The sequence below is a fragment of the Actinomadura xylanilytica genome (assembly GCF_030283145.1).
In the GTDB taxonomy this organism is placed as follows: Bacteria; Actinomycetota; Actinomycetes; order Streptosporangiales; family Streptosporangiaceae; genus Spirillospora; species Spirillospora xylanilytica.
In genome coordinates, this window is sequence record NZ_JASNWE010000002.1 from 1,419,321 (window position 1) to 1,468,306 (window position 48,986).

Annotated in this window: 45 protein-coding genes, 1 pseudogene and 1 riboswitch (1 of these 47 only partly in view); of the genes and pseudogenes, 35 read left to right on the plus strand and 11 right to left on the minus strand. The window is 72.0% G+C overall.

All coding sequences use genetic code 11. The annotated features are described in order from the left end of the window. On the minus strand, nt 1-1,240 hold the beginning of the coding sequence (locus tag QP090_RS17710; RefSeq protein ID WP_285940021.1) for a VIT domain-containing protein. It extends 1,406 nt beyond the left edge of the window; 1,240 of the gene's 2,646 nt are visible here — the first part of the coding sequence; the start codon lies at nt 1,238-1,240; the stop codon falls past the left edge of the window. Beyond that, nucleotides 1,237-2,046 carry a MerR family transcriptional regulator gene (locus QP090_RS17715; RefSeq protein WP_285940022.1) on the minus strand — a complete coding sequence of 270 codons (810 nt, stop codon included), beginning with the start codon at nt 2,044-2,046 and terminating at the stop codon, nt 1,237-1,239. Before QP090_RS17715 ends, QP090_RS17710 begins: the two co-directional genes overlap by 4 nt. Before the next feature lie 322 nt (nt 2,047-2,368). Between QP090_RS17715 and QP090_RS17720 the strand changes: the two genes are divergently transcribed. Together QP090_RS17720 and QP090_RS17725 are read left to right on the plus strand one after the other, a co-directional pair. Next, complete coding sequence (locus tag QP090_RS17720) at nt 2,369-4,057, plus strand: sigma-70 family RNA polymerase sigma factor (protein WP_285940023.1); 1,689 nt, start codon at nt 2,369-2,371, stop codon at nt 4,055-4,057. Between the two features lie 132 nt (nt 4,058-4,189). After that, a complete protein-coding gene (locus QP090_RS17725) occupies nt 4,190-4,399 on the plus strand; it encodes an NlpC/P60 family protein (protein WP_285940108.1) in 210 nt (69 codons plus the stop codon). A gap of 156 nt (nt 4,400-4,555) precedes the next feature. Here the strand turns inward: QP090_RS17725 and QP090_RS17730 are convergent, their stop codons facing one another. After that, nucleotides 4,556-5,047 carry an inorganic diphosphatase gene (locus tag QP090_RS17730; protein ID WP_285940024.1) on the minus strand — a complete coding sequence of 164 codons (492 nt, stop codon included), beginning with the start codon at nt 5,045-5,047 and terminating at the stop codon, nt 4,556-4,558. Between the two features lie 171 nt (nt 5,048-5,218). Here QP090_RS17730 and dacB point away from each other — a divergent pair, with 171 nt between their 5' ends. The 11 genes from dacB (at nt 5,219) to QP090_RS17785 (ending at nt 15,838) form a co-directional block, all read left to right on the plus strand. Continuing rightward, nucleotides 5,219-6,580: a D-alanyl-D-alanine carboxypeptidase/D-alanyl-D-alanine endopeptidase gene (dacB, locus tag QP090_RS17735; protein WP_285940025.1), complete on the plus strand. Its 1,362-nt coding sequence runs from the start codon at nt 5,219-5,221 to the stop codon at nt 6,578-6,580. A 219-nt stretch (nt 6,581-6,799) separates the two neighbouring features. Beyond that, entirely contained in the window at nt 6,800-7,969 is a 1,170-nt protein-coding gene (locus QP090_RS17740) for a zinc-dependent metalloprotease (protein WP_432763048.1), read from the plus strand. 61 nt (nt 7,970-8,030) lie between these two features. Next, on the plus strand, nt 8,031-9,041 hold the full coding sequence (gene tilS, locus QP090_RS17745) for a tRNA lysidine(34) synthetase TilS (RefSeq protein ID WP_285940026.1): 1,011 nt from the start codon (nt 8,031-8,033) through the stop codon (nt 9,039-9,041). A gap of 97 nt (nt 9,042-9,138) precedes the next feature. Next, entirely contained in the window at nt 9,139-9,702 is a 564-nt protein-coding gene (hpt, locus tag QP090_RS17750; protein ID WP_285940027.1) for a hypoxanthine phosphoribosyltransferase, read from the plus strand. A gap of 493 nt (nt 9,703-10,195) precedes the next feature. Further along, entirely contained in the window at nt 10,196-12,199 is a 2,004-nt protein-coding gene (gene ftsH / locus QP090_RS17755; protein ID WP_285940028.1) for an ATP-dependent zinc metalloprotease FtsH, read from the plus strand. A 53-nt stretch (nt 12,200-12,252) separates the two neighbouring features. Continuing rightward, complete coding sequence (gene folE / locus QP090_RS17760; RefSeq protein ID WP_285940110.1) at nt 12,253-12,828, plus strand: GTP cyclohydrolase I FolE; 576 nt, start codon at nt 12,253-12,255, stop codon at nt 12,826-12,828. Nucleotides 12,829-13,022: 194 nt separating this feature from the next. Continuing rightward, nucleotides 13,023-13,988, plus strand: a complete 966-nt coding sequence (folP, locus tag QP090_RS17765) for a dihydropteroate synthase (RefSeq protein ID WP_490393321.1) — start codon at nt 13,023-13,025, stop codon at nt 13,986-13,988. Then, nucleotides 13,985-14,422 (plus strand): nuclear transport factor 2 family protein, encoded by a 438-nt coding sequence (locus tag QP090_RS17770; RefSeq protein ID WP_285940029.1) that lies wholly within the window; start codon nt 13,985-13,987, stop codon nt 14,420-14,422. The genes folP and QP090_RS17770 overlap by 4 nt, the downstream gene beginning before the upstream one ends. Further along, entirely contained in the window at nt 14,419-14,784 is a 366-nt protein-coding gene (gene folB, locus QP090_RS17775; protein WP_285940030.1) for a dihydroneopterin aldolase, read from the plus strand. The genes QP090_RS17770 and folB overlap by 4 nt, the downstream gene beginning before the upstream one ends. Beyond that, on the plus strand, nt 14,781-15,368 hold the full coding sequence (gene folK / locus QP090_RS17780; protein WP_285940031.1) for a 2-amino-4-hydroxy-6-hydroxymethyldihydropteridine diphosphokinase: 588 nt from the start codon (nt 14,781-14,783) through the stop codon (nt 15,366-15,368). The genes folB and folK overlap by 4 nt, the downstream gene beginning before the upstream one ends. Further along, nucleotides 15,365-15,838 (plus strand): DUF3180 domain-containing protein, encoded by a 474-nt coding sequence (locus QP090_RS17785; RefSeq protein WP_285940032.1) that lies wholly within the window; start codon nt 15,365-15,367, stop codon nt 15,836-15,838. The genes folK and QP090_RS17785 overlap by 4 nt, the downstream gene beginning before the upstream one ends. Before the next feature lie 37 nt (nt 15,839-15,875). Here QP090_RS17785 and QP090_RS17790 read toward each other — a convergent pair whose 3' ends face one another. Next, nucleotides 15,876-16,520, minus strand: a complete 645-nt coding sequence (locus tag QP090_RS17790; RefSeq protein WP_285940033.1) for a TetR/AcrR family transcriptional regulator — start codon at nt 16,518-16,520, stop codon at nt 15,876-15,878. A gap of 101 nt (nt 16,521-16,621) precedes the next feature. Between QP090_RS17790 and QP090_RS17795 the strand changes: the two genes are divergently transcribed. Beyond that, nucleotides 16,622-17,509: a TIGR03620 family F420-dependent LLM class oxidoreductase gene (locus QP090_RS17795; protein WP_285940034.1), complete on the plus strand. Its 888-nt coding sequence runs from the start codon at nt 16,622-16,624 to the stop codon at nt 17,507-17,509. A gap of 95 nt (nt 17,510-17,604) precedes the next feature. Here the strand turns inward: QP090_RS17795 and QP090_RS17800 are convergent, their stop codons facing one another. Further along, nucleotides 17,605-18,753, minus strand: coding sequence for an NADH-quinone oxidoreductase subunit D (locus QP090_RS17800; RefSeq protein ID WP_285940035.1), 1,149 nt, complete (start codon nt 18,751-18,753; stop codon nt 17,605-17,607). A gap of 175 nt (nt 18,754-18,928) precedes the next feature. Between QP090_RS17800 and QP090_RS17805 the strand changes: the two genes are divergently transcribed. Beyond that, complete coding sequence (locus tag QP090_RS17805) at nt 18,929-19,468, plus strand: PH domain-containing protein (RefSeq protein WP_285940036.1); 540 nt, start codon at nt 18,929-18,931, stop codon at nt 19,466-19,468. 299 nt (nt 19,469-19,767) lie between these two features. Further along, nucleotides 19,768-21,036: a PH domain-containing protein gene (locus tag QP090_RS17810; protein WP_285940037.1), complete on the plus strand. Its 1,269-nt coding sequence runs from the start codon at nt 19,768-19,770 to the stop codon at nt 21,034-21,036. Nucleotides 21,037-21,048: 12 nt separating this feature from the next. Here the strand turns inward: QP090_RS17810 and QP090_RS17815 are convergent, their stop codons facing one another. Next, nucleotides 21,049-21,867 carry an alpha/beta fold hydrolase gene (locus QP090_RS17815; RefSeq protein ID WP_285940038.1) on the minus strand — a complete coding sequence of 273 codons (819 nt, stop codon included), beginning with the start codon at nt 21,865-21,867 and terminating at the stop codon, nt 21,049-21,051. A gap of 90 nt (nt 21,868-21,957) precedes the next feature. Between QP090_RS17815 and QP090_RS17820 the strand changes: the two genes are divergently transcribed. Next, on the plus strand, nt 21,958-22,410 hold the full coding sequence (locus QP090_RS17820) for a MarR family transcriptional regulator (RefSeq protein ID WP_285940039.1): 453 nt from the start codon (nt 21,958-21,960) through the stop codon (nt 22,408-22,410). A 72-nt stretch (nt 22,411-22,482) separates the two neighbouring features. Continuing rightward, on the plus strand, nt 22,483-23,691 hold the full coding sequence (locus QP090_RS17825; RefSeq protein ID WP_285940040.1) for a cytochrome P450: 1,209 nt from the start codon (nt 22,483-22,485) through the stop codon (nt 23,689-23,691). A gap of 186 nt (nt 23,692-23,877) precedes the next feature. Here the strand turns inward: QP090_RS17825 and QP090_RS17830 are convergent, their stop codons facing one another. Next, the gene (locus QP090_RS17830; RefSeq protein WP_285940041.1) at nt 23,878-24,879 is read right to left on the minus strand and encodes an SAM-dependent methyltransferase; all 1,002 of its coding nucleotides are present in this window, start codon (nt 24,877-24,879) and stop codon (nt 23,878-23,880) included. A 122-nt stretch (nt 24,880-25,001) separates the two neighbouring features. On the opposite strand from QP090_RS17830, the gene QP090_RS17835 reads away from it, so the two are divergent. The 9 genes and pseudogenes from QP090_RS17835 to QP090_RS17880 all read left to right on the plus strand — a co-directional run bounded on the left by QP090_RS17835 (nt 25,002) and on the right by QP090_RS17880 (nt 36,370). Next, nucleotides 25,002-26,174, plus strand: a complete 1,173-nt coding sequence (locus QP090_RS17835; protein WP_285940042.1) for a sensor histidine kinase — start codon at nt 25,002-25,004, stop codon at nt 26,172-26,174. A gap of 47 nt (nt 26,175-26,221) precedes the next feature. After that, entirely contained in the window at nt 26,222-26,932 is a 711-nt protein-coding gene (locus tag QP090_RS17840; RefSeq protein ID WP_285940112.1) for a response regulator, read from the plus strand. Nucleotides 26,933-27,123: 191 nt separating this feature from the next. After that, nucleotides 27,124-27,897 carry an ABC transporter ATP-binding protein gene (locus tag QP090_RS17845; RefSeq protein WP_285940043.1) on the plus strand — a complete coding sequence of 258 codons (774 nt, stop codon included), beginning with the start codon at nt 27,124-27,126 and terminating at the stop codon, nt 27,895-27,897. 4 nt (nt 27,898-27,901) lie between these two features. Then, nucleotides 27,902-30,397: an ABC transporter permease gene (locus QP090_RS17850; RefSeq protein ID WP_285940044.1), complete on the plus strand. Its 2,496-nt coding sequence runs from the start codon at nt 27,902-27,904 to the stop codon at nt 30,395-30,397. A gap of 151 nt (nt 30,398-30,548) precedes the next feature. Further along, entirely contained in the window at nt 30,549-31,481 is a 933-nt protein-coding gene (locus QP090_RS17855; protein ID WP_285940045.1) for a Rossmann-like and DUF2520 domain-containing protein, read from the plus strand. Between the two features lie 99 nt (nt 31,482-31,580). Continuing rightward, nucleotides 31,581-32,465, plus strand: coding sequence for a pantoate--beta-alanine ligase (gene panC / locus QP090_RS17860; RefSeq protein ID WP_432763049.1), 885 nt, complete (start codon nt 31,581-31,583; stop codon nt 32,463-32,465). Beyond that, nucleotides 32,465-32,881 carry an aspartate 1-decarboxylase gene (gene panD, locus QP090_RS17865; protein WP_285940047.1) on the plus strand — a complete coding sequence of 139 codons (417 nt, stop codon included), beginning with the start codon at nt 32,465-32,467 and terminating at the stop codon, nt 32,879-32,881. The genes panC and panD overlap by 1 nt, the downstream gene beginning before the upstream one ends. A gap of 164 nt (nt 32,882-33,045) precedes the next feature. Beyond that, a pseudogene (locus tag QP090_RS17870) lies at nt 33,046-35,564 on the plus strand (L-aspartate oxidase). A 14-nt stretch (nt 35,565-35,578) separates the two neighbouring features. Beyond that, nucleotides 35,579-36,370, plus strand: a complete 792-nt coding sequence (locus tag QP090_RS17880) for a type III pantothenate kinase (RefSeq protein ID WP_285940050.1) — start codon at nt 35,579-35,581, stop codon at nt 36,368-36,370. A 65-nt stretch (nt 36,371-36,435) separates the two neighbouring features. Here QP090_RS17880 and QP090_RS17885 read toward each other — a convergent pair whose 3' ends face one another. Next, a complete protein-coding gene (locus QP090_RS17885; protein WP_285940051.1) occupies nt 36,436-37,734 on the minus strand; it encodes an MFS transporter in 1,299 nt (432 codons plus the stop codon). Between the two features lie 111 nt (nt 37,735-37,845). Here QP090_RS17885 and QP090_RS17890 point away from each other — a divergent pair, with 111 nt between their 5' ends. Next, nucleotides 37,846-38,901, plus strand: a complete 1,056-nt coding sequence (locus QP090_RS17890) for a LysR family transcriptional regulator (RefSeq protein WP_285940052.1) — start codon at nt 37,846-37,848, stop codon at nt 38,899-38,901. Continuing rightward, nucleotides 38,894-40,384 (plus strand): bifunctional lysylphosphatidylglycerol synthetase/lysine--tRNA ligase LysX, encoded by a 1,491-nt coding sequence (lysX, locus tag QP090_RS17895; RefSeq protein WP_285940053.1) that lies wholly within the window; start codon nt 38,894-38,896, stop codon nt 40,382-40,384. The genes QP090_RS17890 and lysX overlap by 8 nt, the downstream gene beginning before the upstream one ends. A gap of 246 nt (nt 40,385-40,630) precedes the next feature. Here the strand turns inward: lysX and QP090_RS17900 are convergent, their stop codons facing one another. Beyond that, entirely contained in the window at nt 40,631-41,908 is a 1,278-nt protein-coding gene (locus QP090_RS17900) for a cytochrome P450 (protein WP_285940054.1), read from the minus strand. 83 nt (nt 41,909-41,991) lie between these two features. Continuing rightward, nucleotides 41,992-43,017 (minus strand): LacI family DNA-binding transcriptional regulator, encoded by a 1,026-nt coding sequence (locus QP090_RS17905; protein WP_285940055.1) that lies wholly within the window; start codon nt 43,015-43,017, stop codon nt 41,992-41,994. A gap of 555 nt (nt 43,018-43,572) precedes the next feature. On the opposite strand from QP090_RS17905, the gene QP090_RS17910 reads away from it, so the two are divergent. Further along, nucleotides 43,573-43,803: a LuxR family transcriptional regulator gene (locus QP090_RS17910; RefSeq protein ID WP_285940056.1), complete on the plus strand. Its 231-nt coding sequence runs from the start codon at nt 43,573-43,575 to the stop codon at nt 43,801-43,803. Nucleotides 43,804-44,066: 263 nt separating this feature from the next. Here QP090_RS17910 and QP090_RS17915 read toward each other — a convergent pair whose 3' ends face one another. Beyond that, nucleotides 44,067-44,981, minus strand: coding sequence for an NlpC/P60 family protein (locus QP090_RS17915; RefSeq protein WP_285940057.1), 915 nt, complete (start codon nt 44,979-44,981; stop codon nt 44,067-44,069). Nucleotides 44,982-45,080: 99 nt separating this feature from the next. Beyond that, nucleotides 45,081-45,247: riboswitch (cyclic di-AMP (ydaO/yuaA leader) on the minus strand. A gap of 268 nt (nt 45,248-45,515) precedes the next feature. On the opposite strand from QP090_RS17915, the gene QP090_RS17920 reads away from it, so the two are divergent. The 5 genes from QP090_RS17920 to QP090_RS17940 form a co-directional block, all read left to right on the plus strand. Beyond that, nucleotides 45,516-46,046 (plus strand): amino-acid N-acetyltransferase, encoded by a 531-nt coding sequence (locus QP090_RS17920; RefSeq protein ID WP_432763050.1) that lies wholly within the window; start codon nt 45,516-45,518, stop codon nt 46,044-46,046. A 3-nt stretch (nt 46,047-46,049) separates the two neighbouring features. After that, nucleotides 46,050-46,871, plus strand: coding sequence for an RDD family protein (locus QP090_RS17925; protein WP_285940058.1), 822 nt, complete (start codon nt 46,050-46,052; stop codon nt 46,869-46,871). 6 nt (nt 46,872-46,877) lie between these two features. Further along, entirely contained in the window at nt 46,878-47,501 is a 624-nt protein-coding gene (locus QP090_RS17930; RefSeq protein WP_285940059.1) for an RDD family protein, read from the plus strand. 677 nt (nt 47,502-48,178) lie between these two features. After that, nucleotides 48,179-48,502, plus strand: coding sequence for a histone-like nucleoid-structuring protein Lsr2 (locus QP090_RS17935; protein WP_285940060.1), 324 nt, complete (start codon nt 48,179-48,181; stop codon nt 48,500-48,502). Between the two features lie 352 nt (nt 48,503-48,854). Further along, nucleotides 48,855-48,986 (plus strand): Clp protease N-terminal domain-containing protein (locus tag QP090_RS17940; protein ID WP_285940114.1); only part of this gene is annotated, 132 nt, incomplete at its 3' end.

A 48,986-nucleotide genomic window follows, 5' to 3' on the forward strand; every position in this document is an offset into this window, starting at 1 on the left:
TGAGCACCAGCACGCGGTCGTTCGGGGAGTCGGCGAGCAGGGTGCAGCCCTGCTCGAGCGGAGCGAGCATCTCGGTGCCGCCGCGCGCTCCGAGCGCCGTGAGGTGCTCGACGGCGCGGAACCGGTTGCGGTCGGTGCCCTCGGCCAGCCCGGTGCCCAGCTCGGCCGGATGTTCGATCACCGTGTCGAAGGACAGCACCGCGAACCGGTCGCCGCCGCGGAGCGTGTCGACGATGCGTGCGGCGGCGCGGCGGGCGGCGATCATCTTCCAGCCGTGCATGCTGCCGGAACGGTCGAGGATCAGCACCACGTCGCGCGGGCGGGGGGTGGTCTCGCCGGAGGGCAGCACGGTCATGGTGAACGTGCCCTCCTCGCCGGCCTCGTCGGGGATCAGGCACAGCGCGGCGGTCTCGTGTTGGTCGTGGGCCATGCGCAGGATGAAGTCGCGGTCGAGTCGCTCGCCCGGGTTCAGCCGCACGATCGTCCGATCGCCGTCCGACTCCTCGGCCACCACATGCAGCGCCGAGCGGATCTCGGTGAGCGGCAGCCCCGCCGGGTCGATGTCGACGGTGATCGACAGCCGTACCGGGTTGGGGAAGCCGGGCAGCAGCACCGGCGGGCTGATCCGGGACGCGTCGGGGACCACGTCGGTGTCGTCGGCCACGCCAGAGCCGGCCGCCGCCTCGTCCAGCGGCGCCCCCGGGATGTAGCGGGGGGCCACCACGAGCGGGAAGCGGAACGTCGAGCAGCTGCTCGGGCGGGCGCCGCTCTCGGCGTCCGCGCCGTGCGTCTCGTAGGGAAGGGGCTGGTCGAGTGCCAGCCGGACGGTCACGCGCTCGCCGGGCAGGATGTTGCCGACCCGCATGGTGAAGACGTCGGGGCGGTCCTCTTCGGCGATCGCGGCGCGCTGCCCGGCGGCGATCGCGGTGTCGTACTCCTGCCGTGCCTGCCCGCGCTCTTTGAGGACGCCTTCGACGACCCGGTCGGCGGCCTCCATGCGCAGCGCGGTCACGGCGGCGCGGTCTGGCAGCGGGAAGATGTAGGTGGCCTCCAGGGGCACGTCGAACGGGTTGTGGAAGCCCTGTGCGATCTCGATCCCGGCGGCCAGGCCGGTGATCGAGGCGCGCACGTCGATGGTGTCGAGCGGCAGGTTGCCCCTGTCGGTGCTCAGCGCGCCCAGGCCGCGGCCAGGGGGCGGAGGCGTCTCGGACTCGGGAATCGGAAGGATGCACACGGTCACTGTGATCTCCGGGGAGGGATGTCGGACGGGTTCGCAGGGGTCTCGGCGGGGAGCTCGATCAGCCCGCGCCGCCGCAGCTCGTCGAGCAGCGGGCGCGCCGCGGTCTCGATGGCGGCCAGGTCGTCGCCGCTCAGCTGGGGGACGTTCAGCAGCACGGTGAGGTCGGGGGTCAGCCGCACCCCCTGCACGAGGGCCGGAGCCGCACCCGCGTGCTCGAGCGCCTCGGGGAACACCGACGAGGTGTAGGCGACGTCGGTGCGCGCCGCCCAGAACCGTGCCCGCGCCTTCTGACCGTTCTGGTCCCGCCTCGTCGCGGACTCCGGGTCGGCGGGCGGCGCGGATGCCCCGCCGGAACGCTGTGCGATCGGGGGGCCGGGCGTTGTCGGGGACGACGGTTCGGAGGCGAGGGCGATGGCCAACGCGGCTTCGTCCTCCGCGGGGGCGGGGGCGGAGGTCGCGGCGCCCGTGAGCACGCCCGAGGGGTCCATGGCCGGCGGAAGGTCGGCGATGCGTTGGAGGGTGGCGTCGGTCGCGGCGGCCAGCTCGAGTTGGATCTCGGCGATGGTGCGGCCCGCCGATTGGCGGCGTTTGACCGCGACCAGTTGGAGGAGGTGGCGCCGTCCGTAGAGGGCGGTGCGCCCGCGGCGGCCGAGTGGCGGATCCACCAGGCCGATCGTGGTGTACCAGCGGACGAGGCGCTCGTTGGGCAGGTCGCGCACCCGGCCGTTGACGCGTACGGAGCCGTCGGCGGCGAGGGCCGCGACGGCCTGCTCCGTGAGCTCGGTGATCGTCCAGGTGGCGTCCATGGACTGACGATGACACTGTCACGATGACACTGTCAAGTCGATCATCGAGCTCACGAAGCCGGCCGTCGCTGGGCGAAATGACCAGCGCCCCGGACGTCTTTGGTGACGCTTTACCGTTTGCGGTGCAATGATCGCCGCTGGCGAAGTTCGGCCGGCGGTCGAGCGTTCCGCCTGGATGAAATGGCGCTGATATCCCCTTGAAGGCTGCTAAAGCCCACGCCTGATGAAGGAGATCGGCTCGCGGGGTCGATGCTCTTTGGGTGGGCATGCTCGATTTTTCAAATTGCCGCGCAAGAGCTTCCGGGGGCCCTAGCTTTCTGGCATGACTGACCACGTCTTGGTCGAGGCGCTGCGCGAGCGCGATCCAGACGCCCCGGCGTCGGTATACGACGCGTACGCCGAGCGGCTCTACGCGTACTGCTGGTTCCGGCTGCGCGGACAGGGCGCGGCACAGGCGGCGCTGCGCGACACGTTCACGGTTGCTGAAGCGCACATCGCCAAGCTGCGCGATCCGGATCGGTTCGGGCCGTGGCTCTACGCCATCGCCCGGCAGGAGTGCGAAGGGCGCCAGCCCTGCGGAGAGCAGCCGCCCGACCTACCGGCCGCCGGTGACCACCAGGAGGACGTCGACCAGCGGATCGTCGCGTCGCGGGCCGTGCTGGCGCTCTCCCCGCTCGCCCGGGAGATCTTGGAGCTGCGGATCCGGCACCAGTTGTCGGTGCCCGATCTGGCCGCCGTGTTCGACCTGCCAGCCAAGGACGCCCAGGCGGCGCTCGACCGCGGGCATGACGAGCTGGAGACGGCGCTGACCGCTGAGATCCTCGCCCACCAGGGCCCGCACGGTTGTGTCGAACGGGCGCTGCTTCTACAGGAACGGCATGGCGAACTGTCCCGCGAACTGAGCGGACGGCTGACCCGCCACGCGTTGGACTGCATTGTCTGTAAAGCGTTTCGGCCGCGCGCCGTCTCTGCGGCAAAGGTGTACGGGATGCTGCCGAAAGCCGAAACTCCCGAAGGGCTTCGGCGGCGTGTCATAAGCAGCTTCCAGGACACCGAGCCTGTGGGGGAGCGCCTCTCCGCCGCGGATCGGATCACCGAATTCACTCCTGATGGATTCCCGAGGCCACCTCAGCGCCAGACGGTGTCCCCAGAGCCGGCTCTGCCGCTCCAGCGTGCACGATTTCCGTGGTCGCGCCGCCTGGGCACGAGTGCCGCGGCGGGGGCCCTCCTGCTATCGCTCGGTGGTGGCGTCTCCGTGCTCTACGGCGTGTCCGGAGCGAGCGATCAGAACGTGGGCCCGGCGGCTTCTGAAGGAGAAGAGCGCCCGGTGTCCGGTGCGGAGTGGCCTGAGGTCCGGTCGCTCGGCAGGCCGGGCGCAGGAGGGGCCGGCGGCACCCTTACCGCCTCGGCGACGTTCCCGCTGGGCGCTCGCACTCCGTCTGCGCCGTCCACATCGTTCGCTCCGCCACCTGATCCGCGGTCGTTCCCGCCCGCTCCCAGCACCGGCGCCTCCTCGGGAGCGGGTCACTCCACCAGTGCCGGGACGCTCGTGGTCTCCGCATCCGCTCTCGACCTGGCAGGCGGTGCGAACGGCTCCATCGAGTTGCAGGCGGCCGGTGGCCCGGTCACTTGGCTGGCGAGGGCCTCGGGGCCCGTACGGCTGAGCCGGTCGTCCGGACGGCTGGAGGCAGGGCAGTCGATGACTCTCGGCGTGCACGTCGTCCGCAAGGCCCGTTCGTCAGGCGAGGGCCGTATCGACTTCGCGCCTGGAGGACCACGCGTCCGCGTCACTTGGCGTCCTGCGGACAATGGTCCCGGACACGCGCCCGTCCCCGTGTCCCCGCCGGGGACGGTACCGGGGACGACACCCGGAACGACGGCGCCGGGTTCGGCCCCTCCGCCTTCGCCGTCCGAGTCCGGTCGGCCGGGTGGTCAGTCGCCGTCTTCCGACACGCCGCCGCCGTCGAACGACTCTCCGCCGCCTGCCGGACAGCCGGAACCAGTCCCGTAATGCCTGGCCAGTACCGATGCCCCCGTTACGGCAGGGGTATTCGGCGCCTGTCGCCGAGCACCGCACCGCTTCGTCGTCATTCGAAATCATTTCCCGGCCGTTCGACCGTGCTGCGTCTGGCCAGCGGATCGAATCGCGGAAGCGTCGTCTGGAGCGGCGCCTCGGCAGCGCCCAGGAACACGCCGCCTCCGTTCAGCGTGCGCGTGGTGGACCTCCGGACCGCATGTGTCCCTGCGGTCATTGCGCGCGGGTGACCTGGTCTTCTTCGCCCACGACACATCGGAACCCGACACGATCCACCATGTCGGCATCTTCATCGGCGCCACCCGTGCACTCGGCTGACCGCGTGCGCGGCGCACGGGAACGGTCCTGCCGAAGGCGTGGCCTCGAGCGCGCGGGGGAAGGCGAAAACCCTTCCGTACGGCCGGGGGCCATACGGAAGGGTTCGACGTGCCTCGTCGTGGACGGCCGGGAGCGGACCGTCGCCGTCCTCGCGATTCAGTGGCCTCCCTGGTCGACCGCGCGCTTGCGGGAGCGCTCGATCTCGGCCTCTGCCTCGACCCGGCCCACCCAGCTGGCGCCCTCGACGGACTTGCCCGGCTCCAGGTCCTTGTAGACCTCGAAGAAGTGCTGGATCTCCAGGCGGTCGAACTCCGGGACGTGGTGGATGTCGCGAAGGTGCTCCTGCCGGGGGTCGGTCGCCGGAACGCAGAGGACCTTGTCGTCACCACCGGCTTCGTCGGTCATCCGGAACATGCCGACGGCGCGGCAACGGATGAGGCAGCCGGGGAACGTAGGCTCCTGGAGGAGGACGAGCGCGTCGAGCGGATCGCCGTCCTCTCCCAGGGTGTCCTCGATGAACCCGTAGTCCGCCGGGTACTGGGTGGAGGTGAACAGCATCCGGTCCAGCCGGATGCGGCCCGTCTCGTGGTCCACCTCGTACTTGTTCCGCTGGCCCTTCGGGATCTCAATGGTGACGTCGAAATCCAAGATGTCCTCCGCTCCCTGCGCGGTCGCAGTGATTAGTCTTTCGGGAGTCTGAGCGGGTGAGGCCGACCCCCACAGGGTGGGTGTTCCCTTATATAAGGATGTCGCACGTTGGTGAGTGGTGAGTGGGAGAGGGGCGGTAGCGTGCCTGCACGGGGCCGCACCCTCGCTCTGGTGTCGCTGTCCCTCCTTAATGTCTTCACCGCCGTCGCGGCGCTCGCAGTGGTCAAACTCACACCGGATCGACATCTGTCGCCCCAGCCGCCCAGTGTGGCCGAACGCGATCTCGTCTCCGCGACCGCGTCCCTGCCCGCCGCGGATTCGTCCTCGGCGCGCGTACCGAACGCCTCTACCTTGGCGGGGCGGCTGTCCGGACTGATCGGCGGCCCCGGCGCGAAGATCAACGCGGTGGTGATCGACGCCGTGACCCGCCGGCCACTGTTCGAGCAGCGCGCCGATCGGCCCGCCACCCCGGCCAGTACCACCAAGCTGGCCACGACGGTGGCGACGCTCGCCGCGCTCGGCCCCGGGCACCGGATCACCACACAGGTCGTCCGTGGTGCCGGGGGCGGCATCGTACTGGTCGGAGGCGGGGATCCTACCTTGACGGCCCTTCCCGCGCGCCCGGGCGCTACGCATCCGCCTTACGCCTCGCTGACGGACCTGGCCCGGCAGACCGCCGCGTCCCTCAAGGCGGCCGGCGTACAGCGCGCCCGCGTGGACTATGACGCGTCGGCGTATCAGGGACCGCGCGTCGCCGCCGGATGGAAGCCCAACTACCTGCCTGACGGCGAGGTGGCTCCGGTCAGCGCACTGACACTGGACGAGGGCCGGGTCGCTCCCGGAGACCCGACGCAGAAGTCCCGGGTGGCGGATCCGCCCTCTTCCGCTGCGGCCGCGTTCGCGCGACTGCTGACCCGTAACGGCGTGTACGCGAAGCGTGGCCGTCGCGTTGCCGCGCCTCAGGGCGCGGCGCGCCTGGGCGCTGTGCAGTCACCTCCGGTGTCCGCACTGATCGAGCATCTGATGACCGAGAGCGACAACGACGTGGCCGAGGCGATGGCGCGGCAGGTCGCGATCAAACTGGGCCGTCCGGCGTCGTTCGCGGACGCGGCGCAGGCCGTGCGGCAGGTGCTGGCGGGCCTCGGCGCCGCCGAGGGCGTCCAGGTCAACGACGGCAGCGGGTTGTCGCCGCTCAACCGGATCACTCCGCTCGCGCTCGCACGGCTGGCGTCGCTGGCCGCCTCACCCGACCATCCTGAACTGCGTTCGGTCATCACCGGGCTGCCGGTCGCGGGATTCTCCGGCACGCTCCGGCCGCCTCGCTACACGGTCGCGGCGAGCCAGGCCGGCGCCGGGACGGTCCGGGCCAAGACCGGGACGCTCGCGGGCGTCAGCACCCTCGCAGGGGTGGCCTACGACGCCGACGGGCGCCTGCTGGCCTTCGCCTTCATGGCGGGCGACGGCAAGAGCCCCGTCGACCCCGGCAAGCTCGACCGTCTCGCGGCTACGGTCGCCTCCTGCGGGTGCGGCTGAAGCCGTCTCCTGCGGGTGCGCTGGACCTTGTACGGCCCGCGTTCGGCCAGTGCTGCCCTCCGCGCGTGTGCGCGAGGGAAGCGGGGGCGGCACGTGCCGACGGGGGATCCGGGACGGCGCGTGTGGACGCTCTCGTACGGGAGATAACCAGAACGGTTGTTCGTTGAACGATCGTGCAGGGCGCTCCGGCGCCACGTGTTGAAACGTACGGTGGAGTACATGAGCGCCTCAATGATCGACTGGAACCTGGCGGTTCAGACGGGTACCCGTCTCGTCCGGCCGGGGCCGCAGGTCAGCCATGCCGAGGCCCGCGAGGTCGTGGCCGAGCTGCGGGAGCTGTCCGGGCTGGCCCACGGGCACGTGCGCGACTTCACCGGCATGGCCTCGGAGATCGATCCGGCGCCGGCGACGGTCGTCGACCGTCCCGGCTGGATCCGCGCCAACGTGGACGGGTTCAGGGTGGTGCTCGAACCGCTCATGGAGCAGATGCAGGAGCGGCGCGGCCCCGGCCTGCTCGGCGGCGGGGCGGGCACCGTGGTGGTCGAGGCGATCGGCTCCCGGGTCACCGGCATGCAGGTCGGCGGGATCCTCGCGTACATGGCCAGCCGGGTGCTCGGGCAGTACGAGCTATTCCTGCCGCCCGACCCGTCCGGTCTCGCGCCCACGGGCCGCCTGACGCTCGTCGCGCCCAACATCGTCCACGTCGAGCAGGAGCTCGGTGTCGACGCGCGCGACTTCCGGCTGTGGGTGTGCCTGCACGAGGAGACGCACCGCGCGCAGTTCACCGGGGTCCCCTGGCTGCGCGAGTACGTGCAGGACCAGATGACCAGGTTCCTGCTCGCCTCGGATCTCGATCCCGGGGCGATGCTGGACCGCATCCGGGACGCCGCGGAAGCGGTCGCCGACGCGGTGCGCGGGGGCGACTCCAACCTCATCGACGCGATCCAGACGCCTGAGCAGCGCGAGATCCTCGACCGGCTCACCGCGGTCATGACGCTCGTCGAGGGCCATGGCGACTATGTGATGGACGCCGTCGGCCCCGAGGTCGTCCCGTCGGTGCAGCAGATCCGCGCGCGCTTCCAGGGACGCCGTGACGGCGGTTCGCGGATGGACAAGACGATCCGCCGGCTGCTCGGCATCGACCTGAAGATGAAGCAGTACGCCGAGGGCTCACGGTTCGTGCACCGGGTCGTCGCCGACGCGGGCATGGACGGGTTCAACCAGGTCTGGCAGTCGCCCGAGACCCTGCCGACCCATGCCGAGATCAAGGAACCGGCCCTCTGGCTGGAGCGGGTCGTCCGTTCCCGCTCCCTCGACGCCTCCTCGCCGGCGGTGGACGCGCCCTCCCCAGCGGCGGACGGGACTCCTCCTGACGCGAACGAGGCCTGAGGCCGCCGAGGTATGGCTCCATAGCGCCGGGCCGGTAGCGGCCGGATGGTAGAGATTTCCCATGGGCCCTGATCCGGCGGTGGCGGCGGTACGGCTGGCGGTTCGGCGCGTGCTCGCCGAGCTGCCGCCTGACTCGATGGTGCTCGCGGCGTGCAGTGGAGGCGCCGACTCCCTGGCTCTGGCCGGTGCGCTCGCCTTCGAGGCGCCCCGTTCGGGACGTCCGGCCGGGGGGGTCACGATCGACCATGGCTTGCAGGACGGCTCGGACGACCACGCCGCCGCCGTTGTACGCACTCTGGCGGGCCTTGGGCTGGACCCTGCCGGGTCCGTGGCGGTCGACGTGGGGGAGGAGGGCGGCCCCGAGAACGCCGCCCGTACGGCCCGCTACGCAGCTCTGGACGCGACGGCGGTCCGGCTGCGAGCCTCCGCGGTACTCCTCGGCCATACACGGGACGACCAGGCGGAGACGGTCCTGCTGGGGCTGGCTCGTGGTTCAGGGGCACGGTCCCTCGCCGGGATGCCGCCCTCGTTCGAACGCCGCCACTCCTCGTCCGAAGGGGTGCGCTACAGGCGGCCGTTGCTGGAGCTCGACAGGGCGACGGTGCGGCGCGCGTGCCTGGCAATGGGGCTGGACCCCTGGGACGACCCGCACAACGACGACGAGGCCTACGCGCGTGTGCGCGTCCGGCATGAGGCATTGCCCACTCTGGAGCGCGTGCTGGGGCCGGGAGTGACCGACGCCCTGGCGCGCACGGCCCGGATGCTGCGCGATGACGCTGACGCCCTGGACGCCCTTGCTGCGCGCGCGTACGCGGATTTCGACGCGACGGAGGGCCCCGAGAAGGTCGCGCTTCTGCTGAAGGGACTCGACGACCTGCCCGCCGCCGTAAGGACCCGGGTGCTGCGGACCGCGGCGATCCAGGCGGGCAGTCCACCGGGTACGCTCGCGGCCGTCCACGTCGACGAAGTGGATCGGCTGGTCACGGACTGGCATGGGCAGCGGCACGTCGACCTGCCCGGAGGTCTACGCGCTTTCCGGCGGTATGGGAGGCTGCTGTTCGGTCCGGTTTGACACCGCGTCGTGTGTGTTCGGTCACGTGACGCGTTCGCCTCAAGGTGGCGTCCGCCCGCGCGGGCGGACGAGTGGTCGCGACAACGAGGGTGGGGTTGTGGACGAGAAGGACCTGGGCAGGGATCTGGCAGAGGTGCTGATCCCCGAGGATCGGCTACAGGCCAAGGTGCGGGAACTCGCCGCGCAGATCGACACCGACTACACCGGCAAGGACCTGCTGCTCGTCGGCGTCCTCAAGGGCGCCGTGATGATCATGGCGGACCTGGCGCGGTCGCTGCACACGCCGGCCTCGATGGACTGGATGGCGGTCTCGTCGTACGGCTCGGGCACCAAGTCCTCGGGCGTCGTGCGGATCCTCAAGGACCTCGACACCGACATCATCGACCGCCACGTGCTGATCGTGGAGGACATCGTCGACTCCGGTCTCACCCTGTCCTGGCTGGTCAGCAACCTGCGCTCGCGCGGCCCGGCCTCGCTGGAGATCTGCGCGCTGCTGCGCAAGCCGGAGGCGGTCAAGACCGACCTCGACGTCAGGTACATCGGGTTCGACATTCCCAACGAGTTCGTCATCGGGTACGGGCTCGACTACTCGGAGAAGTATCGGAATTTGCCTTTTGTGGGCACTCTCGCGCCCCACGTGTACGGAGGCGACGGAGCCTGAGCGGGCCGCCCGGGAGTCGACCAGGAGTCGCCCGGGGTCCGGCCGAGGGCTCGCCGAGGACGCTCGCAAGAGCCCCGGAAGGGCCCGGCGGGCCCGGCGGAGGCCCCGTGGTGGACCGGCGGCGGTGCGGTGGTGGACGGCCGGAGCGGGCGGACACTCCCGGATGATTCTCGATCGGCCGGTGAAGGGCACGAAAAGTACGTCAGGGAACAAGGGCCCCCGACCGATCGTTGCAAGGGACGTCGACGGGTATATCGGATGGATCAGGGGATCGGCGCTGGCTGCGTCCTCTGTGCGGTGCGGTGTACCGTCGGTGTTCCGGGTCCTCGGGCCCGGGAGCCACATGATGGAGACCGCCTCGGCGGGTGTGCGCCCCAGGCGAGGGCCCGCCGTGTACGAGATCGGTTCGCAGTGGTGCCCGTCCCCATGGCGGGCGAGGATCGTACACAGACGTTGGTCAGGAGGGACGGGCCCCGTAGGGGTAACCGGATAAATGGACGTGAAGCGCTATTTTCGCGGGCCGCTGCTGTGGATCCTGCTGTTCGGCCTCTTGGTCGCCCTTGTCATGTGGGGCGTCAATCCCGGTCGTTCATTTGAGAAGACCGACACCTCCAAGGTGGTCCAGGAGATCGCCGCTGGGCAGGTGAAGTCCGCCAAGATCATCGACAAGGATCAGCGGGTCGAGGTCACTCTCACCAACGGCAAGCAGCAGCAGGCCTCCTGGGTCGACGGTCAGGGTCTCCAACTACAGAACCAACTGCAACAGCAGGCCAACGCGGGCAAGCTTCCCGGCGGTTACAACGTCGAGGTGCCCAAGCAGAGCTTCTTCCTCAACCTGCTGTTCAGCCTGCTGCCCATCGTCGTCATCGTGCTGATCTTCTTGTTCATCATGAACCAGATGCAGGGCGGCGGCAATCGGGTGATGAACTTCGGCAAGTCCAAGGCCAAGCTGATCACCAAGGACACGCCGAAGACCACGTTCGCGGACGTGGCGGGGGCCGACGAGGCGCTGGAAGAGCTGGAGGAGATCAAGGACTTCCTGGCCAATCCGGCCAAGTTCCAGTCCATCGGCGCCAAGATTCCCAAGGGCGTGCTGCTGTACGGCCCGCCCGGCACCGGCAAGACGCTGCTGGCCCGCGCGGTCGCCGGCGAGGCCGGGGTGCCGTTCTACTCGATCTCCGGTTCGGACTTCGTGGAGATGTTCGTCGGCGTCGGCGCCTCCCGGGTGCGCGACCTGTTCGAGCAGGCCAAGACCAACGCCCCGTCGATCATCTTCATCGACGAGATCGACGCCGTCGGCCGGCACCGCGGCGCGGGGCTCGGCGGCGGGCACGACGAGCGCGAGCAGACCCTCAACCAGCTCCTGGTCGAGATGGACGGCTTCGACGTCAAGGGCGGCGTGATCCTGATCGCGGCGACCAACCGGCCCGACATCCTCGACCCGGCGCTGCTGCGTCCGGGCCGCTTCGACCGCCAGGTCACCGTCGACCGTCCCGACCTCGAGGGCCGCAAGGGCATCCTGCGGGTGCACGGCCGCGGCAAGCCGTTCGCCCCCGACGTCGAGCTCGACATCATCGCCCGCCGTACCCCGGGCTTCACCGGTGCGGACCTGGCCAACGTGATCAACGAGGCGGCGCTGCTCACCGCGCGGTTCGACCGCAAGCTGATCGACATGGACACCCTCGAGGAGTCCATCGACCGCGTCATGGCCGGGCCGGAGCGCAAGACCCGGGTGATGTCGGACAAGGAAAAGAAGATCATCGCCTACCACGAGGGCGGGCACGCGCTGGTGGCGCACGCGCTGCCGAACTCCGACCCCGTGCACAAGGTGACGATCCTGCCGCGCGGCCGGGCCCTGGGTTACACCATGACCCTGCCGATGGAGGACAAGTTCCTCACCACCCGCTCGGAGATGAACGACCAGCTCGCCATGCTGCTGGGCGGACGCACCGCCGAGGAGCTGGTGTTCCACGAGCCGACCACCGGCGCGGCCAACGACATCGAGAAGGCCAGCTCGATCGCCCGCAACATGGTGACCGAGTACGGCATGAGCGAGCGGCTCGGCGCCCGCAAGTTCGGCACCGGCCAGGGCGAGGTCTTCCTCGGCCGCGACATGGGCCACGAGCGGGACTACTCCGAGGACATCGCCTCGGCGATCGACGACGAGGTCCGCCGCTACATCGAGGCCGCGCACGACGCCGCCTGGGAGATCCTGGTCGAGTACCGGGACGTCCTGGACGACCTGGTCATCAACCTGATGGAGAAGGAGACGCTCTCCAAGGACCAGGTGCTGGAGATCTTCGCGCCGATCCAGAAGCGGCCGTTCCAGAACTCCTACACCGGTTACGGCAAGCGCCTCCCGTCCGACCGGCCGCCGGTGCTGACGCCCAAGGAGCTGGCGCTGATGGGCCCGCAGGACGTCACCGACCTGACCAAGAGCAACGGCCAGGGGACGGGCGTGGCCGAGCCCACCGACCCGGCTCCGGGCGAGAGCTGATCGCTTTGGCTCTCCCGTACGACGAGGACGCGCCGGTCGGGGCCGTCACCGGCATGCCGGACTTCGACCATGGCCGGGTCGAGCGGGCGGTGCGCGAGATCCTGTTCGCGATCGGGGAGGACCCCGATCGCGACGGGCTCCGCGACACCCCCGCCCGCGTGGCGCGCGCGTACGCCGAGCAGTTCGCCGGGCTCCGGCAGGCGCCCGAGGACGCGCTCAACAAGGTGTTCGAGGCCGACCACGACGAGATGGTCCTGGTCAAGGACATCGAGGTCTACTCGACCTGCGAGCACCATCTGACGCCGTTCCACGGGCTCGCGCACGTGGGCTACACGCCCAACAAGAAGGGGCAGATCACCGGGCTGTCCAAGCTGGCCCGGCTGGTCGACGTGTACGCCCGCCGGCCGCAGGTCCAGGAGCGCCTCACCAGCCAGGTCGCCGACGCGGTGATGCGCATCCTGGAGCCGCGCGGCGTCATCGTGGTGATCGAGGCCGAGCATCTCTGCATGACCATGCGGGGCGTGCGGAAGCCCGGCGCCCGGACGGTCACCTCCGCCGTGCGCGGCGACTTCCGGGATCACGCCGAGACCCGCGCCGAGGCGATGAGCCTCATCCTGGGCCGCGCCTGATCCCAGGGCGCGGGCCGGAGGTGTGGGCACTACGCTCACTGCACGGCCTGCACATTCTGTGAAGGCCCGCCGGCACCCTTCGGGGAGCCCGGCGGGCCTTTGCGTGTGTGACGATCGAATCCCTTTGGACAACGGGCGTCCAGGGCACTGGGCGGCGCGCGAAGGGCCTCCCGTCTGGGCATAGGCTTGTTCGTATGACCAGTGCCGTCGTTCCAGGACTGCCAGCGCCGGGGCGCTGCCTGGTCATGGGCGTGGTCAACGTGACGCCCGACTCGTTCTCCGACGGCGGCACCTGGTTCGACGCCGACAAGGCCATCCGGCACGGGCTCGATCTGGTCGCGGAGGGCGCCGACGTGGTCGACGTGGGCGGCGAGTCGACCCGTCCCGGCGCCCAGCGGGTGTCCCGTGAGGAGGAGCTCCGCCGGGTCGTCCCGGTCATCGAGGCCCTCTCCGCCGAGGGCGTGCCGGTCAGCGTCGACACCATGCGCGCCGAGGTGGCCGAGGCCGCCGTCGCCGCGGGAGCCCGGCTCGTCAACGATGTCAGCGGCGGGCTCGCCGATCCCGGAATGCCGCGGATGGTCGCCGCGACCGGTGTGCCGTACGTCGTCATGCACTGGCGCGGGCACAGCCACGACATGCAGAGCAGGGCCGTGTACTCCGACGTGGTGGGCGAGGTCCGCGACGAGCTGCTGCGCCGCGTCGACGCCGTCCTGGCCGAGGGCGTCGACCCGTCCATGATCGTGCTGGACCCCGGGCTCGGGTTCGCCAAGAGTCCCGAGGCGGGCCACAACTGGGCGCTGCTGGCCCACCTCGACACGCTCCTCGGCACCGGCTACCCGGTGCTCGTCGGGGCGTCCCGCAAGGGATTCCTCGGGAGGCTCCTGGCGGCCCCCGACGGAACCCGGCGACCGTTCAACGACTGCGACGACGCCACTGTCGCGATCACCGCCCTGGCCGCCGCGGCGGGTGCCTGGTGCGTGCGGGTGCACCGGGTCCGTCCCAACGCCGACGCCGTTCGGGTGGCCTCCGCCGTACGCACCGCGGGGCCCGCGGGCGCGTCTGAGCGTCCCGGTATGGCGTCCCGGCGTGATGTGGCGGTGTCCGAAGCCGACAGTGACGCGGCGGGCCGCCGCGGCGATTCCGGGAGCGACCATCGATGAGCCCTGCCGTTGACCGCGCCGACCTGGAAGAGGCCCACGCGGAGTTCTACGCCGCGTTCGAGGAGGGCGATCTCGACCGGATGTCGGCGGTCTGGGCGGACGGGCCGTACGCCGGGGGCGTGTCGTGCGTGCATCCCGGCTGGCCGATGCTGCGCGGCCGGGACGAGGTGCTCCGCTCGTGGGCGCTGATCATGGCCAACACCACATACATCCAATTTGTCCTGACTGATGTGGAATGTGATGCTTACGGGGACCATGCGGTGGTCACCTGCAAGGAGAACGTCCTCACCGCCGACGAGGGCACCGAGACGGGCTTCCTCGCCGGGGGGAGCATCGTGGCGACCAATGTGTTCGTCCGGCTCGGCGGGGAATGGCGACTCCTGCTCCATCACGGTTCCCCCGTACTCAATGGAGCAGAGGCAGAGGAAGAATGACTCTCGACCGGATAGAGCTGCGCGGCCTGCGCGCCCGCGGCCGGCACGGCTGCCTCCCCGCCGAGCGTGAGCTCGGGCAGGAGTTCGTGGTGGACGTCGCGCTGGGGCTCGACACCCGCCCGGCCGCGGCCGGAGATGATCTGTCGCGTACCGTCGACTACGGATCACTCGCCGGCCGCCTGGTCGCCGTCGTCGAAGGGGAGCCCGTCGACCTCATCGAGACTCTGGCCGGCCGGTTGGCGGAGGTCTGCCTGCAAGACACGCTGGTGATGGAGGCCGAGGTCACCGTCCACAAGCCGAGTGCCCCGGTGCCGCACCCCTTCACGGACGTGGCCGTGAAGATCACGAGGAGTCGCCCATGACAGCGTCCGACCGCATGCCCGACCGCACCGCGACCGGTGGCCACATGCTGGTCCAGCACCGAGTCGTCTTCTCGCTCGGCAGCAATCTCGGCGACCGCCTGGAGAACATCCAGGACGCGGTCGACGCTCTGTTCGACGCCCCCGGGCTGGATTTCGTCGCGCTGTCCCCGGTGTACGAGACCACTCCGTTCGCGCCGCCCGGCGAGACGCTGCCCGAGCAGGACGACTTCCTCAACATCGTCCTGGTCGCCGACACCCGGCTCCCCCCGGAGAACCTCCTCGAACGCATCCTCAACATCGAGAACTCGATGCAGCGCGTCCGGGAGGTCCGCTGGGGGCCGCGCACCCTCGACATCGACATCGTGGTGTTCGGGAACGTCTCGTCCGCCGATCCCCACCTGACCCTGCCGCATCCCCGCGCGCACGAGCGGGCGTTCGTGCTGGTCCCGTGGGCCGACATCGAGCCGGACGTGCTGCTGCCCGGCCACGGCCGGATCGGCGACCTGGCCGGTGCCAAGCAGGCGGAAGGAGGCCCGTCGGCCGTCCGCCGCCGGGAAGACCTGACCTTGCAGCCGCCTGCATGAAGCACACTCGCCCACTGCCCCTCATCGCCCTGGTGATCGTGGTCGCACTGATCACCTGGGCGGTGCTGCGCACCGCCTACGTGTCGCTGCCGCCGCTGCCCTGGACCGCGGTGCCTACGCTGCTGCTGCTCGCCCTCGGGGAGGCGTTCACCGGTGTGAACGTGCTGCGCCGGATCCGCCGCAAGCCCGGGACCAAGCCGGTCGAGCCCCTGGTCGTCGCGCGGATGGCCGCCCTCGGCAAGGCCAGCGCGCACGCGGCGGGGGTGCTCGGCGGCGTCTTCGCCGGCTTCGCCGCCAGCCTCGGCGACGCGCTCGACAAGCCGACGCCCCGGCACGACTTCTTCGTCAGCGGCGGCACGTTCCTGGCGGCGATGGTGCTGGTCGGCGCCGCCTTCTTCCTGGAGTACGCGTGCCGGGTTCCCAAGGACCCGGAGGAGGAGTCCAGGAAGCACGGCGCATCCCGTTCTTGACGCCTGGTGCTTGACGTTCGCGCTGGGCGTTCTCGGTTCACGGATGTGCTGCGTGGCGAGCGGGCGTTCCGTGGCCGGGTGGCGGGCCGCCCTCCGATGAGAGGGCGGCGGCCGGGGTGAGCCCGTCCAGGACCATGCCGAGGAGCCTGTCGAGGTGGCCGGGGTCGCCGCCGAACGCCTTCTCGTTACCCCACGTGACACCGTGCACGAGGGCGAAGAACTCCATGGCGTCGATGTCGGCGCGGATCTCCCCCGCCTCCTGGGCCTGCGTCAGCAGTGCCGTGCCGGCCTTGCGCATCGCCGTGCAGGACGCGTGCAGATCGGACGTCTCGTCGCGCAGCGTCGTCGTGAGCGCCGCGGTCAGGCCCGGGTAGGTCGTACTGATCTCGATGAACGACCGGGCCCAGTCGATCAGCACCGTTCGGCCCGGGGGCCGGTCGAGCATGCTCTGGCCCTTGGCCTTGAGCTCGTCGAAGCGCTCGCGCAGCAGGGCTTCGAGCAGGGAGTCACGGGTCGGGAAGTGCCGGTAGAGCGTGCCGATCCCGACGCCGGCGTGCCGTGCGACGTCTTCGAGGGACGACTCGATGCCGCGCTCGGCGAAGGCCGTGCGCGCCTCGTTGAGGAGCCGGTCGTAGTTGCGCCGTGCGTCCGCGCGCATCGGCTTTGGCGCGGTTTCGCCCACCTTGCTCTCCTCGAGTTGCCAACCGGAGTCTGCCTCCTTATTGTAGCCGTGGACAGGCCGGAGGCAGCCTCCGGTTAACGGTGGAGGGAGTCGTGATCAGCATGGACGAGATCAGGCGGCGGCTCGGCCCGTTCGGCGTCTGGATCGCGCCGGACACGTTGCTGAGGACGCCCGTGCCCGTGCAGCGCGCGCAGTTCGCCCGGATCGAGGGGCTCGGCTACGGGTCGCTGTGGAGCGGTGAGCCGCCGGCGGTCTCGTCGGCGGGCGGACGTGAGGCGTTCAGCCAGCACGGCCTGATGCTGGCCGCGACCGAGCGGCTCGTCGTCGGCACCGGCATCGCCAACATCGGGATGCGCGACCCGGTCGCCATGCGCGGTGGCGCCGCGACGCTCGCCGAGGCGTATCCGGGCCGCTTCATCCTCGGGCTCGGCGGGCAGAGCGGCGAGCGCCCGCTGAAGCGACTGCGCGAGTACCTCGACGCGATGGACGCCGCGACGTCGATCCTCCCCGAGGTCGACTACCCGCGCGTCCTGGCCGCCCTCGGTCCCAAGGCGCACGAGCTGGCCGGCGAGCGCGCCGACGGCGTGCACCCCTTCCTTCAGCCGCTGGAGCACACGGCGCTCGCGCGCAAGGCCCTGCGGCCGGGCGCGCTGCTCGTCCCGCACCAGATCCTGACGCTCGACACCGATCCGGACAGGGCGCGCGGCAGGTTGCGCGCGATGCTGTCCGCCGGGGGCGGCGCCATGGCCGAGAGCCCGTACACCCGGCACTACCGGCGGCTCGGATACGGCGACGACGACCTGGGCGGCGATCGCAGCGACCGGTTCGTCGACGCGGTCCTGGCCTGGGGCGACGAGGCCGCCGTCGCCGACCGGCTGCGGGCCCACCTGGCCGCGGGCGCCGACCACGTGCTGCTGCACCCGTTCGCACCCGACCTGCCCGCCGCCGTCGACCAGCTCGAACGGCTCGTGCCGAGGCTGACCGGATGAGGCCGCCCGGGACGACGCCGCCCGTCCCGACGCCGCCCGGGACGACGCTGTCTGAGGTGGGGCCGCCTGGGGCGAGGCCGCCTGAGGTGGGGCGGCTACTTGTCGATGTCGCCGACGACGAAGAACATCGATCCGAGAATGGCGATCATGTCGGCGACCAGATGGCCCGGCAGCAGCTCGGCCAGCACCTGCACGTTGTTGAACGAGGCCGACCGCAGCTTCAGCCGCCACGGGGTCTTCTCGCCCCGCGACACCAGGTAGTAGCCGTTGATGCCGAGCGGGTTCTCGGTCCACGCGTAGGTGTGGCCCTCGGGCACCTTCAGCACCTTGGGCAGTCGCTGGTTGATCGGGCCCGGCGGCAGCTCGGCCAGCCGGTCCAGGCACGCCTCGGCCAGGTCGAGCGAGGCGTACACCTGGTCGAGGAGGCATTCGAACCGGGCCAGGCAGTCGCCCTCCGACCGCGTCACCACCCGCGGGGCGAGCTCGCCGTACGCCAGGTACGGTTCGTCCCGCCGCAGGTCGAAGTCGACGCCCGCCGCGCGCGCGATGGGCCCGGACACCCCGTACTGGAGGATCTGCTCGCGCGTGATGACCCCGACGCCGCGGGTCCGCGCCCGGAAGATCTCGTTCCCCATGATCAGGTCGGCGAGGTCCGACATCCGGGCCCGCACGTCGCCGACCGCGTGCCGCGCCCGGCCCGTCCAGCCCGCGGGCAGCTCCTCCTTCAGGCCGCCGACCCGGTTGAACATGTAGTGCATCCGGCCGCCGGCGATCTCCTCCATGACCCGCTGAAGGGTCTCGCGTTCCCGGAACGCGTAGAAGATCGGCGTGATCGCGCCCACCTCGAGCGGATAGGAGCCCAGGAACATCAGGTGGTTGAGCACCCGGTTGAGCTCGGCCAGCAGCGTCCGCGCCCATACCGCCCGCGCGGGCACCTCCATGCCCAGCATCCGCTCCACCGCGAGCACCACGCCGAGCTCGCTGGAGAACGCCGACAGCCAGTCGTGCCGGTTGGCCAGCACGATGATCTGCCGGAAGTCGCGCACCTCGAACAGCTTCTCCGCACCCCGGTGCATGTAGCCGATGATCGGCTCGGCCGCGGAGATGCGCTCGCCGTCCAGCGTCAGCCGCAGCCGCAGCACGCCATGCGTGGACGGGTGCTGCGGGCCGATGTTGAGGGTCATGTCCTCGGTGGCGAGCTCCTTGGCGCCCGCTCCGATCCCGACGATCCGTTCGGTGCTCATGGTCGCGTCCTCGCCGCTCCGATCACGTCTCCATGGTCCCATGGCGGGCGGTGCGCGGTTTCCGGTTGACTAGGGGGCAATGAACGCAAGTCATGGCGAACTGGCGATGCATCATCCGAACCCGCCCTTTCCCGGCCCTTCGCAGGGGCCTGGGCCCGGCGCGTCCCCACCTCCGATGGCAACCGCGCCCCACCCCCCGGGCGCGCCACCCCCGGTCTATGCCGCCGATCAGGCGTTCGCCTCGGGCGGCGGGCTGCCATGGTCGCGCATCTCCAAACGGCACACGTGGCACCGGGCGACGAGCGCCGCCCTCACCGCGGTGCCGATCGCGGCCCTCGGCGCGTTCCTGGTCTCCCGCAATGCCGGGCTGCCCGGCGCCGCGCTGTGGGTCGCCGCGGTCATCGTCAGCGTCGCCCTCGCCGGGATCGTCGCCGAACTGGCCTGCCGCTCGCTCGGCTACGCCGAACGCGCCGACGACCTCATCGTGACGCGCGGCGTGTTCGTCAAGCGCCTCATCGTCGTCCCGTACGGACGGATGCAGTTCGTCGACGTGACCGCCGGGCTGCTGGAACGCTGGATGGGCATCGCGACCGTCCGCATGCACACCGCGGCGGCGGCCACCGACGCCACCATCCCCGGGCTCCCCGCGGCCGAGGCCGCGCTGCTCCGCGACCGCCTCGCCCAGAAGGGCGAGGAGCGGAGCATGGGCCTGTGAGCTTCGACCGCGGGGATCCCACTGCCCGGCCTCCCGTGCCGCCCGCGGGTCCGCCGTTCGCGGCCGGGCTGCGAGGTGGTTCGGCTGTTGCGGGGGGCTCGCCGCCCGTTCCTCCTGGTGGTCCCGGGTTCGTTGGGGCGCCGGTAGGGGTGGGCGTGCCTTATGGGGCTGGTGGGATGCCGCCTCATGTCCAGGGCTACGGGCCATATCGCGGGGGACCTCCGCCGGGGTACGGGTATCGGCCGCCTCCGGTTCGGTTCTCTGAGGGGACGCATCGGCTGCATTGGGCCACGGCTCCGTTGCGGGCGTTCGTCTTCATGGTCATCGGCTTCGTGCTGCTGGGCTTCCCGCTGTTGCTGACCCAGCGGAGCGGAGGTGTCACGCAGGTGCTCAGCCCGGTGGTGCTCCTCCGGTTCGTGCTCGTGATGGCGCCCATGATGGTGATCGCCGTCGGGTCGGGGCTGTGGGCCTGGCTTTCGCTGCGGTTCCGGGTCGATGGCGAGGACCTGGTGGTGGAGACCGGGCTGCTGCGCAAGAGGAAGCGGCGGATCCCGCTTTCGCGGGTCCAGGCGATCGATGTGGTGCGGCCCCTGGTGACGCGGGTGTTCGCGCTCGCCGAGGTGCGGGTGGAGCTGGCCGGTGGTGCGCAGAGCGAGATCGCGCTGCGTTACCTGGGACGGAACGCGGCGCAGCAGCTCCGGGCCGAGCTGCTCGCGCGCGCGGCCGGGCTGCCCGGTCATACCCCGGAGGCGCCCGAGCGTCCTGTGTGGCAGGTTCCGTTCGGGGCGCTGCTCGGGTCGCTGGTGCTGCGGCTGCCGGTGATCGGGACGGCGCTGCTGTTCCCTGCCTCCCTGGTGCTCCTGGTGGCGTACCGGGAGGTCGGGATGCTCGCGGTCACGGTTCCGGCCCTGCTGGGGCTGATCCGCGGGGTGGTGGCGCCGCTGGTGATGTACGCCAACTTCAAGGTGGCGATGTCGCCCGACGGCATCCGGCTCCGGTACGGGTTGCTGGAGACCCGGATGCAGACGCTGCCGCCGGGCCGGGTGCAGGCGGTCGGGATGGTCGAGCCGGCGATCTGGCGCGCGTTCGGCTGGGTGCGGCTCGACGTCACCGTGGCCGGGTACGCGGGCGATCGTCAGGCGCTGTCGTCCACGCTGCTGCCGGTGGCGCCGCGGTCGGTGGCGGTGGGGCTGATCTCGCAGGTGTTCCCCGGCAGCGATGTCGACGCCGTCCCGCTGCTGCCCGCCTCGGCCCGGTCCGTGGCGCTGGACCACGCGGACGGGGCGGGCACCGACGACACGGTGTTCGTGACCCGGCACGGCTGGCCGTGTCGGCGCACCGACGTGATCGCCCATGTGCGGGCGCAGAGCGTGCGGCTCACTGTGAACCCGCTCCAGCGGCTGCTGCGCCTGGCGACCGTCCACGTGGACGCGCCGCCCGGGCCGGTCAGGGTGGCCGCCGCCGGGCGCGACCTCGGTGAGGCGCGCGCGATTGTGGAGTCGACCGCGCATCGGGCCCGGGCCGCGCGCCGTTCCGGCGGCGACCCGGCCCACTGGGCGGCCCGCTGAGCGCGGCCCGGCTCAGGCGAGCACTTCCTTCAGGCGGGCGGCGAAGGCCCGGGGGAAGGTCGTGTTGCCGTTGTGGCCTCCCGGGAAGTGGGTGATGGGGACGTCGAGGAGCCGCGCGAGCTCTTCTGCACAGCGGTGGTTCCAGGCGTTCGCCGAGTCGCGGCCGGCGGAGGGGATGACGCGGGTGCCGGCGGTCCGGGCGACGTCGCCCGCGTCCAGGGTGCTGTGGGCGAGCCCGTCCAGGTCGTTGCTGAGGAAGAACTCGATGTTGGTGACCCGTTCGGGGGTGATCGGGGGGAGCGTGACCTCGGGCTCGGTCTTCATGGTGGCCATGTCGATGCCGGTGAAGGCGGCGATCCTCCGCATTGCGGCCTGCCAGCCGTCCCGGCGGTGGACGGCGGAGATCTCTTCCAGCGTGCGTGCGACGCGGTCGCGTTCGGCGGACGGGAGCAGCCCGGGGGTGGCGGGGTCGTGCGCGACGAGCGTGGAGATCTGGCCGGGGTGCGCGGCGGCCAGGTGCAGGCCGTAGAGGGCGCCGAGGCTGCATCCGAGCATGAGGGCGGGCTCGTCGGTGACGGCGGCCAGAAGGTGGTGCAGGTCGTCCGCGTTGGTCTCGGGGCTGACGGGGAGGGCCGGGTCCGTGCGGGTGCTGCGGGACAGGCCCCGGCGGTCGTAGGTGAGGACGGTGAACCGGTCGACGAGGTTGTCGACGAGGTCGGACGAGCGGCGGGCGTCCCCCTCGCCGCTCTGGGAGATGAGCAGCAGCGGGCCGTCCCCGCGGAGCTCGTAGTAGAGGTCGGCGCCGGGGACGGGGAGTGTGGCGGTCTTCATGATGGGTTCCTCCTTGGGGTTGCCCCCACCGTAACGCATCTAAATAGATGCATCAAGATGGATGTATCTAAGGGGATGTAAGTTGGGCGGATGAACGGAGTCGAGCTGTTCCTGCTGGGCCGCACCCTGATGAAGATCGGTGAAGAGGCGATGCCCGCCCCGCGCGGCGAGCACAAGGGCGGCACCCGCGCCGTCCTGATCGTGCTGAGCGACGTCGCCGCGCATGCGGACAGCGCGATCGGCGAGATCGCCGAGCGCACCGGGCTGCCGCAGAGCCAGGTCTCGACCGCCGTCGCGCGGCTCCGGGAGACCGGGTCGATCGTGGCCGCGCCCGACCCAGCCGACCGCCGCCGCCTCCTGGTCCGCAAGTCCGAGGAGGTCTCGGCGCGCGTGGCGGAGGTTCGGGCGACCACCATCGACGTCGCGCTGGCCGCCGCGCTCGGCACCGGCGACCCCGCGCGCGCCGCGGAGGTCGCCGCCGCGCTGGAGACCCTCGCCCGCCATCTCGGCCCGGAGAGAGCGGGGTCGGCGGGGTCTGCCTGATGTGGGACGGAGTGGTCGTGGGACCGGTCCGGGGCGGCCTGGGAGGGGTCGGGGGGGCTCTATCGTTCGGGGATGAGCGATGTGGCCTATGACCCGTGGGCGCCCGGTTTCGTGGCAAATCCGTATCCAGTGTTCGAGCGGCTTCGGGCCGAGCGGCCGGTGTTCTACGACGAGGCGACCGGGCAGTGGGTGATCACCCGGCACGCGGACGTCGGCGCGTTGCTGCGCGACCGGCGGCTGGGGCGCGGGTACCTGCACGTCGCGGGGCACGAGGAGTTCGGGCGGGAGCCCGAGCCGGAGTTCCTCAAGCCGTTCTGGGACCTGGTCAGGGCCGGGATGCTGGACGTCGAGCCGCCCACGCACACGCGGCTCCGCAGGCTGGTGTCGAAGGCGTTCACCGTGCGGATGGTCGAGGGACTGCGGCCGATGATCCGCGGGCTGGCCGAGGAGCTGGCGGGGGCGCTGGCGGCCAAGGGCGGCGGGAACCTGCTCGCCGAGGTCGCCGAGCCGCTGCCGGTGAACGTGATCGCCGAGATGCTGGGCGTGCCGGTCGAGGACCGGGACCTGCTGCGGCCCTGGTCGGCCGACATCTGCGGGATGTACGAGCTGAACCCGCCGATGGAGGCGCAGCGGACGGCCGTCCGGGCGGCGACGGAGTTCTCCGCCTACCTGCGGGAACTGGCGCGGGCGCGCCGGCGGGATCCGCGGGACGACCTGATCAGCGCGCTCGCCCAGGTCGTCGACGACGGCGACCGGCTGAGCGAGGACGAGCTGGTCGGGACGTGCGTGCTGCTGCTCAACGCCGGGCACGAGGCGACCGTGAACGCGACCGGGAACGGCTGGTGGGCGCTGTTGCGCAACCCGGGCGAGCTGGCCCGGCTGCGCGCCGACCGTACCCTCGTCCGGACCGCGGTGGAGGAACTGATGCGGTACGACACCCCCGCGCCGATGTTCGAGCGGTGGGTGCTGGAGGACATCACCGTCGGCGGGGTCGACATCCCGCGCGGTGCCGAGGTCGCCTTGCAGTTCGCCTCGGCCAACCGCGATCCGGAGGTGTTCACCGATCCCGACCGGCTCGACCTGTCCAGGGACCCCAACCCGCACATCACGTTCGGCCTGGGCATCCACTACTGCCTGGGCGCCCCGCTCGCCCGGATCGAGCTGTCGGAGTCGTACGGCGCCCTGCTCCGGCTCGCGCCGGAACTGCGCGCCGTCACCGAGCCGGAGTGGAAGCCCGGTTTCGTGCTGCGCGGCCTGGAGGCGCTGCACGTGGAGTGCTAGGCCGTGTTTTAAAGCCCGGCCCGGCGTTCTCGCCTGGCGGCTCGGGCGCCGACCGTGCTTGGGCGAGCGCTGCATCGCTTCGCGATCTGGCCGGTGGGGCTCGCCTCCGGCTTCGCCCCACCGGCCAGATAACGCGCTCGCGCGACGGCCGAGGCACTTTGAGACAGGACCTAGGCGGGGGACCCGTCAGCCGGGCAGGGAGCAGGGGAGAGGGACACCGACGGCCTGGACGAGCCACCCGAAGCCGCCCAGGCCCGCCGGGTCGATGAGCTCGGCGTCCTCCCCGGCCGAGCACAGCGCCGACAGGTAGCCGCGCGGGTCGCGGTGCGCGAGGTCGAGCGGGGGGCGCGTGCCTGAGAGGCCGAGGGCGCGCAGAGCGGTCCGCTGGGTGGTGAGCAGCGTGGACGTGGCCCCCGCGCGTTCGCCCGCCGCGGTGCAGGCGTCGAGCGCGACGTGCGCGGTCACGTCGCACGAGCCGTCCGGGACGGCGGGCACCGTCGAGCCGTCCCGGTAGCCGGCCAGCGTCCCGTACACCGGGCGGGACGCGCGGGTGTGCGAGTAGTCGACGGCGACGGCCACGCCGCGGTCCAGCCGTCCGACCACCGAGGCCCACGCCGAGCAGCGCGGATGCCCGATCTCGGCCCGGTCGCCCGGCTCGCGCAGCGGCCACCAGAGCTCCAGCCAGTCACGATCCTCGGGGGACGGCGCGGCGCCGGGCCGTTCGGCGCCGGTGGCGGGATCGACCAGCATGGTGCGGGGGCCGTCGGGGGTCTGCTCGACCACGTCCAGCGGCACGTTGTCGAGCCATTCGTTGGCGATCACCAGGCCGTTGACCGTGCCGGGCAGGTCGGCGCGCCAGGCGATCCGGTCCGGGACCCCGGCGGGCCGGGGCGCGATCTCCACGGCGGTCGGCGCGAGGCGGGCGGCGAGTTCGGGCTCGGCGGCGGCGAGGATGCCGGTGAGCAGGCGGCCGGAACCGGCGCCCACATCGATCAGGTCGAGCCGTCCGGGACGGCCGAGGGCGGCGTCGACCTCGGCGAGCAGTCTGCCGAACGCCGCCGCGAAGCGGGCGGAGGCGTGCACCGAGGTGCGGAAGTGCTCGGCGGGGCGTTCCCCTCGACGGTAGAAGCCGTCCTGCCCGTACAGGGCCCGCTCCATCGCGGACCGCCATGTCGCCCACCCCGTCACGCGTGCGACGTTACCCTGCGCCACCGCGTGCGGGCCGCGGGCCGGGAGACCCTCCCTTCGGGCCACCCGGGTCCGACTTCAGGCTGATCCCGTGCTGACCAGCGCGAACATACCCTGTGCCTATGGTGGGCAGAGCGTGGGAGTGGTGGCGCGGCAAGAAGCCGCTGGTGGACGCGGGGTTCGCGGCGCCGCTCCTGCTGCTGATGATCCCCGAGGCGGCGGGGGGCGGGGCCGGCGGGGTGGGCGGCTCGACGCTGATGCTGCTCGCCCTGTTCCTGGTGGGTCCGCTGGTCCTGCGGCGCACCTTCCCCCGCGCGTCGTTCACCGCGGTCGCGCTGGTCTGCTTCGCGCAGTGGCTGGCGCAGATGCCGCCGATCCCGGCGAACATCGCGATCCTGATGGGGCTGTACACCATCGCCGCCGACCGCTCGTTCCGGTGGGGGCTGGCCGCCGCGCTGGTGGTCGAGTTCGGCGCGGTGCTGGCGGCGTTCGGGTACGCGTCCGGCGGCGTGGACCAGCGGTTCACGCTGCTCATGCTCTCGGCCTTCGTGGCCGGGACGTGGATCCTCGGGCTGCACATGCGCACCCGCCGGGCGTACCTGCGCTCCCTTGAGGAGCGGGCGGCGCGGCTGGAGCGTGAGCGCGACACCGAGGTCCAGATGGCGATGGCCGCCGAGCGGGCCCGCATCGCCCGGGAGCTGCACGACGTCGTGGCACACAACGTCAGCGTGATCGTGGTGCAGGCCGACGGTGCGTCCTTCGCCATCCGGACCGACACCCGGCGGGCCCAGCAGGCGCTGGAGACGATCTCGGCGACCGGGCGGCAGGCGCTCGCCGAGATGCGCCGGCTGCTCGGGGTGCTGCGCGAGGGCGACGCCGGCGGGCCGTACGCGCCGCAGCCGGGCGTGGATCAGCTCGCCGACCTGGTCGACCAGGTCCGCGGCTCCGGGCTGCCGGTCTCGCTGGAGATCGAGGGCGTGCCGGAGGCGGCGTCGGAGGGCCGGCAGCTGACGGTGTACCGGATCGTGCAGGAGGCGCTGACCAATACCCTCAAGCACGGCGGCCCCCGTGCCACCGCCACGGTCCGGCTGCGCTATCTGGACGGCGCGATCGAGGTCGGCGTCGTCGACGACGGCCGGGGCGCCGCCGCGGTCGGCGACGGCCGCGGGCATGGCCTGGCGGGCATGCGGGAGCGCGCCGCGGTGTACGGCGGCGAGGTCCGGGCCGGACCTCGGCCGGGCGGCGGCTTCGAGGTGTCCGCACGGGTCCCGGTACGCGAGGAGGTACGCACGTGAGCGAGCTCGACGGGCCCGGAGGCGCGCCGGCGGGCGGCTGGGACGCGATGGAGGAGCCGCCCCCGATCCGGGTGCTCCTCGTCGACGACCAGGAGCTGGTCCGCGCGGGCTTCACCATGGTGCTCGACGCCCAGCCCGACATCGAGGTGGTCGGCGAGGCGGGCGACGGCGTCCAGGCGCTCGACCTGCTGCGCGGCACGGCCGTCGACGTGGTGCTGATGGACGTGCGGATGCCCCGGATGGACGGGATCGAGGCCACCCGGCGCATCACCCGCGCGGGCGGCCGTCCGGCCGCGGCCGGCGCCGGCCCGAAGGTGATCATCCTGACCACCTTCGACCTGGACGAGTACGCGTTCGCGGCGATCAAGGCGGGCGCGGGCGGGTTCCTGCTCAAGGACGCCGGGCCGGCGCAGCTCATGGAGGCGATCCGGTCGGTGCACTCGGGCGACGCGGTGGTGGCCCCGAGCACCACCAAGCGCCTGCTCGACCGGTTCGCGATGCACCTGCCGGACGCCGAGCGGGAGGCGAGCGGCGCGCTCGACTCGCTGACCGACCGGGAGGGCGAGGTGCTCCGACTGGTCGCGCGGGGCATGTCGAACGCGGAGATCGCCGGGCGGCTGTTCGTGTCGGAGGCGACGGTCAAGACGCACATGGGCCGCATCCTGATGAAGCTCGGGCTGCGCGACCGGGTGCAGGCGGTCGTGTTCGCGTACGAGACCGGCCTGGTGAGAAGCGGCCAGTCCGACCGCGACGAGTGACGGCGGCCCGGCAAGGTCGCCGGTGCGCGGGCGGGGTCGGCTGAGGGCTGACGGCGACGTACGACTCAAGTCGTACGCGGGCGGGCGCACCAGCCGGAGAGATGACTCCGGGCGTGGACGCTCGGGCGATGGCGGCGGGCGCGCGGGTTCCTAGCGTTGAACGGGATCACCCGAGTCGCTAAGGAGCCGCTGTGACCAGCACGTTCGCCAGTCCTCCCGGAGGTGCGCCCGGGACCGCCGCGGCGCCCGCCGTCGTGGCCACGGAGGTGACCAAGGTGTACGGCGCCGGCGGCGCGGCCGTGCACGCGCTGCGCGGGGTCAGCGTCGGGTTCGCCCGGGGCGCGTTCACCGCGATCATGGGGCCGTCCGGGTCCGGGAAGTCCACGCTGATGCACTGCCTGGCGGGGCTCGACACCGTCAGCGGGGGGAGCGTCGCGCTCGGCGACGCCGAGATCACCGGGATGAGCGACAAGCAGCTCACGATGGTGCGCCGCGAGCGGGTCGGGTTCGTCTTCCAGGCGTTCAACCTGCTGCCCACGCTCAGCGCCGAGCGGAACATCACGCTTCCGCTGGAGCTGGCGGGCCGCAAGGTCGACCAGGCGTGGTTCGAGCACGTCGTCGAGGTGGTCGGGCTGAAAGACCGGCTGAGCCACCGGCCGAGCGAGCTGTCGGGCGGGCAGCAGCAGCGGGTCGCGTGCGCGCGGGCGCTGGTCTCCCGGCCCGAGGTGATCTTCGCGGACGAGCCGACCGGCAACCTCGACTCGCGCGCCGGCGCCGAGGTGCTCGCCTTCCTGCGCTCCTCGGTGCGCGAGATGGGCCAGACGATCGTGATGGTCACCCACGACCCGGTCGCCGCCGCGTACGCCGACCGGGTGGTGTTCCTGCGCGACGGGCTGATCGTCACCGAGCTGTTCGAGCCGACGCCGGACACCGTGCTCGACCGGCTCAAGAGCCTGGGGGGTTGAGCCGATGCTGAGGACGACCCTCGCCGGCCTGCGGGCCCGCCCGCTGCGGCTGCTGCTCACCGCGGTCGCGATCACGCTGGGCGTGGGCTTCATCGCCGGCACGTTCGTGCTGACCGACACCATGGACAGCGGCGTCCAGCGGACGTTCGCGCGGTCGGCAGACAAGGTGGACGTCGCCGTCCGGCCCAAGGGCGGTTCCGGCGGAGAGCTGCCCGCGGGCCTGATGGAGCGCGTGCGGGGCGTGCCGGGCGTGACCGGCGTGCACGGGCTGGTCCAGGGCGACGCGGCGCTCGTCGGCCGGGACGGCAAGGCCGTCGGCGACGTCCCCACCGTCGGGATGTCGGTCCCGGACGGGAGGCTGCTGCGCTACGAGCTCGACAAGGGCCGGGTGCCGCGCACGCGCGCCGAGGCCGTGGTCGACTCGCGCACCGCCGGCCGCGAGCACTTCACCGTCGGCGACCAGGTCACGGTGCTCGACCAGGGCAACGCGCCGCACCGGTTCGCCGTCGTCGGCCTGGTCGACTTCGGCATCGACCAGGAGGCGAGCTTCCGGGGCGCGGTCGGGTTCGAGCCCGCGACCGCGCTGCGGATGACGGGCCGGAAGACCTACCAGGAGATCGACGTCCTCGGCGCGGACCGGGCCGCGGTCGCGGCGGCGGTGGGCGGCTCGTACGAGGTGCTCACCGGCGAGGAGCTCGGGGTGCGGCTGGCCGACTCTGCGGGCGCCGACACCAAGGTGATCCAGGCCGGGCTGCTGATCTTCGGGCTGGTCGCGATGCTGGTCTCGGCGCTGGTGATCTACAACACCTTCTCCATCCTGATCGCGCAGCGGATGCGGGAGATGGCGCTGCTGCGCTGCGTGGGCGCGACCCGCCGCCAGGTGTTCGGCGGGGTGGTCGCCGAGTCGTTCGTGGTCGGCGTGGTCGGCTCGCTGCTCGGGCTGCTCGCCGGGTACGGGATCGGCGCGGGCGCGATGGCGCTGTTCAACGCCTTCGGCGCGAACATGCCGACCGCCGGCGTGACGCTCGCGCCGCGCACGGTGGCGGTCGGGCTGGCCGTGGGCGTCGTCGTCACGGTGCTGTCGGCCCTGCTGCCCGCCCGCGCGGCGACGCGGGTGGCGCCGGTCGCCGCGCTGCGGAGCGACGCCGAGCCCGGCGCGGGCCGGTTCCGGCTGGGGTGGCCGCGGATCGTCGTCGCGGGGCTGTGCGCCGTCCTCGGCGTCCTGGCCGGGCTGGCCGGCGTCATGAGCGGGGAGAAGGGCGTGGCGTCGATGTTCGCGGTCGCCGGCGCCGGCGCGCTGGTGTTCCTCGCGGTGCTCGCGGTGATGCCGGCGCTGATCCGCCCGTTCGGGCGGGTGGCCGGGGCGATCCCGGCGCGGCTCGGCGGGGTGCCCGGCAGGCTCGCGGTGGAGAATGCGCGCCGCTCGCCGCGCCGGACCGCGACCACGACGATCGCGCTGACCATCGGCGTCGGTCTGATGAGCCTGTTCGCGGTGGTCGGGGCCAGCAGCAAGGCGAGCAGCGAACGGCAGCTCGACGCGCAGTTCCCGGTGGACTTCCAGATCCAGAACCAGTTCGGCGAGGGCGACCGGCGGGTCCCGCACGCGGTCGCCGCGCGGCTGGCCGGCCGGCCCGAGATCGGCGCGGTGATCGAGAAGCGGGAGAAGGACACCCGGATCGGCTCCGCCGACGGGACGGTCAACACCCTCGGCGGCCCTCCGCTCGGCACCGTGATCAAGCCGAGCTTCGTCAGCGGCTCGGCCGCCGACCTCCAGCCCGGCACCGCGCTCGCGGACAAGGACACCGCCGCGCGGCAGGGCCTGGCCAAGGGCCGGACCGTCCAGATCAAGACCGACCACGGGACCGTGCCGGTGCGGATCGCGGGGGTCTTCGGCGGCGACACGCCGCTGACCGGTCTGCTGGTGCCGGGCCGCGACTTCGACCGCTACTTCAGCGTGCGCGACCCCTCGCAGATCTACGTCAAGGCCGCGGACGGGGCGACCGCCGCCGCGGCGCGCGAGGCCGTGCAGGACGCGGCCCGCCCGTACCCGACGGTGAAGGTCGGCTCCGCCGCCGAGATCAAGGAGGAGTTCACCAAGGCCATCGACATGGTGCTGATGATCTTCGCCGGGCTGCTCGGCCTCGCCGTCGTCATCGCGCTGTTCGGCATCGCCAACACCCTCACCCTCTCGGTGGTCGAGCGGACCCGGGAGTCGGCGCTGCTGCGCGCCCTCGGCCTGACCAAGCGCCAGCTCCGCCGGATGCTCTCGGTGGAGGCGCTGGTGATGGCGGTGATCGGCGCGGTCACCGGGGTGCTGCTCGGCACGGTCTTCGGCTGGGCGGCCACCCGGGCGATGGCCGACGACGCGGTGTTCGCCGTCCCCTACCTCCAGATCGTCGGGTTCGTCGTGCTCGCGGGCGCCGCCGGGATGCTCGCCGCGGTCCTGCCCGCCCGCCGCGCCGCCAGAGCGTCCATCGTCGAGTCCCTCGCCCACGACTGACCCTCGCCCGAGGAGCACCGCGCGGGCCATGGTGCCGGGCGTGGCGCCGGGGCGGATCGGGGGCACGGCCCCGGTCCGCCCCCTGCCGTCGGGACGCGGGTACCCTGGACCGCGCACGTCCGGTACCTACCTGAGGACTGGAACGAGAACGATGGATCCACACGTCCCGCCGCTGTCCGCCACGCCCGGAAACGGGGCCGAGCCCCGGCCTGAGGACCGTCCTGCACGCCTGTCGGTCGGCATCGTCGGCGCGGGCCGGGTCGGCACTGCGCTCGGCGTGGCGCTCGCCCGCGCGGGGCACCGGGTGGTGGCCGCCGCCGCGGTCTCCGACCGCTCCCGGCTCCGCGTCCGGGACCGGCTCCCGGACGCCGCGCTGGTGGCGCCGCAGGAGGTCGTGGAGGCCGCCGACCTGGTGCTGCTGACCGTCCCGGACGACGCCCTGCCCGATCTGGCGGCCGGGCTGGCCGGGGTCGAGGTCCCCGTCGCGGGCAGGCTCGTCGTGCACACCAGCGGGCGGTACGGCACCGACGTCCTCGAACCGGTCACCCGGGCCGGGGGGCTGCCGCTCGCGCTGCATCCGGTGATGACCTTCACGGGACGTCCCGACGATGTGAGCCGGCTCACCGGCATCGCGTTCGGGGTGACCGCGCCCGAGCCGCTGCGGCCGGTCGCCGAGGCGCTGGTGCTGGAGATGGGCGGCGAGCCGGCCTGGATTCCCGAGGAGCGCCGCCCGCTCTACCACGCGGCCCTCGCCGGAGGCGCCAACCACCTGGTCACACTGGTCGTGGAGGCGATGGACCTGCTGCGCGCGGTCGGTGTCGCCGAGCCCGGCCGGATGCTCGGGCCGCTGCTCGGCGCCTCGCTCGACAACGCGCTGCGGCTCGGCATCGACGGCCTCACCGGCCCGGTCGCGCGGGGCGACGCGGGCACCGTCGCCGACCACGTGCGCGAACTGGGACGGGAGTCGCCGGAGGGACGCCGCGCCTACGTCGCGCTGGCCCGTCTCACCGCCGACCGGGCGCTCGGCGCCGGGATGCTCAAGCCCGAGGACGCCGCGCGGCTCCTCGAAGTGCTCGCCGATTGACCGAGGAGGATCCGTGAGCGACCGTCAGGGCGCCGACAGCCGGACCGGCCGCCGCAGCAGCGGCGCGCGTTTCAAGGGTGACCGCCGTCGCGGCGGCGGATGCCCGGGAGCGCGGCTGTGATGCCCGTCATCGCCACCGACCGGGCCGAGCTCGCCGCGGTCCGGGACGGCATGGCGGGCACGCTGGCGCTCGTGCCGACCATGGGGGCGCTGCACGAGGGCCACCGGTCGCTGATCCGCAGGGCGCGGCAGCTCGCCGACAGCGTCGCGGTCAGCATCTTCGTCAACCCCCTCCAGTTCGGCCCGGACGAGGACTTCGACCGTTACCCGCGCACGCTCGCGGGCGACATCGAGGCGTGTGAGGCCGAGGGCGTGGACGTGGTGTTCGCGCCCACCAGGGAGGCCATGTACCCGGACGCGCCGCAGGTCACGGTCCATTCGGGCGCGATGGGCGGGGTGGTGGAGGGCGCGGCCCGGCCCGGCCACTTCGATGGAATGCTCACCGTGGTGCTGAAGTTGTTCAATCTGGTGCGCCCGGACGTGGCGGTCTTCGGGGAGAAGGACGCCCAGCAGCTCGCGCTGATCGGCCGGATGGTCGCCGATCTCGACCTGCCCGTCGAGGTCGTGGGCGGTCCGACCGTCCGGGAGCCGGACGGGCTGGCGCTGTCGAGCCGCAACCGCTACCTCTCGGCGGCCGACCGGCGCACCGGGCTGGCCCTGTGGCAGGCGCTGCGGGCGGGTGCGGACGCGACCGCGGACGGCCCCGGCGCGGTGCTGGACGCGGCGCGCGCGGTGCTCGGCGAGGCCGCGGACGCCGAGCCCCCCTTCGAGCTCGACTACCTGGTCCTGGTCGATCCGGCCACGTTCACCGAGGTCGCCCCCGCGCACGCCGGACCGGCGGTGCTCGCCGTGGCGGGCCGGGTCGGCGCCACCCATCTGATCGACAATATTGCCCTCCAGTTCGGCACCGCGAAGGAGTCCTGATGTTCCGGACGATGTTCAAGTCGAAGATCCACCGTGCCACGGTGACCCAGGCCGACCTGCACTACGTGGGTTCGCTGACCATCGACCAGGACCTGCTGGACGCCGCCGACCTGCTGCCCGGCGAGCAGGTGCACGTGGTCGACATCGACAACGGCGCGCGGCTGGAGACCTACCTGATCGCGGGCGAGCGCGGCTCGGGCGTGATCGGCATCAACGGGGCGGCGGCCCGGCTGGTGCAGCCCGGTGACCTGGTGATCATCATCAGCTACGCGCAGCTCAGCGACGCCGAGGCCCGCGAGTTCCGGCCGCAGGTGGTGCACGTGGACGGCGCCAACAAGATCATCTCGCTGGGCTCGGACCCGGCCGAGCCGGTCCCGGGTGCCGCCGGGCTGCGCGGCGACCTGATCCACGGCTGACGTCCATAGGAGCATCCCCCGGCGCGCAACCGTCCGGCCGGAGCGGCCGCACTGCCACCTCCACGGGTGGCGGTGCGGCCGTTCCGCCGTTTCCGGGGGGTCGGGCGCGGGGCCGCCCCGGGGTTAATGTCACAATGACGAGAATCGAGCCCCGAGGAGGGCGAATGATCCCCCGTCTTCTCGCCGCACCCGCCCCCGGATGGACCGCGGACACCGACATCGTCGTGATCGGGTCCGGCATCGCCGGGCTGGTCGCGGCGCTGCGCTGCCGGCCGCACGGACGGGTGCTGCTGGTCACCAAGGCCCTGCTGGACGCGGGCTCCACCCGCTGGGCCCAGGGCGGGATCGCCGCCGCGCTGGCGCCGGACGACACTCCCGCCGAGCACCTGGCCGACACCCTCACCGCCGGGGTCGGGCTGTGCGACCGCGACGCGGTCCGGGTCCTGGTCGACGAGGGGCCGGACGCGGTCCGGCGGCTGATCGCGCTCGGCACCGAGTTCGACCGCTCCAGCGCCGGCGACATCGCGCTGACCAGGGAGGGCGGCCATCACCGGCGGCGGATCGCGCACGCGGGCGGCGACGCGACCGGGGCGGAGATCAGCCGCGCCCTGCTCGCCGCGCTCAAGGACGCCGACGTGGAGGTCATCGAGCACGCGCTGGTGCTCGACCTGCTGCGCGACGCGGGCGGGCGGGCCACCGGGATCACGCTGCACGTGATGGGCGAGGGGCAGCCCGGCGGCGTCGGCGCCGTGCGCGCCCGCGCCGTCGTCCTCGCCACCGGCGGGCTCGGGCAGGTGTTCTCCGCCACCACCAACCCGGAGGTGTCCACGGGCGACGGCGTCGCGCTGGCGCTGCGGGCCGGCGCGGACGTCGCCGACCTGGAGTTCGTCCAGTTCCACCCGACGGTGCTGTGGCTGGGCGAGGGGGCGCGCGGCCAGCAGCCGCTGATCTCCGAGGCGGTCCGCGGCGAGGGCGCCCATCTGATCGACCACGCCGGCGGGCGGTTCATGGCCGGCCGGCACGAGCTGGCCGAGCTCGCCCCGCGCGACGTCGTCGTCAAGGGGATCATGACGCGGATGCGGGAGACGGGCGCGTCCCACATGCTGCTCGATGGCCGGCACTTCGGCGCCCGCATGTGGGAGCGCCGCTTCCCGACCATCCTGGCCGCCTGCCGCCATCACGGGATCGACCCGGTGAACGAACCGATCCCGGTCGTCCCGGCCGCGCACCACGCAAGCGGCGGAGTGAGGACGGACCTGTCCGGACGCACGTCCGTGCCCGGATTGTTCGCCTGCGGCGAAGTCGCCTGCACGGGCGTGCACGGGGCCAACCGTCTGGCGTCCAACTCCCTACTGGAGGGCCTGGTCTTCGCCGAACGCATAGCCGCCGCCCTAGGGGACGAGCTCGCCGCGTCGCCCGTCCCGGACGAGTTTCCCCCTATACACGCCGCAGAGGGGACGCTCGTCGACCCGTCCGTACGGGGCGACATCCAGTGGACGATGACCGCCCGGGTCGGAGTCCTGCGCCGTGCCGGCGACCTGGCCGACGCCGTCCGCGACCTGGACCGCCTGGCGGAGCCGCATCCCGCGGGGCCGTCCGAAGGGGCGCGTCCAGGTGTGGCAGCGTGGGAGGTCACCAACCTGCACACCGTGGCGTCCGCGATCGCCCGCGCCGCGCTGCGCCGCGAGGAGACCCGGGGCAGCCACTGGCGGGAGGACTTTCCCGACCGCGACGACGCCGCCTGGCGTGGCCGCCTGACCACGCGCCTGGGCGGCGCCGGAACCCTGACGACCACCTACCGGCCCGAGGCCCCCGAGGAGAACGCATGACACCGGAACTGGACGCGAAGCTGCGGGCCGCAGGGCTCGATCCACAGGCTGTGGAGAACCTGGCGCGCGTCGCGCTCGCCGAGGACGGCGAGATCGACGTCACCAGCGAGCCGATCTTCTCGGCGGAGCAGACCTCGACCGGCGACTTCACCGCCCGCGAGGCCGGCGTCGCCGCCGGGATCCCGGCCGCCGAGACCGTCCTGGAACTGCTCGGCGTCCACTACGAGGCCAGGGTCGCCGACGGGGACCGGATCGCCGCCGGGGACGTGCTGATCTCGGTCTCCGGCCCGACCCGCGCGGTGCTGCGCGCCGAGCGCACCGCCCTCAACCTGCTCACCCACCTGTCCGGGATCGCGACCGCCACCCGGCGCTGGACCGACGCGATGGCGGGCACCAAGGCCAGGGTCCGGGACAGCCGCAAGACGCTGCCCGGCCTGCGCGCCCTCCAGAAGTACGCGGTGCGCTGCGGCGGGGGCGTCAACCACCGGATGGGGCTGGCCGACTCCGCGCTGATCAAGGACAACCACGTGGCGGCGGCCGGGTCGGTCACCAAGGCGTACGAGGCGATCCGCGCGGTCTACCCGGCCCTGCACGTGCAGGTCGAGTGCGACACCCTGGCCCAGGTGGAGGAGGCGCTCGCGGCCGGGGCCGGGTCGATCCTGCTGGACAACATGTCGATCGCCGACATGACCGAGGCGGTCCGGCTGGTGGCGGGCCGGGCCGAGCTGGAGGCGAGCGGCGGGCTCGGTTTGGACGGGGCCCGAGACGTCGCCGTGACCGGTGTGGACTACCTTGCTGTGGGCGCGTTGACCCACTCGGCCCGCGTGCTCGACATCGGCCTTGACTTCTCCTGATCAGCGGGGACCGGATGCTGCTCACCATCGACGTCGGTAACACCAACACCGTCCTCGGACTGTTCGAGGGCGAGGAGGTGATCGAGCACTGGAGGATCAACACCGATCCGCGGCGGACCGCCGACGAGATCGCGGTGGTGCTCCAGGGCCTGGTCCAGCAGAGCCCGCTGCTGGCCGACACCGACATCAGCGGCATCGCGCTGTGCTCGACCGTCCCGTCCGTCCTGCACGAGATGCGGGAGATGTGCCGCCGCTACTACGGCGACGTGGCCGCAGTGATCGTCGAGCCCGGCGTCAAGACCGGCGTGCCGGTCCGGATGGACAACCCCAAGGAGGTCGGCGCCGACCGCATCGTGAACGCGCTGGCCGCCGTGCACCTGCACGGCGGCCCCGCGATCGTGGTCGACTTCGGCACCGCCACCACCTTCGACGCGGTCTCGGCCAAGGGCGAGTACGTGGGCGGCGCGATCGCGCCGGGCATCGAGATCTCCATCGACGCGCTGTCGGCCCGCGGCGCCCAGCTGCACAAGATCGAGCTGGTCCGGCCGCGCAGTGTGATCGCCAAGAACACGGTGGAGGCGTTGCAGTCCGGCATCATCTTCGGCTTCGCCGGGCAGGTCGACGGCATCGTCGAGCGCATGACGGGCGAGCTCACGGGCGAGCCGGACGAGGTCACCGTCATCGCGACCGGCGGCCTCGCCCCCCTGGTGCTGGAGGAGTCGCGCAGCATCGACACCTTCGAGCCCTGGCTGACCCTCGTCGGCCTGCGCCTGATCTACCAGCGCAACATCGGCGGCTCCGGCTGACCGGCCGGCCGCGGGCCGCCGCCGCCCGCCGCCGGGCCGTCCAGGCGGTCCGTCCAGGCGGGTGATCAGACGCCCGCCCGGCGGGACACGAGGGTCACGTACAGCGCCGACAGGCCGCAGAGCGCAGCCAGGCAGAGCAGCAGGGCGACCATCGGGACCAGGTGGTTCAGCGCGGTCAGCACGAGGGGCGTGAACATCCCCACGTAGATCAGCGCGTAGGCGACGGCGGTGAGGCCCGCCAGCTCGCCCGGCCTCGCGATGCGGGCCACCTCGCCCAGGCTGTAGGTCAGGATGAACCCGTATCCGGCGCCGAGCAGGATCGCCGCGACGGTGTTCAGCAGCGGCTGCCCCAGCGCGACCGTCAGCGCCGCCACCAGCATCCCGGCCGTGACGGACCCCAGCCCGGCCTGCGCGACCAGCCGCGTGCGGCGGGCGTCCAGGCGCCGCGCCACGGGCTGCGCCGCCATCCCCGCGCCGAGCGTGATCGCCGTCATCAACCCCGTGTACGCGATCCGCAGGTGCCCAACGGGAGCCTCGACGGGGAGCACGGTGAACGCGGTGACGGGCGCGGCGAAGGCCCAGACCGCCACCGGTGCGATCCTCCGCCTGAACGCGGGATCCCGGACGCCCGTCCCCCGCCGCGGCCGATCCGGGACGCTCAGGACCGGGGCGGGTCCGCTGGGCGCGGTCATGGTCCCGGCGGCCGTGCGGGCGCCGCCGCCGTCGGGCACCGGCGCGCCGGCCGGGGGCGCGGACGGCCCGCCACCGGGGACGACGGCGGTCTCCGGCCGGATGGCCCGCGGCCGGGTCTCAGGGACCCGGAACGCCAGCGGGACGCCCACCAGCATGATCAGCAGATGCGGCAGGTAGGCGGTGACCAGCGGGTTGGGCGCCCACTGCGCGATCAGCGCCGAGGTCAGCGGACCTGCGCCGAACCCCGCCGAGACGGCCAGGGCGGTGAGCCGGGTGCCCGACGCAGGAGAGAGTTCCTTCACCCACGCAGTACCGGACGCGAGCACGGCCCCAGTGACGATGCCCGCTAGGAAGCGCCCCGTGTAGAGCAGCCAAGGGGCGGTAGCGCCCGCCATGAGCACGAGGGTCACCAGGACGGAGACGGAGGCGAACGGGAGGGCCAGCCGCCGGCGTCCGTACCGGTCGGATGCCGGGCCGCCCAGCGCGAGACCCGGCACGAGGGCGACCGCGTAGATGCCGAACATGGCCTGGGCACTCCCGCCGCCCAGATCGAGCCGTTCGGTGTAGAAGGCCAGGAGAGAGGCGAACTGGTTGGCGCCCCAGCCCACGCCGAACATCAGCAGCGCCACTGGGCGCCAGGCGGTGGACCGGGCTGGACGTATGTCTGGCATGGAGTCCTGTCTAGAAGGCGTCCGGCCAGGTCCGGGAGAGACTTCACGTTTCGTGAATCGAGGTGGCATCCGGGCACTGAGGGCGAATCGGGCGATAGGTACGGTTGGCGCATGGAGCTCCGTCAACTGGCCTCGTTCCTCGCGGTCGTTGAGGAGGGCCAGTTCGCGAAGGCGGCGGCCCGGTTGTTCCTGTCGCCGCCGGCGGTGACGGCGCACGTCCGGCAGCTCGAACGGGAACTCGGCGTGGACCTCCTGGAACGCTTCCCGCTGCGGCTGACGGCGGCCGGTGAACGCCTCGTCCCGCACGCGCGCGAGGCGCTCAAGGCCGTCCGGGCCGCCACCGACTCCGCCGCCGATCCCGCCGCCGACCTGAAGGACGGTCCGAGGCCGCTGCTGCGGATCGGCGTGATGGGCCACGGGTCGGCCGAGCTGACCCCCGCGATCGTGCGCGCGTACCGGCGGGCCCGGCCCGAGACGCGGCTGGTCGTCGAGAGCCTCGACTTCACCGAGCACGTGTCGGCCCTCGTCCGGCACCGGGTGGACGTCGCGTTCGTGCGTCCCGCCCCGGGCGACGAGCGGGTCGAGGTGGACGTGCTGACGACCGAACCGCGCATCGTCGGCGTCTCGGCCGCGAGCGCGGTCGCCGAGGACGGCACCGCGCGGCTGGCCGACGTCCTCGACCTGCCGTACGTGAAAGTGCCCGGGTGCACGCCGCAGGTGTTCAAGGACTACCTGTACTTCGCCACCGCCCGCGGGGGTGAGCGCCCGCGCCGCGGCGTCGACCAGGCGCGCAACCCGCAGGAGGTGCTGCTCAGCATCGCGGCCGGACGCGGGGTGAGCTCGGCGCTGTGGTCGTTCGCCCGGTTCTACCCCTGGCCCGGGGTGCGGTACGTGACGATCGCGGACGCGCCGTGGGACGACAGTGTCCTGGCGACGCGCCGCGGCGACCCGCGGCCCGAGATCGCCGCGTTCCGGGCGCTGGCGGTGACGATGGCCCGCGAGCTCGGCCCCGTCCTGCTCCCGCCCCCGCCCGCGTCCCCGCCACCCGCCCCGCTCGAGCTGCCCGCGCCGTCGGGATCGGCCGCGCCGCCCGCGCCCGCCCGAGCCGCCGTTCCCAAGTCGTTCGCGGGGCATCGCGGCGGGTCGATAGCCTTGAGCCGTGAGTGACGAGACCTACGACGACCTCCCGGAGCAGATGCGCGTGCGCCGGGAGAAGCTCGACCGGCTCCGAGAGAGCGGTATCGACCCCTACCCGGTGACCTTCCCCCGCACCGCGGCCCTCGCCGCGATCCGGGAGAAACACCCGGACCTGGAGCCGGGCACCGAGACGGGCGACACGGTCGGCGTCACCGGTCGCGTCATGCTGATCCGCAACACCGGCAAGCTGTGCTTCGCCACGATCCGGGACGGCTCCGCCGAGATCCAGGTCATGCTGTCGCTGGCCAAGGTGGGTCAGGACGCGCTGGACGCCTGGAAGCGCGACGTCGACCTCGGCGACCACATCGGGGTGGAGGGCGAGGTCATCACCTCCCGCCGCGGCGAGCTGTCGATCATGGCGGACCGGTACGCGATCACCTCCAAGTGCCTGCGCCCGCTGCCCGACAAGCACGCCGGCCTCACCGACCCCGAGGCCCGGGTCCGGCAGCGCTACGTCGATCTGATCGTCAACGACGAGGCGCGCCGGATGGCGCACGTCCGCAGCGCCACCGTGCGCGCGGTCCGCGACTTCTGGCACGAGGAGGGGTACCTGGAGGTCGAGACCCCGATGCTCCAGCCGATCCACGGCGGGGCGGCGGCGCGGCCGTTCAAGACCCACATCAACGCCTACGGCATGGACCTCTACCTGCGCATCGCGATCGAGCTGTACCTCAAGCGGCTCGTGGTCGGCGGCATCGAGAAGGTCTTCGAGATCAACCGGAACTTCCGGAACGAGGGCGCCGACTCCACGCACAACCCCGAGTTCACGATGCTCGAGGCGTACGGCACCTACCTCGACTACAACGACATGGCCGACCTGACCCAGCGGATGTACCAGAAGGCGGTCGTCGCCGCGCTGGGCACCTCGGTGGTCGTGCACGACGGCCGGGAGATCGACCTCGGCCTCGCCGAGTGGCCGCGGATCACGCTGTACGGGTCGGTGTCGGAGGCGCTCGGCGAGGAGATCACCCCGCACACCTCGATCGAGGCCGTGCACAAGCTCGCCGAGGCCCGCGGGATCGAGCGGGACCCCGCCTGGGGGCAGGGCCGGCTCGTCCAGGAGGTCTTCGAGGAGCTGATCGAGCACACGCTCGTCCAGCCGACGTTCGTGATGGACTACCCGGTGGAGACCTCGCCGCTGACCCGGCAGCACCGCGACGAGCCGCTGCTGACCGAGAAGTGGGACCTCATCGGGTTCGGCACCGAGCTCGGCACCGCCTACTCCGAGCTGGTCGACCCGATCGAGCAGCGCCGCCGGCTGACCGAGCAGTCGCTGCTGGCGGCGGGCGGCGACCTCGAGGCCATGCAGCTCGACGAGGACTTCCTGCGGGCGCTGGAGTACGCGATGCCGCCGACCGGCGGGATGGGCGCCGGCATCGACCGGATGATCATGGCCTTCACCGGCAAGAACATCCGCGAGACCATCCTGTTCCCGCTGGTCAAGCCGGAGTAGCCGGCTCCCGCCCCGAGAGTCCGCCCCGTCCCACCGGGCCCGGCCGCCCATTCCGGGTGGCCGGGCCCGGGCGGTGGGCCCGGGCGGCGGGCGGGGTGGGCCGGACGGGCTCCGCGGCCCTCTGGCCGCCGTACACGGCCTCGGGGCGCCAGCGGGCACCCGGGATCAAGCCAGTGTTCCCTGGCGGCGTAACGGCCGGATGCGCCGCCGCGACGGCCGTCCAGAGCGCCCCCACGAGCCGGACGGCTACTGGCCGACGACCACGGGGAGAGCGGTCAGACCGCGTAGTACGAGATTGTCCCTGTACACGAGGTCGTCGTCCGGTGCGAGCGTCACCTCGCGCTCGAACAGCTTCTGTAGCGCGATCTGCCCCTCCAGGCGCGCCAGCGGTGCGCCCAGGCAGAAGTGGATCCCGTGGCCGAACGCCAGGTGGCGCGGCGCGTCCGAGCCGTACCGGGTGAGGTCGAGCCGATCGGGGTCGGCGAAAACGGACGGATCGCGGTTGGCGGCGCCGGTCAGCAGAAGGACCATCTCGCCCTGCCGCAGTGCCGTCCCGGCGATCTCGACGTCCTCCAGCACGGAGCGCAACGTGAGCTGGACAGGCGGGTCGTACCGGAGCAGCTCCTCCACCGCGTCCGGCACCTCCTCGGGGTGCGCGCGGAACCGCGCGAGCCCGCCCGGCGAGCGCAGCAGCGCGAGCGCGCCGTTGCCGATCAGGTTGACCGTCGTCTCGTGCCCGGCGACCAGCAGCAGCACGCAGGTCGCCAGCAACTCCTCCTCGGTCAGCGCGTCGCCCCCGTCGGAGACCGAGACCAGCGCGCTCAGCAGATCGGGCGGCTCACCCGGCGACGAATCGTCCGGCGACGGCTCACCCGGCGGCGGCTCTGCGCGGCGCCGCGCGACCAGCTCGCGGAAGTACGCGGCGAACTCGGTGCGCGCCTCGTCCCGCCGGGCGATCTCGTCGGCGGGCATCAGGAAGTCGGGGTCGAGGCCGCGGGCGAGCGCGTCCGACCAGCCCTTGAACAGGTCGCGGTCCTCGGGCGGGACGCCGAGCAGCTCGCTGACGAGGATCACCGGCAGCGGGTACGCCAGCGCGCCGATCAGGTCGGTCTCGCCGGAGATCCCGGCCAGCAGCCCGTCCACCAGCTCTTCGATCCGGGGCCGCAGCCGCCGCACCAGCCGCGCGGTGAACGCCTTGCTCACCAGGCGCCGCAACCGGGTGTGGTCGGGCGGGTCGAGGGTGAGGAACGACCGGTTCCGCCCCACCTGCCCGCGCCAGACGCCGCCGCTCTCGGGCCGGTGCCCGAACCGCGGATCGCGCAGCACCCGCTCGCACAGCCCGTGCGAGGTGGTCACCCACAGCCCGGCCGGGGTCCGGCACAGCGGACCGCCGGCGGCGAGCCGCCGGTACTGGGCGTACGGATCGGCGTGGAAGGCCGGGGCGAACGGGTCGAAGCCGAGGACCGAGGCGGCGTCCACCGCCGGCCCGCCCGCCTTGACCACGTTCCCCATGAGTCCAGTCATCCGGATCTCGGACGCGCTGTCAATAGCGTCGCCCCGGCTCGCCCCGCTCCGAGCGGTCCGGGGCGGTCCGGGGCGGTCCGGGGTCAGGCCGACTCGCGGATGAGCAGCTCCGGGGTCAGGACGATCTGCCGGTGCCGGTGCGAGCGGCCCTCCGCCAGTTCGGCCAGCGCCAGCTCGGCCGCCTCCCAGCCGAGCTCGCGGCGCGGCTGGCGGACCGTGGTCAGCGGCACCGCGGCGCTGGCGGCCAGCTCGATGTCGTCGTAGCCGATCACCGCCATGTCCTCGGGCACCCGCACTCCGAGCCGGGTCAGCTCGTTGATCAGGCCGATCGCCAGCAGGTCGTTGGCGCAGAACACCCCGGACGGCACCGGCGAGCCCTTGAGCAGCCGCTGCGCCGCCGCCTGCCCCTCGGTGGGCGACAGCGCCTCCTGGACGAGCGTCAGCGGCGGCTCCAGCCCCGCCTCGGTGATGACCCGCGCCGCCCCGTCGCGCCGTTCGACGCAGGGCTGCGGCTCGGGGACGCCGGTCACGAACGCGATGCGCTCGTGCCCGAGGCCGAGCAGGTGCGCGGCGGCGATCTCGCCGCCGGCGACGTGGTCGACCTGAGCCGAGCAGACGTCCGGCCCGGCGTGGTCGATCAGCACCACGGTCATCCCGGCCGAACGCAGCCGGGTGATGCCGGCCGGGCCGAGGCCTACCGGGATGACCAGCACCCCCGCGGCGCGCTGCTCCTCCAGCAGGTCGAGCGAGCGCCGCTCCTTCTCGGCGGAGTGGTCGCTGGTGAGCCAGATGGCGTCGTGGCCCGCCTCGTTGAGGGCCATCTCGGCCCCGCGCGCCACATCGGTGGCGTAGGGGTTGGCGAGGTCCTCGACGAGGACGCCGAACGCCCGCCCGCGCGCCTTCCTGCGCGGCTCGGGCTCGGTGTCGTCGGGACCCTGGCGGAGCCGGCGGGCCGACTCGTTGCGGACGAATCCGAGCTCCTCGATCGCCGCGCGCACGCGGTCACGGGTGGCTTCGGCCACGAGGTCTGGCCGGTTTAGGACATTCGAAACCGTCCCAACTGAGACTCCGGCACGCCTGGCTACCTCGCGAATACTGCTCTGTGGCAACTCACTCCTCGTCGACCCCGGATCTGTTTTCGCAGGTTGTCGAGTTTTCCATGACAAGCCCCGGAACAGCTGGTCACGACCGGTCGCCATACGAGCGCAGATAGTACTTAACCAGCGCTTGACGGGCCGGATCCGGCCGCCTAGCGTTCCGAGCCGAAGCGTAGCTTGAAACGATTCACGATCTTCGTCCGAGACGAGACCGGCGAATCGCACGAGAAGGGACGGGAGTAGATGGCTGGCGGTCGTGACCCGTCCCGGACAAAGACGCACCCCTCCCCGGCGTGCCCGGCCGCGGTGTCGCGGCCGAGCCTGTCGCACCCGGGGGTGCGTCCGTGTTCGGTTGGCCAACGACTGAATCGTCACCCGGAGTTCCTCCAGGGGACCCCGCAATCGGCCTTTCGGCCAACTCCGGCCAAGCACGCGCGACGGCAAAGGAACCCGATGATCTAAGTCCGGCAGTCCGGACCCGGCAACCCAACGCGTACAGATCTACCCGTGCCTGTGCAGCGGACGGCTGCATCCCCGCGGTCATCACCACGGACGAGGGAGGACGGAGTGGAACAGGCCATACTCACACGTCGCGGCACCGACGATCCGCGTCTGAACGAGGAGGAGATCCGGCTTCTCGCCCAGATCGCCAGCGGTGTCACGGCCGATGTGGCCGCGCGCAAGCTCGAACTGAGCGCACGCACCTTGAGACGCCGGCTGCGGACGATCTGCGACCGGCTCGACGTCAACACCCCTATCGAGGCCGTGGTGTGGGCGGCCCGAAGGCAGCTCATCTAACCGGCACGATCGGCGCCCGCCCGGGGGAACGGCGGGCGTCTCCAGGCAGACCGGCGGCCGAAGAACACGACGAATTCCGTCCGACCCCGCAGCGGCGACGTCGACGTCCTGACAGGTAGGTCCCTGTAGGAGGCGTCGCCGCGGACGTGATTCGTCCCCCGAGCCCGCCCGTACCGCCCGGACGGGGCCGCGGGTTCGCGGCACGGCTTCGCGGCACGGTGCTCGCTCGATCGTCTCGTCAGTCGCGCGGGTGCGGGTGCGGGTCAGGCGACCCGGACGCCGCCGGCGAACGGCCGGCCGCCCATCGGGGCGATCTTGACGACGTCACCGGTCTGCGGGGCGTGCAGCATCTTCCCGTCGCCGACGTACATCCCCATGTGGTGCAGGTCGCCGTAGAAGAAGACCAGGTCGCCGGGCTGGAGCTGGCTCCGGGAGATGCGCGTGCCCGCGTTCCACTGGCTGCCGGTGTAGTGCGGCAGGCTGATGCCGACCTGCTTGTAGGCCCACATGGTGAGGCCGGAGCAGTCGAAGGTGGTGGGGCCGGAGGCGCCCCAGACGTACGGGCGGCCGATCTTGCCCATCGCCAGGCGGAGTGCCTGGGCGGCCTTGCCGGAGCCGATCACGGGGAGCTTGGCGAGCTGGGTCGGGTCCTTCTTGACCAGCTTGCCGCGGACCTTCTCGTAGGTCTCGGTGACCTTCTTGCGCTGCGCTTCGAGTTGCCCGCGCAGCTGCGACACCTGCCGGGCGCGCTCCTCGGCGGCCTTGCGCGCGCGCTGGGCGGCCTGCATGGCCTGCATCAGGCCCTGCACCTTGGTGCCGTCCTGGGTGGCGAAGTAGCTCAGGGTGGCGGACTGGTCGAGTAGGGCCTGCGGGTCCTGGGATGCGACGAACGAGGCGGTGGGGTCGGTGCCGCCCTGCATGTAACTGGTGGCGGCCAGGCTGCCGACCTTGTCACGGATGCCCTTGAGCGACTGCTCCTGGCGCTTGGCGTTGTCGGTGGCGACCTTCGCGGCCCGCTGCGACTGCTGGAGCTTGACCTTCAGGCCGTTGTACTGCTCGGTGAGCTGCTCGAGCTGGTCGGCGAGCTTGGTCGCCTGCGCCTGGAGCTCCTTGGTTGACGGCTCGGGGTCGGCGTGCGCGGCGACCGCCGGTGGAGCGAGGGAAAGGGCGAGGAACACGCCGGCCGCGGTGGCGGTCCTGGCGCGGAATCGAGCGGCCCGGCCCGCACGCGAGCGTGCGGAACCCGAAAAGAAAGCAGGGCGCGATGACTCCACGAATTCTCCCTCCTCGCCCGCCTACCGAGTTAGCTGACGGGTTCGGGCCGGAGCAGCCCTTCCGCGACCCGGGCGGGAAGCGGATTCACCCCAGTCGGCGCCGGTCACGGGGGAGGTGTCCCCCGAACCGTCCGAAGTGGGTTCCCGGCTCCTCGGGGCGCTGGGAACGGCCCGCGGACTCGGCGGTTCGGCCGCCGCGCAGCGGTGGCCGATGTCAGCGCAGGACACTAACGGAGTCGGCAATGGATGCCAACCAGAACCCGTGAAATCCCAGGTGAGGGCCGCCGGTTCGGGGCGCGGTGCCCGGTTCTGTCCGGGGTGAGATGTGTTCTCCGTCACCTTTTCTGATGGACGGTCCGGCGGTGACGTGCCCGTCACCAAGCGTAGGAGCGTGCCGACAACTGCCAAAGGGGCGGTGTTCGATAGTCTCGCCTGTTTGTGGAAGTTGTGATCAGGCGTGCCCGCACCGCCGACGTCCGGGAGATCCGCAGGCTGGTCGATCTGTACGCCGGATCGGGACGACGCCTGCTCCGGAAGACCACCGTCGTCCTGTACGAGGACGTACAGGAGTTCTGGGTCGCCGAGGACGTCCAAGGTGTCCGGGACGGGGCCCCGGGACGGATCATCGGCTGCGGCGCCCTGCACGTGATGTGGGAGGACCTGGCGGAGGTGCGGTCCGTCGCGGTGGAATCGGGGCACGGCGGCCGGGGGATCGGGCATCGCATTGTGAGCCGTCTACTGGAGACGGCGAGAGAACTCGGTGTCCGGCGGGTGTTCTGTCTTACCTTCGAAGTGGAGTTCTTCGCGCGCCACGGCTTCGCGCCGATCCTGGGCACTCCAGTGGCGCCAGAGGTGTACGAGGAGCTCCTCCGCTCCTACGACGAAGGTGTTGCAGAGTTCCTGGACCTCGACCGGGTGAAGCCGAATACGTTGGGCAACACCCGGATGCTGCTTCGCTTGGAGGACTGACCGATGAGTGAATCCCCCCACCGAGGACGGCCGTACCAGTCGCCCCCAGGCGGTGGCCCGTCGTACGGCCCGCCGCCCACCTACCAAGGTGACCAGTGGCAGCAGCAACCCGCGCAGCACCAGGGACAGCAGCCGGCCACGCAGCAATGGCAGCAGCAGCCGCCTCAGCAGGAGTGGCAGCAGCAACCCCAGCAGCAGTGGCAGGAACCGTCCTATGACCAGTACGGCGGCTATGACGACCCGTCCGCTGGGGCGGATCTGCCACTGGCGCCGATCCTCCGGCGCGCAGCCGCGCGCATCATGGACAACGCGCTCGTCGCGGTGTTCGGGTTCGCCTTGGTGTTGCCGATCGTTGTGGGGACGATCGGCCTGGACACCCCGGGCAGTAAGGCCGGCAGTGAGGGCGGCATCTGGAACTGGCCCATCATCTTCACCCTTTTCTGCGTGCTGTCGGTGCTGCCGTTCCTGTACGAGTCGGTTCAGCTCGCGATGTGGGGGCGGACGCTCGGCAAGCGCGTCATGCGTCTCGGCGTCGTGCAGGTCCGTCCCGCCGGAAGCCCGCTTTCCACGACGCAGGGCGTCTGGCGCGCCGCCATCACGCATGTCGGCTACCAGATCGGCGTGTTCTTCTTCCTCATCCTCTCGGTGAAGATGTGGAGCTACTTCGCGTACGGGATGGCGCTGGTGTGGGCGGGCGCCCTGATGGCCTATCTCTGGGCGATCTGGGACCAGCCGCTGCGCCAGGCGCTGCACGACCGCTTCGCGGGCACGCTGGTGATCGATGAGCGCGTCGGGTACGACGAGTACCCCGAGTACGAGGAGTAAGAGCGGATGGCCGCGCCGAGTTCGGCGCCCAGCCCCGAGGACCCCTCGGGGCTGCCGCCCGCTCCCGCCCAGAACGCCCTCAGGCTCGCCGAGCCGGGCCAGCGGCTGGTGGCCCGCATCGTCGACACGCTCATCGTTGCACTGCCCGTGGTGGCGGTCGTACGGGCTCTGGTGCCCGGCGGCGACACCGACGTCGTGGCTCCGCCGGCCGTCGCCGTCGCGCTGCTGCTGTACGAGGCCGTCCAGCTCGCCGCCTGGGGCCGGACGCTCGGCAAGCGCTTCGCGGGCATCGAGGTCGTCCAGGACACCGAGGCCCTCCAGGACCCCGCGGTTGTTCAGGACGCTGAGGCCATTCCGGACCCTGAGGTCGTTCCGGACCCTGAGGTCGTTCCGGATCCTGAGGCGACTCCGGAGGATGCCGACGAGCGGCTGACGCGTGGGCCGGGCGTGCTCCGGGCCCTGCTGCGCGCGGCGACGTACGCGCTGCCGATAGCGGCGCGGCCCGTGCCGGTCTTCGGCGTGCTCGCCGGCGTCTTCTGGGTGGCGAACGCCGGGCTGATGTACGAGGGAACCCGCCGCCAGGCCCTGCACGACCGTCTTGCGGGCACGATCGTGGTGAAGTGCCGGTAGGGCTGGTTTTGCCGGGCCTATCTCCGATATTTGGATCGATTGTGGCCGCCCGCGTTCCGTATGCATCCCGCCCGGCTCGTATCCGCTGCGTTTCACTCTGCGGAACAACAGCGGCGAGACGGTCGATGGCAAGAGATTTCGCCCTGCCCGTGCTCGCCGTTATCTGTCGACATCAAGCTCCGTCGGTATGCCCCGCAACCCCTACGGGGCGGGGGTTGCGGGGTGGTGACACATTCCCTGCCGCGGCACGGTTAGTGTCGTTACGTCAGGGTTAATCGATGAGTCTCGGGGTGGATGGTGCCCCGTCCCGTTAAGGTGGCCCTCGGTCCCATTTCTGTCTCCGCGGACTCTCGGCGCGAAAGCCGGGTGCCCGCGGACCTGGTCCGATGCTCATCCGGCGGCCCCGGCCGGCGTGCCGCCCAGTGACCTGGATCACCCGAAAACCCGGGGTCACCACCATGGCGCCCGACAATTCGCGCCCCCCGGTGACCGGAGCGGCTCCGGCCGGGACCCGGCCTGCCCGGCTATCGCCCCACGGCCGATTCGGCGAGCCCGATTACGATGAGTTACCGCCAGGGGAAGGAAACTTCGGCGCCCGACTTGAATTGTCATCGGCGACGATCGCGGTATATCTTTGGCCACCGAATGCAGTTTGCTCCAGCGAAAGGTCTGTCCCCATGGCACAGAAGGTTCAGGTGCTTCTCGTCGATGACCTCGACGGTGGCGAGGCGGACGAGACCGTAGCGTTCTCGATCGACGGCGCCTCCTACGAGATCGACCTGAGTGGCGCCAACGCAAAGAAGCTGCGGGATTCTCTCCAGCCGTTCGTGGAGAAGTCCCGGAAGGCCGGCGCGGCCACCCGCCGCCGCCGTCAGCGCGGTGCGTCCAGCCGCGAGCGCAGTGCCGAGATCCGTGCCTGGGCCAAGAACAATGGCATCAAGGTCAATGAGCGCGGCAGGATCCCGGCCCACGTGATCGAGCAGTACGAGGCGGGGCACTGACCCCTCCGCCCGGCGGCCCGTCTCCTGGTTGAGGCGGGCCGTTCGCTTATGGCGTAGTGCCCTGGGGGTTTGTGCCGCCCAGGCCGGAGGTACACCCGGCCGCGAGGCCGGAGAACGGTTCCCCGGCGGCCCTGCTCCCGGGCGGTGCGGTCCCCGCGAAGGCCCCGTTCGCTTGGGGCGTAGTGGGAACATGACACACCGACGCGGTAGTTGGATGAGACTGAACAGTGCTGAGCGGGGGAACGTCACCTGGTGGAGTGCACCGGGCGGCCTCCTCGGGGCGGGCTAGCTTGCGGAAGGACGGGTCCGGACGTTCCGGGCTCTGCCCTACCGCTCTGTGAGGAGCGACGAGATGTTCGAAAGGTTCACCGACCGTGCGCGGCGGGTTGTGGTTCTGGCTCAGGAAGAGGCCAGGATGTTGAACCACAACTACATCGGGACTGAGCACATCCTTTTGGGTTTGATCCATGAGGGTGAGGGTGTG

Bases quoted from the DNA above. Each gene is read 5' to 3' on its own strand.
- QP090_RS17715 (WP_285940022.1), bottom strand. From the start codon at position 2,046: ATGGACGCCACCTGGACGATCACCGAGCTCACGGAGCAGGCCGTCGCG.
- QP090_RS17720 (WP_285940023.1), top strand. From the start codon at position 2,369: ATGACTGACCACGTCTTGGTCGAGGCGCTGCGCGAGCGCGATCCAGAC.
- QP090_RS17740 (WP_432763048.1), top strand. From the start codon at position 6,800: ATGAGCGCCTCAATGATCGACTGGAACCTGGCGGTTCAGACGGGTACC.
- tilS (WP_285940026.1), top strand. From the start codon at position 8,031: ATGGGCCCTGATCCGGCGGTGGCGGCGGTACGGCTGGCGGTTCGGCGC.
- ftsH (WP_285940028.1), top strand. From the start codon at position 10,196: ATGGACGTGAAGCGCTATTTTCGCGGGCCGCTGCTGTGGATCCTGCTG.
- folE (WP_285940110.1), top strand. From the start codon at position 12,253: ATGCCGGACTTCGACCATGGCCGGGTCGAGCGGGCGGTGCGCGAGATC.
- folP (WP_490393321.1), top strand. From the start codon at position 13,023: ATGACCAGTGCCGTCGTTCCAGGACTGCCAGCGCCGGGGCGCTGCCTG.
- QP090_RS17770 (WP_285940029.1), top strand. From the start codon at position 13,985: ATGAGCCCTGCCGTTGACCGCGCCGACCTGGAAGAGGCCCACGCGGAG.
- folB (WP_285940030.1), top strand. From the start codon at position 14,419: ATGACTCTCGACCGGATAGAGCTGCGCGGCCTGCGCGCCCGCGGCCGG.
- folK (WP_285940031.1), top strand. From the start codon at position 14,781: ATGACAGCGTCCGACCGCATGCCCGACCGCACCGCGACCGGTGGCCAC.
- QP090_RS17785 (WP_285940032.1), top strand. From the start codon at position 15,365: ATGAAGCACACTCGCCCACTGCCCCTCATCGCCCTGGTGATCGTGGTC.
- QP090_RS17795 (WP_285940034.1), top strand. From the start codon at position 16,622: ATGGACGAGATCAGGCGGCGGCTCGGCCCGTTCGGCGTCTGGATCGCG.
- QP090_RS17800 (WP_285940035.1), bottom strand. From the start codon at position 18,753: ATGAGCACCGAACGGATCGTCGGGATCGGAGCGGGCGCCAAGGAGCTC.
- QP090_RS17805 (WP_285940036.1), top strand. From the start codon at position 18,929: ATGGCAACCGCGCCCCACCCCCCGGGCGCGCCACCCCCGGTCTATGCC.
- QP090_RS17815 (WP_285940038.1), bottom strand. From the start codon at position 21,867: ATGAAGACCGCCACACTCCCCGTCCCCGGCGCCGACCTCTACTACGAG.
- QP090_RS17820 (WP_285940039.1), top strand. From the start codon at position 21,958: ATGAACGGAGTCGAGCTGTTCCTGCTGGGCCGCACCCTGATGAAGATC.
- QP090_RS17825 (WP_285940040.1), top strand. From the start codon at position 22,483: ATGAGCGATGTGGCCTATGACCCGTGGGCGCCCGGTTTCGTGGCAAAT.
- QP090_RS17835 (WP_285940042.1), top strand. From the start codon at position 25,002: ATGGTGGGCAGAGCGTGGGAGTGGTGGCGCGGCAAGAAGCCGCTGGTG.
- QP090_RS17840 (WP_285940112.1), top strand. From the start codon at position 26,222: ATGGAGGAGCCGCCCCCGATCCGGGTGCTCCTCGTCGACGACCAGGAG.
- QP090_RS17850 (WP_285940044.1), top strand. From the start codon at position 27,902: ATGCTGAGGACGACCCTCGCCGGCCTGCGGGCCCGCCCGCTGCGGCTG.
- QP090_RS17855 (WP_285940045.1), top strand. From the start codon at position 30,549: ATGGATCCACACGTCCCGCCGCTGTCCGCCACGCCCGGAAACGGGGCC.
- panC (WP_432763049.1), top strand. From the start codon at position 31,581: ATGCCCGGGAGCGCGGCTGTGATGCCCGTCATCGCCACCGACCGGGCC.
- panD (WP_285940047.1), top strand. From the start codon at position 32,465: ATGTTCCGGACGATGTTCAAGTCGAAGATCCACCGTGCCACGGTGACC.
- QP090_RS17880 (WP_285940050.1), top strand. From the start codon at position 35,579: ATGCTGCTCACCATCGACGTCGGTAACACCAACACCGTCCTCGGACTG.
- QP090_RS17885 (WP_285940051.1), bottom strand. From the start codon at position 37,734: ATGCCAGACATACGTCCAGCCCGGTCCACCGCCTGGCGCCCAGTGGCG.
- QP090_RS17890 (WP_285940052.1), top strand. From the start codon at position 37,846: ATGGAGCTCCGTCAACTGGCCTCGTTCCTCGCGGTCGTTGAGGAGGGC.
- QP090_RS17900 (WP_285940054.1), bottom strand. From the start codon at position 41,908: ATGACTGGACTCATGGGGAACGTGGTCAAGGCGGGCGGGCCGGCGGTG.
- QP090_RS17925 (WP_285940058.1), top strand. From the start codon at position 46,050: ATGAGTGAATCCCCCCACCGAGGACGGCCGTACCAGTCGCCCCCAGGC.
- QP090_RS17930 (WP_285940059.1), top strand. From the start codon at position 46,878: ATGGCCGCGCCGAGTTCGGCGCCCAGCCCCGAGGACCCCTCGGGGCTG.
- QP090_RS17935 (WP_285940060.1), top strand. From the start codon at position 48,179: ATGGCACAGAAGGTTCAGGTGCTTCTCGTCGATGACCTCGACGGTGGC.